Origin of the sequence: Hallella seregens ATCC 51272 (assembly GCF_000518545.1) — a bacterium.
GTDB classification, from domain to species: Bacteria; Bacteroidota; Bacteroidia; order Bacteroidales; family Bacteroidaceae; genus Prevotella; species Prevotella seregens.
This window is the reverse complement of the sequence record NZ_JADU01000026.1, coordinates 1-49180: the sequence shown is the minus strand read 5'-3', so window position 1 is coordinate 49180 and position 49180 is coordinate 1. Positions and strand designations below refer to the sequence as shown.

Here is a 49180-nt window from a genome sequence, read left to right as displayed (position 1 = left end):
GCCGGCCGTCACGCCCGTCTTGAGCTGCGCGTGGAAGAGCTTGTCGAACACCGTGTTGTCCATCTCCAGCCGGTTCACGTACAGGTCGGCGTCGATCTTCGTCACGTGCTGTGCCACGTCGTCCGTGCCCAGGTCGGCCACGAGGTTGCGGATGAGCCCCGTCTCCTTGTCGTAGTTCGATGCCGTGACGTTGGGGTAGGCCTCCATCACGCGGTTCACGGCCTCGGCGGCGGCCAGCACGGCCGCGTCGGTGCTGTGCAGGTGCAGGGCCACGGCGAGCCGCAGTGCCTGGTACGACCTGTCGCGCCGCTCGTCGGCCTCGCGCATCTTCTGCGTGTTGGGCTCCGTGCGGGGCTGGTTCAGGGCCTTGTCCTCCTCGGCCACGGCGGCCTCGAGGGGCCCGAGCACGGCGGTGAGTTTCTCGGTCTTTGCCTCCTTGCAGAGCGTGAGCACGCGGTCGGCAAACTGGTAGTGCTCCATGTGCTGGAGCTGTCCTTTTCTTACGTTTCTCAATTCCATCATCGTTCAAGTTTAAAAGATTTGGGTTGTTTGGTCTTTCATCAGCTGCTGACAGCCATTTTTTCATTGGTTCAGCCTTTCATCAGCTGCTGAAAGTCGTTTTTTTTGTCGGTTCAACGTTTCATCAGCTGCTGACAGCCATTTTTTCGTCGGTTCAACGTTTCATCAGCTGCAGAAAGCCGTTTTTCGTCGGTTTTAGATCTTCCTAACATTGGGAAACGCTGTTTCTCTCTTTTTTACGTTTTCCCAGCATTGGGACGACCGTTTTTTCTTATTTTCCGGTCTTCCCAATGTTGGAAAACGGGTGTTGGCGTAGGGACACACGCTCTGTGTATCCGCAAAGCCGTCTTTTCTTGAATAGAGAAAGCTCCTGCTGCCGTTATAGAAATGACAGCAGAAGGGTGTAGGATGCTTAAAAATGGATGAATGGATGGATGAACAGCGTGTTAAACTTGCCCGTCCAACCAAATCTAAATCCTTGAGTCTCCGTATTGGCAGCCCAGCCGGCATAAGAGTCTGTCGTTTCTGCCGTAGCCCAGGAATAATTGACCGGGAAATATTGTCCGCCGGCTTGGAGAAAGAAAACCTTGTACATCTGATAGTCCCAGCCATTGGTGTAATCGCCCCAGTCGTTGACATTGCTCAGGTCAAGATAGCCCAGCACGTGGGCCGCCAATTTCCACTCGCCAAAGGAGGGAATATACCATCGACTAAGATTAGCTCCCAGACGCGTGGTCATCTGGCCTGTGGCGTCACGCGAATCGAACAAGTTGGCTCCATAGTAGAACGCAGGATATTTGGTGCTAAGGGCCTTTATCGTGCCATCTGGAGTGTAGAAATTGCTCCACGTCTGCGACTCCCCGTCCATGGCGGCTGCATGGGTGGTAAAATTGGTGGTCATCGTGGGAGTGTCCTGTTGCGGATAGGTGGTGGACCAGTTTTGTTCTGCTGCAATGAGTAGTGCGATGGCTGTACCGGAATGGGCTGTTCCATCATTATCTTTCAAGACGGCAGCGATAGGGGTATGCGTACCACGGTTGACGTAGGTGCGGACAACGCCGTCTTCAAACAAATAATTGGCTTTGTAGTAGATGTCGACCCGGAGCACATAGCTGCCATTGGCCAGCAGAGGCTTCGAGGTGGTAATGTTGTGCAGGTAGCCCACCAGCGACTTGCTGTGGTGTTGGGGATCACGGTAGAGCTCACCGGAAGTAAACTTCAGCGAGAGCTGGTTGGCATTGGTATTGGGCAGGACATATTGATAGTTCTGCGTTTCTGAATAATACCTGCCATATTCCCTGCCGTTTTCTCCTGTACCATAGGGTTCTTCTACCAAATCGTCAGGATAGGTCAGTGCCTCGTTGAATGTGGCGGGGGCGGAATAGGTGGGCGTGGCCGTGGGGTCGGCCTGATAGGTGGCTAGCTCGTTGACGTTGTTACCTTGTAAGCTACCCTTGATGTTCTGGATGGGCCAATAGGTCATCATCTTCACACGCACGCGAGCCGCTTGATGCTTCATGACGAAATGAACATTGTAGCGCACACCACTGATGGTGGCCGTCGTGGTGCCGATAAGAGCCGTCCCTGCGTTGGCGCGAGTCACGGAGAGGCGTGTGCCGTCATCGGACACTTTGTCGTTGTAGCAGACAAAGGTGTAGGTTCCTGCCGGAAGAAGCAGTCTGTCTTTGTAGCCGGCATCGGGCGTGAAGTGTTGGCTTGTGCCGCTGCCGCTCACTGTACCTTTCAGCACATCGCCCACGCGGCTGCCTCCCTGCATGGCATAGATGGTGTAGTGCTGGTTGGGCATGGCAGCGCGTGTCTGAGCTGCATGCGTGTTGCTCTGCATCGTGTCTCGTTCAATACTCAGTTCAGCTTCGAGTCCGTTGCCCAAGTCGATAGCCTGCCTCTGCGTCTCCTCAAGTTTGGAGGAACGGGTGATTTCCTCCTCATCATTGTACGAGGCTATGTTTATCGAAAATGTGGCTGCACTTTGCTTCTCCTCTTTCACAGGGGCATCGGGCTGACTGTCGTTTCCACAGGCGGTCAGCAGCAGACCGGTCAAAACAGTCAGGGCCAATCTTAGAAATCTTTTATTCATTGCTTTGAGAGTTGTCGTTCATACTTGTAGTGGACGCCATAGACTACAGTTCCCACTCGCCTCCAGGCACTTCTTCATCCTGATCCCACTCTTCTTCCTCAGACTGCGGAGCTTGTGGATAAACAGAGGTACAGATAAATTCGTTTTCTTCCACTTGGAAACATTCACACATCGGACGAAGATAAGTCCGCTTTCCGGCTACGGTCATTTGCCTGACCGGCTTGATTTCTTTTTTCATTTGCTGTTATGTTTATATAAAAAGTAAATAAAATCCTTTTATTTGTACTTGACTAAAGGGCACGAAAAGTTGGGCAAGGGAAACTCCGGGGAGTCCTTTGCCTATTGGGGTTGCGCGAGGTTCGCCTCGCGCGCGTACGCGTAAGTGTTTTAGAGAGAGGTTACGCCAGTGGCTTGAGAGAGAGAGAGAGAGAGAGTAGCAAATTATTTGGAACTACCAAACAATTCGACGAAAAATTTGCAGGAAATTTTGCGATTCCCTGCGCCTCTTCAGCTCTGTTGTATCTCTTAATGGTGTACATGTTTTGCGACAAATGCGGTGCAAAGGTAGTGAATGTTTGGGAAACAAGCAAGAAAAAAGAGTAAAAAGGTACAAAAGTAAAAAGGATAAAAGAGAGAAAAGAGACAGAATCAAAACAATAACCGCGGTTTATATATGTAGGGAAACGTGCGGTGTGCGTCCCCGTCCGTACCGTTCAATATAGAGCCCCGGCCAAAGCCGGGGCATTTAGGATTCAGGCGCCGATATAGCCCATCAGGAAGTCGGCTGCGCCATTTACGCCAAAAGCCGACACATCCAGCGTCAGGTCGTAGTTGCGGGCATCGTAGCGTTCGGTGCCGGTATAGAGCTTGGTATAGAGCTCACGCGTGTAGTCGTTGTCCTCGATCATGACACGGGCCTTTCTTTCATCCACATGATATTTCTTCATGATGCGGTTCAACCGCACATCGAGCGGGGCATGGAGGAAGATGCTCTGCCGGTTTGGATGCTCTTTGAACACGTCGAAACCACACCGCCCTATCACCACACACGACTCCTTAGCTGCAATTTCTTTCATGGCGCGGGCCTGGGCGTAGAAGAGCTGGCGCGATGTGATGTCGCGTGGGTTCACTACATACTCGTTCACTTTGATGAAGCCCTGATAGAACATGGTGAAATCCTCCCACCACGAAGGGCGTTGGGTCTCCAGCAGTTCTGCCTCCTGCTCCGTCAGATGGAACTTTTCGGCCACGGCCCGCAGAATCTGTTTGTCTATCATCTTCACACCAAGCCGCCGGGCCAGCTCCATACCAATCTCATGACCGCCGGTCCCAAACTGGCGGTTGATGGTAATCACAAAATTTTCATGTAAGTTCATAGTCGTTGGTTTTAAGTAAGCCACATCTTTTATATGTCACTCACAAATATAGGTTTTTTCGGCAATAGATGCAAGGCTATGAGTGTTAAATCTGCCGAAAAACGGTTTTTATCACACGGGTCTGCTCATATATTGCACGGAAATCCTGCGATTTCCAGTGAAAACCATTACCTTTGCACGGCTGTTTCAGGCAATAAATCAAAAAACAGAACTCAACATGAAACCAACACTCTCGTGTTGCCTGTTGGCAATGACCTTGCTACACGCGAATATGGCAGACGCAAAAGACAAGACGATCGAACTGAAGATTATTGAGACCACCGACGTGCACGGTGCTTTTTTCCCCTACGATTTCATTGCACGCAAACCCAGACCGGGCTCCCTGGCCCGCGTCAGCAGCTACGTCAACCGGCTCAGGGCCAGCTATGGCGACCGGCTGATACTGCTCGAAAACGGCGACATTCTTCAGGGGCAGCCGGTCTCCTACTACTCCAACTACATTGACACGCTGGAGCGAAACATCGCATCCGACGTGGTGAACTATCTGCATTACGACGCCCAGGGTGTAGGCAACCACGACATTGAACCCGGGCACCGGGTCTACGACAAATGGTTCAGCGAGCTCACGTGCCCCGTTATTGGCGCCAACATTGTCTCCACCGCCACGGGCCAGCCCTATGTCAAGCCCTACACCGTCCTCGTGCGCAACGGAGTCAGAATCGGGGTGCTCGGCATGCTTACCCCAGCCATTCCCAACTGGCTGGCCAAGCCGCTGTGGAGCGGGCTGCGCTTTGAAGAAATGACTGCCTCGGCCCGCCGATGGGTCAAGGTGCTACGCGAGCATGAGAAGGCCGACGTGGTTGTCGGTCTGTTTCACTCGGGACGTGAGGGCGGCATCACCACGCCCGACTACATGGAGGACGCCTCCCTGAAAGTGGCCCGGGAAGTACCGGGCTTCGACGTGGTGCTGTTCGGGCACGACCATACCCGCTACAACGACTACGTGACCAACACCGAGGGCCGCCAGGTGCTTTGTCTCAACCCGGCCAACAACGCCATGGCTGTAGCAGAGGCCACCCTTTCGCTCATCCGACAAGGGGGCCGTTGGCAAATCACCCAATGCCGGGGCACGCTCCACGACGTAACCCACGAACCCATCGACACCGTTTTCACCACCCACTTCAAATATTTCACCGACAAAGTGAACCGCTACGTCGACCGCCGGATAGGAGAATTCAAGCACTCCATCTACACGCGCGACAGCTATTTCGGCAACTCAGCCTTCAACGATTTGGTGCTCAACCTGCAGCTGAAAATCACTGGGGCCGACGTCTCGTTCAATGCGCCCCTCTCCTTTAATGACAGCATCCGGCAGGGCTCCGTCCGCGTAAGCGACATGTTCAGTCTTTACAAATTTGAGAATCAGCTCTACGTGATGCGGCTCACCGGCCGCGAGATCCGCAAGCATCTGGAAATGAGCTACGACCAATGGGTCAACACCATGAAGCGCCCGGAAGACCACCTCCTGTTGCTCGACTCCACCACACAGGGCGATGCCCAGCGCATGGGATTCAAGAATTTCTCTTTCAACTTTGATGCGGCAGCCGGCATTGATTACGAGGTCAACGTTACGCGCCCCGATGGGCAGAAAGTGCACATTCTCCGCATGAGCAACGGTGCGCCTTTCCATGAGGATGCCTGGTACCGCGTGGCCGTGAACAGCTACCGAGGCAACGGCGGCGGCGAGCTGCTCACCCGAGGTGCCGGGATTCCACAAGACAGCCTGGAAAGCCGCATCGTGTGGCGGTCGGACAAGGACCAGCGCCACTACCTGATGCAGGAGATCGAAAGGGCCGGAGTGATGGATCCCAAGCCCAACCACAACTGGCGTTTCGTGCCCGAGAGCTGGGTACGGCCGGCAGCCGAGCGCGACCGCCGTCTTCTGTTCGACCGATAACTTCTTCCGCATTCATCATTCTTTTAAGAAACAAGACGTTAACATGCGCAGGTTTTATTTCGTATTTTGTAAAACCGACCTGCTGTTGGAGAAACAGGCCGACGGAGCTTTCACCATACCTTGTGCCGAGGAACCACCCGTCGGCATCCAGCCATGGACCCACGTGATGGACATTACCCCCATGTCCGACGGCACCGAAGTAAGGACTTTCAGCATTGACGATCCGCAACAGCTCACGGTGACCGACCCTGCGCTGGCCCGCCACGGCTATACGTTCATGGGGCTCCGCGAATCGTTCTTCCACTTGTCCCGCCCCTTGTACCTCAAGGCCGGCAAGTGTCAGGAGCTGCTCTACTGGGACCGCAACACCCGTTTCTGCGGTGTGTGCGGCTCCCCCATGCGCATGTCCACCGACATTTCCAAGAAGTGCACCCAGTGTGGCAAGGAAGTGTGGCCGCAACTGGCCACGGCCGTCATCGTGCTTATCCATCGCGGTGACGAGGTGCTGCTGGTGCATGCCCGCAACTTCAAGTCCGACTTCTACGGGCTCGTAGCCGGATTTGTCGAGACCGGCGAGACCCTCGAGGAGGCCGTGGCACGCGAGGTCATGGAGGAGACAGGGGTCACGATAAGCAACCTCCGCTATTTCGGCTCGCAGCCATGGCCCTACCCCTGCGGCCTGATGGTGGGCTTCAATGCCGACTATGTGGCGGGCGACATCCATCTGCAGAAGTCCGAGCTCTCCAAGGGCAACTGGTTTCGCTATGACCAACTGCCGCGCATCCCACAAAAACTGTCCATAGCCCGCCGGCTCATTGATGCCTGGCTGGCCCAGCACCATATCGTGTCCGACCAAGACTGACCATACACCTGATTATCCATTCGTTCAATTTTATATAGTGTTATGAAATTCTTTGAGAAAGCATTAGGATTCAATCCCGCCTCAAACCGACTCCGCACAGAGCTTGTTGCCGGAGCCACCACGTTTCTCACGATGAGCTATGTGCTTGCCGTCAACCCCACCATCCTGGCCAGCACCGGCATGGACAAGGGCGCCCTCTTCACCGCCACCGCGCTGGCAGCTGCCATCTCCACGCTGTTGCTGGCTTTTATGGCCAAGCTGCCGTTTGCCCAGGCACCGAGTATGGGTCTCAACGCCTTCTTTGCCTACACCCTCTGTCAAGCCATGCACTACACCTGGCAACAGTCTCTGGCCATCATGTTTATTGAGGGACTCATTTTCCTGCTGATTACTTTCTTCAACATTCGAGAGATGATTCTCGACTCCATTCCCGAGAATTTGCGCTACGCCATTTCGGGTGGCATCGGCATGTTCATTGCCTTCATCGGACTGAAGAATGCCGAAATCATCGTCCCCAAGGAGGGCACGTTCGTCGGTCTCGGTGAGTTCACGCCCACCTCCATCCTTGGCATCATCGCCATCATGCTTAGCGGCATCCTCATGGCCCGCCGGGTAAAGGGTGCCCTTTTCTACGCCATCATCGCCACGGCAGTCATTGGTATTCCCATGGGCGTCACCCGCATACCGGAGCATTGGTTCCCCGTCTCGGTTCCCCATAGCCTTGCCCCCATCTTCTGCCAGTTCGATTTCGCCAGCCTCCTCAACACCAACACACTGCTTGTAGTCATTTCCCTGCTCATCGTCAACATCTTCGACACCGTGGGCACCCTCGTCGGGCTGGCCCAAAAGACGGGTGTGGTCAAGGCCGACGGCACCATTCCTCACGTCAAGGAGGCGATGATGAGCGATGCCATCGGCACCACCTGCGGAGCCATGCTGGGTTCCAGCACCATCACCACCTATGTGGAGAGCGCCTCGGGCATAGCCGAGGGCGGTCGCACGGGCGTGACGAGCTTCGTCGTGGGCCTGTTGTTCATCTTCTCCCTGCTGCTCTCCCCCGTTTTCCTGCTCATTCCAAGTCCGGCCACATCGGGTGCATTGGTGCTGGTGGGCGTGCTGATGCTCGACTCCATGAAGAAGATTAATCTGAGCAATGTGGCCGAAGCGTTCCCTGCTTTCATTACGATGATAACCATGGTGCTCTGTTACAGCATCGCCGACGGCATCTGCCTGGGCATTCTCAGTTACGTCATTCTGAAGCTCTGCATCGGCAAGTGGTCCGAGCTCAACTGGACGCTTGTCGTGCTTTCGGTGCTCTTTGTCCTGAACTTTGTGTTTGCATAGCGTCACAATTTAGGCTTTTGGGCTTTGCCATCTGCGTTAATCTTCGTATTTTTGCAGTCAAATTCACTAAATTTTCACATGGATTGGTTAATTAAACTTTTCACGACCCAAGACTCCGTGGCGCACATTGCCCTGCTCTATGCCCTTGTCATCTCTGTCGGTGTACTGCTGGGCAAGATCAAGATTGGCGGCATCTCGCTTGGCGTCACCTTTGTGCTTTTTGCCGGCATTCTGGCCGGACACGTGGGCTTCACGGCCCCCACGCCCACCCTGACATTCATGCAGGACTTTGGGTTGATTCTCTTTGTGTTCTGTATTGGCCTGCAGGTGGGCCCCGGTTTCTTCGAGAGCTTCCGCAAGGGAGGCGTTACGCTCAACCTGCTTTCCACGGTCACCATTCTGCTCAACGTGCTGGTCATGTTTGCTTGCTACTACATCTTCTTCGACACAAGCAATCCCATCAACCTGCCGATGATGGTGGGCACCCTCTATGGAGCCGTTACCAATACGCCGGGACTGGGTGCGGCCAACGAGGCTTTGGGGGCCGTATTCAGCAATGGAGACGCTCCACAGATTGCCAACGGCTATGCCTGCGCCTATCCGCTGGGTGTGCTGGGCATCATCGGGGCGACCATCGCCATCCGCTATATCACCAAGACGCGCCTCCAGGAAGAGGAGGAAAAGCTCTCCGAAGCCGAGGCAGAGAACCCGCACGCCAAGCCGCACGTCATGACGCTCAGGGTGACCAACGCCTATATTGCCAACCGAACGCTGCTGCAAATCTCGGAATTTCTCAACCGCGACATGGTGTGCACCCGCATTAACCACGAGGGCGCGCTCAGCATTCCCACCCGCGACACGGTGTTCAACGTCGGCGACGAGGTGCTTATCGTGAGTGCCGAGGCCGACGCCGAGGCCATCAAGGCTTTCATCGGCCCGGAGATAGACGTGGCATGGGACGACCGCGGCAACATGGAGAGGCAGCCCATGGTTTCGCGTCGCATCGTCGTCACCAATCCTCAGATGAACGGAAAGACCCTCGGCAAGATGCACTTCTCCAGTGTCTATGGGGTCAACGTGACGCGCATCTCCCGTCAGGGTATGGATCTTTTTGCCAGTCGCAACCACCATTTCCAGGTGGGCGACCGCATCATGGTTGTGGGCCACGAAGAGAATGTGAACCGCGTGGCCGACATGATGGGCAATTCGGTGAAGCGTCTCAACGCTCCCAACATCGCCACCATCTTCATAGGCATCGTCATCGGCATCCTCTTCGGTAGCATTCCCCTTGCCATTCCGGGCATGCCCGTGCCGTTGAAGCTGGGCATTGCCGGCGGCCCGCTCATCATTGCCATCCTCATCGGCCGCTTCGGCTACCGTCTCAAGCTGGTGACCTACACCACCACCTCGGCTAACATGATGCTTCGCGAGATAGGCCTTGTGCTGTTTCTGGCCAGCGTCGGCATCAAGGCCGGCGCCGGATTCTGGCAGACGGTCGTGGCGGGCGACGGCCTCAAGTATGTCTACACGGGCTTCCTCATCACCATTATCCCCATCCTCATCATGGGTACCATTGCCCGTTTGAAGTACAAGTTCAACTATTTCACCATCATGGGCATGATTGCTGGCACCTACACCGACCCGCCCGCACTGGCCTATGCCAACGCCAGCTGCACCAAGGATGCCCCGGCCGTGGGCTACTCCACTGTGTACCCGTTGAGCATGTTCCTGCGCATCTTCACAGCCCAAATCGTTGTCCTCTTCTTCTGCGGAGGATAAACAAAGCCCCAAGGGCGGCTCCGACAACCCCGTTGTTCTTGTTACGGTTGTCGGAGCCGCCTTTTTTTGTTTTCCCAATACTTTAAATCAAAATCAACATGACCGGTACATTGCACGTCATGTTCGAGGTAACTCGTGCTGTAGAGTGTGTCGTGGCCTAAGAAGTTTTCCGTATTCTTAAAATGAGAACGGCGTAACCTTAAAACGAAAGCGGCGCAAACGCAGCATCAAAACGGCTTAAACGCAGAGACATTACGCCGTAAACGTGAGGCGTTTACGGCGTAAAACTAAAGAGAAAATACAAGAAATACCGAACAAGGAGTCCGTGGCCATAGAGCCACGGGCAAGGCCCATGTGCGCGACTGTCAGAAAACGCGCATGCTCATGCGGCCGTCGAATCCCACGGTGACCATCACCTCGAAGCTGCTCATGCTGTCGGGAATCATCAGTGAAGCCACATAATGAATGCCCGATTCATCGACAGAGCGGAGTGTGAGGTCGCTGAGGATGGACTGGCTCAGTGCTTCCCGGGGCACCTTGCCCGCAAACTGCTGCTTGCGGAAGTCGCCCGAAAAGAGCTTGACAGAGCCGTGATAAACGTTCAGATTGATGATATTGTCGTGGTAAATATTGTCCACGGCCACGCCATCGTCGTTATAAGAGGTCTTCACCACCTTGTAGGTCGTGGGGTTCACCTGCACGTAGCAGTGGTATTTTTCCCTGCCGAAGCTCACCACCGTGTCGCGCTTGATGAGCCGGTTCTGGTTGAGCGCCATCGGACGCTTGCCCGAGAAGAACATCTTGTCGTCGGGATTGTCGCTGAGCACCAGCCTCACCTCGTCGCCATTCTGGTTGCGAAACACGAAAAGATGGCGTGTCTGACGCAGGATGGGGTACTTCACATCGTTGGCTCCATGCAGCACCAGTGTGTCCTTGAATATCTGGAAATATACCGGCTGACTGGTGGAGTCGGGATAGAAAATGGTGTCGCCTTTGGCCTGGAAAGCCACATCCTGCACGTCTTCGTCCACCCAAACACCTTGCAGCATCTGCTTGGCGTTGCGGTCTTCAGCGGGGGGCTGTGTGCGTGCGGAACGGTCGCGGCACGAGCTCAACACCGTCACGAAAGCCACCAAAACAATATATAACCTCTTCATATCATGTTTTATGCATAGTCGGACAGACGGTCTGGCAATCCGGTAAGCGGTTCGCGGCCCATCCGCTACTTCCAACTATTGCCAGCAAAGTTAATTATTTAATCTGAAACGGGGCACAAACGGCAGGATTATTTTTTCTTCGAGGATTTTTCACCGGCAAACACTTGGCCTTTCTCTTGCTTTTTATTACCTTTGCACGAGTATGATTGAATTGGATCGGCACATAGAAATCCTGCTGCTCAGCAACGACTGCGTCATCATCCCCGACTTCGGAGGATTCATGGCGCACTATGCTGACGCGCGGAGAGACGAGCGGGACGGACTGTTCCTCCCGCCGTTGCGCACGATTGGATTCAACCCTAAACTCACGCTGAACGACTCGTTGTTGGCGCAGTCGTATGTGGAGGCCTACGACATCAGCTACCCTGATGCCGTGACCCGCATAGAGGATGAGGTGCGCGAGTTGCGCCAGCATCTGGAGAATGACGGCTGCTATGAGCTGTCCGACATCGGCGTATTGCGGCTGGGCGAGCGGGGCAGCTACGAGTTTGAGCCCTGCGAGGCAGGTCTGCTCACCCCCGGACTCTACGGGCTCGACAGCTTCGAGCTGAAGAGTGTGCCCCAGTTGGAGAGCGAGTTGGCCGCTGCAACGGCCTTGACTGAACTGCCTGTCCGCACGGCACAGGCCGCCGATATGGTCAGTACGGTCGAAACATCTGAAGAAGAAGAGCCCTTGGAGGATGGCAGACGGCATGCCCTGCAGATTGCCATCTGGCGCAATATGGCCGTGGCCTGCATAGCCCTGCTGGTGTTCCTGCTGGTTCCGGCTCCGCTGTCGAACAACAATACGGTCCTGGTGCAGAGCAAGGTGGACACCGGCTTGCTGCTGCGCATCATGCCCAAGAACGTGACCACAGGCGAAGAAACCGTCAAGGAGGCCGTGAGTCAAGTGCCGGTCGCCATGGGCAAACAGGCGGTGGGCCCGACTGTCGACTCGGCAGCCACACCTTATACTATAGTATTGGCCAGCCGCGTGACACGCAGGAATGCGGCCGCCTACGTGGCCGACCTGCACCGCCGGGGCTACGACCGGGCCGAAATGATGGTCAGAACCCGTGGGGCCAAGGTGGTCTACGGGCATTATGCAACCCGGCAAGAGGCTTACCGTCAGCTCTATATGCTCAACAAGAAGTCCGAGTTTGCAGAGGCTTGGGTCATGAAAAACTAAGACGATGAAACGCGTACGCTGCCCCAAATGTGACAATTTTATCACCTTTGACGAGACCAAATACCAAGTCGGCCAGTCGCTTGTCTTCGTGTGCCCCAGCTGCAACAAGCAGTTTGGCATCCGCATCGGCACCTCCAAACTGCGCAAGACGCAAAAGGAAGAGAATGCCGAGGAGACGGCAGAAAGCAACGGAGTAGGCTCCATTCTCGTCATTGAGAACGTGTTCCATTACAAGCAGCTCATTCCGCTGCAAATGGGCGACAACGTGATTGGCCGCTACATGAAGGGCTCAGGCATCAATTGTCCCATCGAAACCAACGACCCAAGCGTTGACATGACCCACTGCATCCTGAACGTAAGCCGCGACAAAAAGGGCCGCTTGAAATACGTGTTGCGCGACGGTCCCAGCAATACCGGCACTTTTGTAGACAATGAAATCCTGGGCGATCGCGAGACACGCGTCATCGAGGACGGGGCCCTCTTCACGATTGGAGCCACTTCCGTGATTCTCAAACTCACCGATTGAGTCGCTTTGCAAACTGTCTTGTCGGTGCCGCCAGCCGCTTTCAGAATAAGCATTGCACGGCGGGCTGCGGCTATAACTTGCAAGCAATATCCACCTTTTTTCTTTCATTATTGCCTATTTGTGAAAGATAATGTGTAAATTTGCACAGTCTTATCTAACAAAAGAATGCAAATGAAGCCAACAGCTGTTATGCTTTTACACTGCCCGGACAAGCCGGGCATCATCTCGGAAGTGACCAAGTTCATTACAGACAACAAGGGAAACATCGTCTATTTGGACCAATACGTGGATCGAGAAGACGGTATGTTCTTCATGCGCATAGAGTGGGAGCTGGAGAAATTTCTCATCCCGCGGGATAAGATACAAGAATATGTCGAGACCTTGTACTGCCGGAGATACCAGATGACGTTCAATCTCTACTTTAATGACGAGCGTCCCCGCATGGCTATCTTCGTGAGCAAGATGAGCCATTGCCTTTACGACCTGCTGGCCCGATACAAAGCCGGCGAGTGGAATGTCGACATTCCCTGCATCGTGAGCAACCACGAGGACCTGCGATACATTGCCGAACAGTTCGACATTCCCTACCACGTGTGGTCCATCAAGAAAGACCACAGCAACAAAGCCGAGGTTGAAGCTGCCGAGATGGAGCTGCTGAAGAAAGAGCGGGTGACGTTCATCGTGCTGGCCCGTTACATGCAAATCGTGAGCGACGACCTTATCAAAGAATACCCGCACCACATCATCAACATCCATCACTCCTTCCTTCCTGCCTTCATCGGAGCCAGACCCTACCACCAGGCATGGGAGCGCGGCGTGAAGATTATCGGTGCCACGAGCCACTATGTAACGGCCGACCTCGATGCCGGCCCCATCATTGAGCAGGACGTGATGCGTGTGTCGCACAAGGATACACCCGAGTCGCTGGTGCTCAAAGGCAAGGATTTGGAGAAGATTGTGCTGTCGCGTGCCGTCACCAAGCACATCCAGCGCAAGATTCTCACCTATAATAATAAGACCATCATCTTCAGTTAAGCCTACATGGAGGTAGCGATCGTCAAATACAATGCGGGCAATATCTTCTCGGTAGTCAATGCCTTGAGGCGGCTGGGCATCGAACCGGAGATCACGGATGACCCGGAACAGTTGCAGCGTGCCGACCATGTACTCTTTCCCGGACAGGGCAATGCCAAGACCACCATGGGCTACCTGCACGAGCATCGCCTGGACCAGCTCATCCGTGAGCTGCGCCAACCCGTGCTGGGCATCTGTGTGGGGCAGCAGCTACTCTGCCGCCACTCCGAGGAGGGCGACGTGGACTGCATCGGCGTGTTCCCGGTCGAGGTGAAGCGTTTCTGGCCCGAACGGCACGAGGAGAAGGTGCCGGCCATGGGCTGGAATGCCCTCCATGACACGCGCAGCCCCCTGTTCAAGGGCATCAAACCTCAGGATTTCGTCTACTTCGTACACAGTTATTATGTGCCCGTATGCGAACAGACCATAGCCCGTGCCGACTATATCCTACCCTACTCAGCGGCCATGCACCAAGACAATTTCTGGGCCACCCAGTTCCATCCGGAGAAGAGCGGCAAGGTGGGCGAGCGTCTGTTGGACAATTTCCTCTCCATGAAATAAACGACATCGGAACTTTCCTGTATGATGAAGATAGAACTGATACCGGCCATAGACCTCATCGACGGCAAATGTGTGCGCCTGACCAAAGGGGACTATGCGCAGCAAAAGATATACAATGAAGACCCGGTTGCCCAGGCACAGGAGTTTGAGCAGCTGGGCTTTAAGCGTCTGCACGTCGTAGATCTCGACGGGGCCAAGTCGCGCCACGTCGTCAACGAGCGTGTGTTGCGTGCCATCACCGCGGCCACCCGGCTCACGGTGGACTTCGGTGGAGGCATCAAAAGCGAAGCCGACATTGAGAAAGCCTTCGAGGCCGGAGCAGCCATGGTGACGGCCGGGAGCATTGCCGTGACGCGGCCGGAACTCTTCGTCTCATGGCTTGACCGCTACGGCGCGCGACGCATGATTCTCGGAGCCGACGTGAGAAACGGTAGGGTGAGCATTAACGGCTGGCAAGAGGACTCGGCAGAGGAGCTGCTTCCTTTCCTCGAAAAGTATGTAGAGGCCGGCGTGCAGAATGTGCTGTGCACCGACATTTCCAAAGACGGCACGCTGGCTGGCCCGGCCACGGCCCTGTATCGGCAAATCATGGCCCGCTATCCGCAGCTGCACCTCATCGCCAGCGGCGGCATCAGCTGCAACGCCGATATTGTGGATCTCGACCGGGCGGGCATCCCGGCGGTTGTCTTCGGCAAGGCGTGGTACGAAGGTAAAATCAATTTGAGTGCACTGTGACTATGGATAGGAACGGATTGGCCAAACGCATCATTCCCTGTCTCGACGTGAAAAACGGCGAGACAGTGAAAGGAACCAACTTCGTGGGGCTGCGCAGCGCCGGCGATCCGGTGGAGCTGGGCAAGGCCTACAGCGACGCCGGAGCCGACGAGTTGGTGTTTCTCGACATCACGGCCAGTGTTGAGGAGCGCAAGACCTTTGCCGACATGGTGAGCCGTGTGGCCCTGGAAATCAACATTCCTTTCACCGTGGGCGGCGGCATCAACGCCTTGGAGGATGTGGAACGGTTGCTCTACGCCGGAGCCGACAAGGTGAGCGTGAACTCTTCGGCCATCTGCAACCCTCGGCTCATCGACCGGATAGCCGGGAAATTTGGCTCTCAGGTCTGTGTGTGTGCCATAGATGCGCGGTTGGATGAGGACGGATGGCACTGCTATGTCAAGGGTGGACGGGAGCGGACGCCCCTTTCGCTCTTCGACTGGGCCCGCGAAGTGGCCGACCGTGGAGCGGGCGAAATACTCTTCACCAGCATGAACCACGACGGCGTGAAGCAGGGCTTTGCCAACGAAGCGCTGGCCCGACTGTCCGACGAAGTGCCCGTGCCCGTGATTGCCAGCGGCGGCGCCGGCACGATGGCACACTTTCGAGATGCCTTTGTCAAGGGCAAGGCCGATGCCGCCCTGGCCGCCAGCGTGTTCCATTTTGGCGAGATTGAGATACTCGAACTCAAGGCCTACCTGCGCCAGGAGGGCATCAATGTCAGAATTTAAAACTGAAAAGATATGGAAATCGACTTTCATAAAATGAACGGACTCGTGCCCGCCATCGTCCAGGATGCCGTTACCAAGAACGTGTTGATGCTGGGATTCATGAATCAAGAGGCCTACGAGAAGACCATTGAAAACCGGAAAGTGACGTTCTGGAGCCGGAGCCGAAACTGCCTCTGGACCAAGGGCGAGACCTCGGGGAACTTTCTTCGCCTCGTGAGCATCCAGAACGACTGCGACAACGACACGTTGTTGGTCAAGGCTCATCCCTGCGGCCCCACCTGCCACAAGGGAACCGACACTTGCTGGGGAGAGGAGAATCGCTTAAATCCCATGGAGTTCTTGTCTGAACTTCAAGACTTTATCGACAAACGGAGAAAGGATATGCCCGAGGGCAGCTACACCACAAGCCTCTTTAAGAAAGGGGTGAACAAGATCGCTCAAAAGGTGGGTGAAGAGGCCGTTGAAACCATCATCGAGGCTACAAACGGCAGTAATGAGAAGCTGATTTACGAGGCTTCGGACATGCTTTACCACCTTATTGTGTTGCTATCCGACAAGGGACTGCGCATCGAGGATGTGGCTCTTGAGCTGGCCAAACGCCATAATCCTGACTGGGACAAGGCCCGCAGGGAGGCCAAGAGCAAAGAATAACCACAAAACAACCTATCATTCACCATCAATTATGCTTATAGACTATCAGAAAGTAAATGTATATCAGCAGAACAACCTTGTATTGAAAGATGTCGATTTCCATGCCGACGAGGGCGAATTTATCTATATCATCGGTAAGGTTGGCTCGGGCAAGAGCTCCCTGCTCAAGACTTTCTATTGTGAACTTGACCTCGAAGAAGACGAGACAGAGAGAGCGGAGGTGCTGGGACGCGACCTGAAAGCCCTGCGTCGCAAGGATATTCCGGCCTTGAGAAAGGAGATGGGCATCATTTTTCAGGACTTCCAACTGCTGCACGATCGTAGTGTTTACAAGAACCTTAGCTTCGTATTGCAGACTACGGGATGGAAAGACAAGAAAGAAATGGACCAGCGCATTGACGACGTGCTGAACGCCGTGGGCATGGCAGAAAAGAAAGAAAGCATGCCCCACGAGCTCTCGGGCGGCGAGCAGCAGCGCATTGCCATCGCGCGTGCACTGCTGAATCAGCCTAAGATGATTATAGCCGACGAGCCTACAGGAAACCTTGATCCCGAGACGGCCAACAACATCGTGGGACTGCTCAAGGACATCACGGCGCAGGGTACGACCGTTATCATGTCGACCCACAACATTGGCATGCTCGACCGCTTCCCCGGCATTGTCTACCGATGCAAGGACGGACACATTTATGATGTGACCCACGAATACAGCCGCATCGACCTCTCCGAGGACGAAAAAGACTGAGCACGCGGCCAGGTGCCTCGTGCATGATGCGGCTACAACCCCATGCGAATATTAAAATTAAACATGCAATAAGATGAAAGTACTTAAATTTGGAGGTACTTCTGTAGGAAGCCCAGAACGCATGAAGAGCGTCGCCTCCTTGATTACCGAGTCCGGAGAACCCACCATTGTCGTGCTCTCTGCCATGAGTGGCACCACCAACTCGCTTGTAGAAATCAGCAATTACCTCTATAAAAAGAATCCGGAGGGGGCCAATGAAGTCATCAACAATCTGGAAAGAAAGTATCTGGGCCATGTTGCAGAGCTCTATTCGACCGACGAATATAAGGAAAAGACTCGTGCTTTTCTGCTTGACGAGTTCAACTACCTGCGCTCTTTCACCAAAGATCTGTTTACCAGCTTCGAGGAAAAGGCTATTGTAGCCCAGGGCGAAATCATATCGACCAACATGGTTGTGAACTATCTTCAGGAGACGGGCACCAAGGCCGTGTTGCTTAATGCACTGGACTTCATGCGCACAGACAAGAACGGAGAGCCCGACACCCAGTACATTCGGGAGAAGCTGGGCGAGGTCATGAAGAACAATCCGGACTACCAGATTTACATCGTGCAGGGTTTCATCTGTCGCAATGCCTACGGCGAGGTGGACAACCTGCAGCGCGGAGGCTCCGACTATACGGCTTCGCTCATCGGCGCCGCCCTGCCCGCCGAGGAAATTCAAATCTGGACTGACATCGACGGCATGCACAACAACGACCCCCGTATAGTGGACCATACGGACGCCATTCGCCAGCTGAACTTCGAGGAAGCCGCAGAGTTGGCCTACTTTGGAGCCAAGATTCTGCACCCCACCTGCGTGCAGCCCGCCAAATATGCCGGCATCCCCGTGCGGTTGAAAAACACGATGGATCCCCGGGCGGACGGTACAATTATCGACAATGTGCTGGTGCGGGGCAAGATTAAGGCTGTAGCCGCCAAGGACAATATTGTGGCCATCAAGATCAAATCGTCGCGCATGCTGCTTGCTACAGGCTTCCTACGCAAGGTGTTTGAGATTTTTGAGAGCTACCAAACCCCCATTGACATGATTGCGACCTCGGAAGTTGGGGTTTCCATGAGCATTGACAACGCCACCCATCTGACAGAAATCGTGGATGAACTGAAGAAATATGGCACCGTGACCGTTGATTCGAACATGTGCATCATCTGCGTTGTGGGCGACCTGGATTGGAGCAATCTGGGCTTTGAGACCTGGGCCACGGATGCCCTGAAAGACATCCCCGTCCGCATGATTAGTTATGGTGGCAGCAACTACAACATATCTTTCCTCATCAAGGAGTCGGACAAGAAGCGTGCTTTGCAGAATCTGAGCGACACGCTTTTCAAATAAAGGGAGGGCCGGCACGGTCGGCCGCCTTTTCCCCGACACCGCATTCTACAACACACACGACACGACTGCAGCAACCATGAAAGGTCATTTTCCCACTGACAAGTTCCAGAAAGTGCAGACACCGTTCTACTATTACGATACGTCCATCCTGCATCGGACACTCGATGCCATCAGGCACGAGGCCGGAAAGCACGAGAACTTTGTGGTGCACTACGCCGTCAAAGCCAATGCAAATCCCAAAGTGCTCGACATCATCTGCCGGGCAGGGCTCGGGGTCGACTGCGTGAGCGGTGGCGAGATACAGGCTTGTCTGGATGCGGGATTCCCCGCTTCAAGGATAGTCTACGCCGGTGTGGGCAAAAGCGACTGGGAAATCAACCTGGGACTGACGGCCGGCATTTCCTGTTTCAACGTGGAGAGTGTGGCCGAACTGGAGGTCATCAACGAGCTGGCCGCCCGTAAGAACAAAGTGGCCAACGTGTGCTTCCGCATCAATCCCGATGTGGGAGCACACACACACGCCAACATTACGACCGGCCTTGCCGAAAACAAGTTCGGCATTACCATGCGTGACATGGAACCAGCCATAGAAGCTGCTGCGGCCATGGCCCACATTAACTTTATCGGTCTACATTTCCACATTGGAAGTCAGATACTTGACATGGGTGACTTCGAGGCCCTATGCAACCGCATCAACGAGTTGCAGGATATGCTGGAACGGCATCATGTGAAAGTGGAAAACATCAACGTGGGTGGCGGACTGGGCGTGAGCTACGACCATCCCAACCGGGAACCAATCCCCAAGTTCAAGGAATTTTTCGACACCTACGGCCGCCATCTCAAGCTGCGGCCGGGACAACGGCTCCATTTCGAGCTGGGACGGGCGGTAGTGGCCCAGATGGGCTCGCTCATTACACGCGTGCTTTACATCAAAAAAGGCACGTACAAGCAGTTCGTTATCGTGGATGCCGGCATGACAGACCTCATTCGTCCGGCCCTTTATCAGGCTTTCCACAAGATAGAAAACATCACCAGCGACAGGCCTCTCGGCACTTATGACGTGGTGGGCCCCATCTGCGAGTCGAGCGATGTCTTTGCCAAGGCCATCGATCTGAACCTGCCGCAGCGGGGCGACCTTATGGCCATCCGGTCGGCCGGAGCCTACGGCGAAATCATGGCCAGCCAATACAATTGCAGAAAACTCCCGCAAGGATACCTCTCGGAAGACCTCTGACGCGGCCTGAGAATATCATCAAGACATGAACATATTACCATTAGACGGAACAACCCTCCTTGTGAGCCTGGCACTTCTTGTGCTGGGCGTTCTCACTTCTATGCTCTCCCCTTTCTTCAGATTCCGCAAGAAAGTGCAGCCAACAGACGCCGCCCGTGAGCCCGCCGACACCGCTCCCCACCCGCTCCCTCCCCTGTCCATCGTCCTTACCCCGCACGACGAGGCCGACCGGCTGGCGCGCCACCTCCCCGCCCTACTCCAGCAGGACTACCCTTCCGGCTATCAAGTCATCGTCGTTGTGGAGCAGCACGACTCCAAAACACGGGATCTGCTGAAACGTATTCAGGCACAACACGAGCAACAGCCGTGCTACGCCAGCCTGTACATTACCTATATTCCCGACTCATCCCGCTACATGAGCCGCAAGAAACTGGCCGTCACGCTCGGCGTGAAAGCTGCGACGACCGAGTGGATCGTGCTCACCGAGGCCTGTTGCCAACCCGCATCCGACCAATGGCTCAAACACATCGGGCAGCATTGCGGCGACAACCGGCTGGTCATCGGCTACAACCAGTATGAGGAAGGCACGGCAGACTTCAAGCGATTCTCCCATGCCTACACTGCCCACTACCTGATGCGCGAGGCGCAAAAAGGCACGGCCTATCGTACCAACGGGACCAACATGGCCTTCCGAAAGAGCGACTTCATGGCCGGGAACGGCTATCTGGGCAACCTGAATCTTATCTGGGGCGAATACGATTTCATCGTCAACAAGTTTGCCACCAAGGGCACAACGGCCCTCGTGCTGGACAGCGAGGCCTACCTCATAGACGACGAACCCACGCCGAAAGCCTGGACCAACCGCCACATCTACTATTTAGAGACTCGAAAATACCTGCTGCGCAGCCGGCGTCACCGTCTGCTTTTCAATCTCGACCAGACAGCCCTGCACCTCAACTATCTGTTGCAACTGACGGCCATCGCCGTTGCCACCCTGACGGGCAACGTGTGGATACTCGCCGCCGCCGGGGTTGCCCTGCTGGCCACACTGGGTCTGCGCCTTTGCTTTGCCCATCGCGCGCTCAAGGCCATGGGCGAGAACGTGCCCCTCCTGAAGATTGTTCCTTTCGAGGCGAGCCTGATATGGCACCATTTGGGCTACCTCGTCCGCCACCGTATGGCCGACAAACTCAACTTCACGACCCATAAACAGTGAGTCCATGTCCCAACTCAACTATCTTCTTTACATCCCTGCCGAGTTCGACGAAGTGGGCATCCACCACGAGCTCGTCAGCCAGTTGGCGCGGGCTCTGGAAGCCAATGCCAAGGTAACGCTGGCCACCCCGCGCCATCGGATGGCCCTGCCCCCACTCGCCGAGTTCCATCTGGTGCACGTCTTCGGATGCTGGAATGCCGGTGCCGCCAAGCTGCTGGCCAAGGCCTACAAGCTCCATATCCCCACGGTCTACACTCCATTGGGCGGGCTTCAGCCCTGGATGATGAGACAGCACCGCACGGTTCGCCTCATGACCCTGCAAAGACGGATGGTGCGGCTGGCCTCGGTCGTGCATGTGTGCGGCAAGCTGGAATACGAAACTTTCGTTCGGCTGGGCTGGAATCCGCGGGTGGCCCTTATCAAGAACCCTGTGCTCACAAGTCTGTTTCAGTTCGACGACTTCTGCTTGGCGATACAGAGGCTCTACCGCAAGGTCATGGACACCAATGCCCGGCTGCTCCTGACCGACCGCTCCAAGCAGGCCGTCGCCCACCTGCTGCAGCTGGGTGTCGACGACGATGCCCTGCGCGACTCGTCGCTTTGCGCCGCCGTGAGGCAGGAATTGGCAGAACTCGCAGGGGAAGACTGGCGCATAATATGGCTCTATGCGGCCGATGAGCACGTAGACGAAACATTGAAAAAAGGATTGGAAAGAATACAATTTGCAGCCCCCACCCTCGTTATTGAAGACGTTGAACGGTTTGCCAGCAACACCATCTACGCCTCGGGCAGCCTTCCCGACGGGAAGATACTGTCGCGCAATATCCTGTTGCGCAACAAGTTCAACGAGAACATTAAGGAGGGCGAAACCGAAGAACGCAGGCTCTGCATAGGCATGCTGAACCTCAAATACGAGCTGGAACACCGCCGGGCTCCACTGCAGCATCTGGTCGATGCCTATGTGCTGACGAGGTATCACGACGTAGATGAAGACCGCCTCAAGGAACTCTTCCAGCTCGTTGGCATAGAGGATTTCTGTGCGAGAACGATGGCAGTGATGGGCCGCATGCTGGGCCTCACCGAAGGATTCATGCCCCTTCCACCCCGCGACGACACCGAGGCCCGCAGACTGGAGGCGGCCATGACCAAGACAGAGCTCTGGCCCGAATAGACCGGCACGCATACATCAGGGATTCACCACTTTATAATCAGCTATAGTATGAAGAGACACTATGACATTGAAAAGGACATGCGCTATCTGCAACTGCTTGCCAACACCTTCCCTACGATAGCCGAAGCCAGTACCGAAATCATCAATCTTCAGGCCATTCTGAACCTGCCCAAGGCCACAGAACACTTTCTTGCCGACATCCACGGCGAGTACGAGGCCTTCCAGCACATCCTGAAGAATGCTTCGGGCAATATCAAACGCAAGGTGAACGAGCTTTTCGGCACCACCCTGCGCGAGTTGGAAAAGCGCGAATTGTGCACCCTAATCTACTATCCCGAGCAGAAATTGAGCCTCGTCAAGGCCTCAGAAGAGGACATAGACGACTGGTATCACATCACGCTGCACCATCTTGTGGCCGTTTGCCGCGACGTTTCCAGCAAGTACACACGCTCCAAAGTGCGCAAGTCGCTGCCCTCCGACTTCTCCTATATCATACAGGAACTACTGCACGAGCGCACCGAAGACACCAACAAGACGGCCTACATCAATGTCATTGTCGACACCATTATCGCCACCGGACGGGCCGATGACTTCATCATTGCCATCTCCAACGTGATTCAACGGCTGGCCATCGACCGGCTTCACCTGCTTGGCGACATCTACGACCGCGGCCCCGGCGCCCACCGAATCATGGACATGCTTGCCACCTATCACCATTGGGACATCACGTGGGGCAACCACGACGTCATTTGGATGGGGGCCGCAGCAGGCAACGAGGCCTGTATTTGCAGCGTCATCCGACTGTCGCTGCGCTATGCCAATCTCACTACTCTCGAAGAGGGCTACGGCATCAACCTGGTGCCGCTGGCCACCTTTGCCATGGACGTTTACGCCGACGACCCCTGTGCGGAGTTCGTGCCCAAGCTGTCGGGCGGGGCCGATCACATCGACGAGAAGACCTTGCGGCTCACGGCCAAGATGCACAAGGCCATAGCCGTCATGGAGTTTAAGCTCGAGGCGCAGCTCTACGCCAAGCACCCCAACTGGAACATGCAGGACCGGCGGCTGCTCGATTTCATCGACTATGAGAAGGGAACTATCCGCCTCGAGGGCAAGGAGTACAAGCTTTCAAGCTGCCAATTCCCCACGATAGACCCGCAACACCCCGACGTGCTGACGCCGGAGGAGCACGACCTCATCAGCAAACTGCACCACAGCTTTGCCGTGAGCGAGAAACTGCACAAGCACATCCGCCTGATGCTGGCCCACGGCTGCATGTACGGCATCTACAACGACAACCTGCTTTTCCACGCTTCCGTGCCCCTTGACGGCCAGGGAAAGTTGAAAGCCGTCGAGACTTTGCCCGGCCACAGGAGCAGCGGACTGGAGCTGATGACCGATATCGGGCAGCTCATCCGCACGGCTTTTCAGTCGGATTCCAACCCTGTTGAAAAGGATTATGCCACGGATTACTTCCTCTATCTGTGGTGCGGGCCCGACAGTCCGCTCTTCGACAAGTCGAAGATGGCCACCTTTGAACGCTACTTTATCAAGGAAAAAGAAACACATGAAGAGAAGAAAGGCAACTACTTCTTGTTCAGAGACAACGAGGATGTGTGCGACTACATCATGGATGCGTTCCACGTAACCGGCGCCAACCGCCACATCATCAACGGCCATGTGCCCGTAAAGGTCGGCAAGGGAGAGAACCCCATCAAGGCCAACGGCAAGCTGATGGTCATTGATGGCGGCTTCTCACAGGCCTATCACAAGGAGACGGGCATTGCCGGATACACGCTCGTGTACCACAGTCGAGGCTTCCAACTGGTGCAGCACGAGCCTTTCACAAGCACCGAAGACGCCATCCAGCGGGGCACCGACATCAAGTCGACCACGCAGATTGTCGAGATGTCGTCCCACCGCATGCTGGTGGCCGACACCGACAAGGGCCACGAACTCAACGCCCAAATCGAGGACTTGGAGGAGTTGCTCTTTGCCTATCGCCACGGTTACATCAACGAAAACGACGGCCGCAAATAGCCGTCGGGCGCGCCTCCGCCGAGCCGGCCCGCAGCCTGCACGCCCCGGAGGCGTTTTCATTGCGCCTTTTTGGCTGCGCGATTACGCCTTTTTGGCATTGCGATTACGCTGGAACGGCCGTGCGATTACGGCTTGTTCGCCACGCCTTTACGCCGTGGCCGCACAGCCATTCCGGCCGCTTGGCAGAGACACCGTAGGCTTGTCACACCCCAATAACAGCAAACCGGCCCTTGGAGCACTGCTCCAAGGGCCGGTTTTTCATGTCTTTTATGGGGATTTAGAAAGGCAGGTCGTCGGTGGCGTCACCGTTGGCGGTGCCCAGTGCATCGGCTGCCGGCGTTGCGGGAGCTGCGGCTGCGGGAGCCGACGAAATCTGGCTGGCCGGAGTTGCCATCGGTGCTTCGCCGCCCACGGCATTGGGATCAACGTGATCCACGCGGAAAGCGCTGATGTCGTTGAAGTATCTGTCCTGCCAGGCGCGGGCGTTGATGTCCAGCCAAACATGGACTGTGTCGCCCTGATGGATGTTGAATTGGGCCAGCTTGTCTGCGCCGAACACTCTGAAAAGACAGGCCCGTGGGTACTGGTCCTTGGTCTGAATCACAAACTCCTGAGACTTCCAGGCGTTGCCTGTACGCGCAGAAGTGCCTTCCTTGGCCGGATACTCCTTGATGATTACCCCCTCGACTTCTATTCCTTGTAATGCCATTGTTTGATATATATTAGTGTTATCAATTACATATTACCTGCGAAATTAAGAATTTTATTGGGAAAGAGCAAACTTTTCCACCTTAAAAAACAAAAAAGAAGAAAAATATACGGGCCGGCGTTTCTTTTCTCCTTTTTTATTATTATCTTTGTCATGGATTAGACGAAAACATTTATAAGACATACCTTCATGAGATTTACTTTATCCAGCACAGCGCTTAGCAGCAGGCTGCAGACCTTGGCCAAAGTGATTAACAGCAAGAATTCACTGCCGATACTCGAGAGTTTTCTGTTCCAGATTCACAATGGGCAGATTACCATCACGGCCTCGGACAGCGAGAACGTGATGCAGACCTCGATGCCTCTTGACGAATTTGACGCCGAGGGCGACTTTGCTATCCCCAACCGTACCATCCTCGACGCCGTGAAAGAGCTGCCCGAACAGCCGCTCACGTTCGAGGTGAACCTGGATACCTACGAGGTGACCGTGGGCTATCTGAACGGTCTGTACCACTTCACGGCCCAGAACGCGCAGGAGTATCCGCAGAGCGAGCCGCTCACAGACGACGTTCACGTCATCACGATGGATGCCGGCGTGCTCTGCGAAAACATCAACCGCACGCTCTTTGCCACCGACAACAACGAGATTCGGCCCGTGATGAACGGTATCTATTTCGACCTCACGGCCGACTGTCTGGCCTTTGTAGCCAGCGACGGGCACAAGCTGGTGCGCTGCCGCAACTATGACATCAAGAGCGAAACGCCCGCCTCTTTCATCCTGCCCAAGAAGCCCGCCAACCTGCTGAAGAACGGGCTCGGCAAGGAAAGTGGCGACGTGGTGGTGAAGTTCAACGGCCGCGCCGCCGAGATTCGCTTTGCCGAAGGGCTGCTCCGTTGCCGCCTCATCGAGGGCGTATTTCCCAACTACAATGCAGCCATTCCCAAGGACAACCCCAACGAACTCACCATCGACCGCAAGGCTCTGCTGAGTGCCATCCGCCGCATCCTGCCCTTTGCCAGCATGAGCAGTCAGCTGGTGCGCTTTCGTCTGGAGGCCGGCAAGCTGGAGGTTTCGTCCGAAGACCTCGACTTTGCCACCAGCGCCAAGGAGACTCTGGTGTGCGAATACAACGGCCAGCCCCTGCAAATCGGCTTCCGCGGCGACTTCCTCACCGAGATTCTCAACTCCATCGACACCGAAGAAATCAAGGTGCAGCTGGGCGACCCAAGCCGTGCCGGCATCGTGTTGCCCGTCACGCAGTCGGAGAAGAACGAGGATGTGCTGATGCTCATCATGCCGTTGCTGCTTAACGATTGAGGGGTGGAATGAAGCTCAATCTTACCAAACCGCTGATTGTCTTCGACCTGGAGACAACGGGATTAGATTTGGTCAACGACCGAATCATCCAGCTGTCGTACATCAAAGTGACGCCCGACGGTGATGAAGCGCGCAGGAATCTCTTCATCAATCCCGGGAAACCCATCCCGCAGTTTGTGCAGGACCTGACGGGTATCACCGACGACAGCGTGAAAGATGCGCCCACTTTCAAGCAGGTGGCCGCGAATCTGGCCGAAGAACTGGGCGGCTGCGACTTCGCCGGATTCAACTCCAACCGGTTCGACATACCCATGCTGGCCGAGGAATTCCTGCGGGCGGGCATCGACTTCGACTTCAGCCGCTGCCGGCTCATTGACGCGCAAACCATCTTTCACAAGATGGAACAGCGCACGCTGGCCGCGGCCTACAAGTTCTACACCGGGCGCAAGATGGAAGAAGACTTCCGCGCCCATCAGGCCAACGAGGACACGGAGGCCACCTATCAGGTGCTCATGGGCCAGCTCGACATGTACAATCCCGAGACGGCCGAGGAGCCCGACCGGGCCCTGTCCAACGACATGGACACGCTGGCCGAGTTCTCAAGGAACAACGACAACGTGGATTTCGCCGGACGTATCATCTGGCAAGACATGAAAGACAGCCAGGGAAACCCGCTGCTCGACGCCCAGGGCAAGCCCCGTCGGCAGGAAGTGTTCAACTTCGGCAAGTACAAGGGGTGGGTGGTCACCGATGTGCTCCACCGCGATCCGGGCTATTTCAGCTGGATATTGTCGTCGGAATTCACGCTCAACACCAAGCAGGTGCTTACCCGCATCCGCCTGCGCGAGGCAAAGCTGAACATGAATGTGAAATAAAACGTGAACTGCAAATCTCTCTTGGCCACCCTCAGCATCGGTCTCCTTGCGGCTCTACCCGCCACGGCTCAGGAGCTTGATGCCAAGATTACGGTGAACCACAATCAGATTCAAGGTACAGATGCGTCGGTCTTCGACAACCTGCAGCAGACGTTGCAGACCTTTGTCAACGACCGTCAGTGGACGCATCTGCAATTCCAAAAGGTGGAACGCATCTCCTGCAGCTTCAATATCACCGTTACAAAATACGACCAAACCACAGGCCTTTTCACCTGCAAGGCGCTCATTCAGGCCAACCGTCCTGTCTACAATTCCGCCTATACCACAACGCTGTACAGCAATACGGACAACGACTTCAACTTCCGCTTTGCCCAATTCGACCAGCTTGAGTGGAACGAAGAAACGGTGGACAACCAGCTCACGGCCCTCTTTGCCTATTACGCTTACCTCTTTATTGGCCTCAATCTGGACAGCTTCGCCCCCATGGGAGGCGAGGATGTGCTGCAGCGTTGCATGAATTTGGCCAACAATGCACAGAACCTTGAGTTCACGGGGTGGAAGTCGTTCGACAGCGACCGCAACCGTTTCGCCATCATTAATGACTATCTGGACGGGGCCATGCAGCCCTTCCGGCAACTGCAATACGACTATTACCGCAAGGGATTGGACGAAATGGCCAACAATGCTGAGCGCGGACGCACGGAGGTGACCGCCGCCCTCGAGAACGGATTGAAGAAAAGCCATGAGAACAAACCGTCGAGCATGCTTCCTCAAATCTGGACAGACTACAAGCGGGACGAGCTGGCCAACATCTACAAAGGCAAGGGCACGCAGAAAGAGAAAGAGGCTGTCTATGACATTCTCTTCTCTATCAATGCCTCCCAAAACAACTCTTGGGAGAAAATCAAGCAATAAATCTTTATGTTAAAGCAACTCTACGTCAAGAACTTTACGCTCATCGACGAACTGAACATCGCTTTCTGCCCCGGCTTTTCCGTGATTACAGGCGAGACGGGCGCCGGCAAAAGCATCATCCTTGGAGCCATACACCTGTTGCTCGGACAGCGGGCAGACACCAAGCAAATCAAGGCGGGATGCAGCAAATGCGTGGTTGAAGCTCACTTCAATCTGGCGCGATACAACATGGAAGAGTTCTTCATCGAGAACAATATAGACTATGAACCCGCCGATTGTATCATCCGCCGTGAGGTGAATGCCAACGGCAAGAGCCGTGCTTTCATCAACGATACACCAGTGTCGCTGAATGTAATGCGCGACTTGGGCGAGCAGTTGGTCGACATTCACAGCCAGCATCAGAACCTGTTGCTGCAAAAAGAGGACTTCCAACTCAACGTCGTCGACATCATTGCCGGCAATGGAAAGTTGTGTGCGGCCTATGCAGACAGCTACCGACACTACCGTCAGGCGCAACGTGAATACGAGGCCTTTCTTTCCGACAACGTAAGAAGTCATGAGAATGAGGAGTTTCTGCGGTTTCAGTTTGCCGAACTTGACAAGGCGCAACTGCTGGCCGGCGAGCAGTCTGAACTGGAACAGCAGGTACAAACACTAAGCCATGTTGAGGACATCAAGAGCGCGCTCTTCGATGCTCAGCAGAATCTCTCTGGCGAATCGGCCGGCGCATTGGAGCTGGTGAAGCTGAGCGCCGGACGCATGAACGACATCAAGGAGGTGTTTCCCGAAGTCAAAGACACGGCCGAGCGGCTGGAATCGGCCTATATCGAGCTCAAGGACTTGGCGCGTGGAATCGACTTACAGATCGAGAATGTCGACTTCGACCCGCAGCAACTGCAGGTGCTCAACAACCGTCTGGACTTGATTTACGGGTTGGAACAGAAGTATCACGTGGACAGTGTTGAGGAGCTCATTGCACAACGCGACCGCATTCGTGTCGAATTGGAGAACATTGACGGCGGTGAAGAACGGTTGCAGGAACTCAAGACAGCCGTAGACCAGGCCTACAATGCGTGCATGGAACGGGCGCGTGAACTAAGCGACGTGCGCAAGAAAGCGGCTGCCAAGGTAGAAGCTGAGATGCAGCAGCGACTGGCTCCACTGGGTATTCCCAACGTCAGATTCTCCATAGGGCTCGCCGTCAAGGAGTGCTCGCCGTCGGGAATAGACAAAGTTTCGTTCTTGTTTAGCGCCAACAGCAGCACCCCGCTCCAGCCCGTCGCCCAGGTTGCTTCGGGTGGAGAGATTGCGCGGGTCATGCTTTCGCTCAAGGCTATGATTAGTAAAGCCGTGAAGTTGCCCACCATTATCTTCGACGAAATAGACACGGGCGTCAGTGGACGAGTGGCTGAAAAGATGGCGCAAATCATGCGCGAGATGGGCGACAACAACCGGCAGGTGATCTCCATTACCCATCTTCCTCAAATCGCGGCCGTGGGAACCACCCACTATAAGGTGAGCAAGGAAGAGACAGCACAGGGTACCGTGAGCCACATGCAAATGCTGACGCTCGACGAGCGCATTGCCGAACTGGCACAAATGCTCAGCGGCAGCAGTATCACCGAGGCCGCCATGGAGAATGCCCGCACGCTCCTGGCCAGTGCCGCTTCGGATGCCGACTCAACAAACACGAAGTAAAGATTCCAATATGATGAAAAGATTCAAGATATATTCCTTGTTGATTGCAACCGTTTGCTTGGCTCCTTCCGGTGCATGGAGCCAGCCGGCCGCAGTGAAACAAGCCGCTCAAAGCGTCTTCACATTGACCACTTTCAATGCCGACGGCACCATTCACAGCTCCACCCATGGCGTGTTTACGGGGAAAGACAACGAGGCCATCGCCATGTGGCATCCCTTTGATGGCGCGCAAAGGGCCGTGGTAATCGACATGCAAGGCAGGCAACACGAGGTGGAAGCCATGCTGGGCGTGTCCGAGCTGTACGACGTGTGCCGCTTCCGTGTGCAGGGCAAGGCACTCAAGAGTCTGCCTATAACCACCAGCGACGAGGCCCCGGCATCGGTCTATTTGGTGGATTACAGTCCTAAGAAACCGACCGTCACGAGACTGACTCCACAGCGCATTGAGAAGTTCATGACCAGTAACAACTACTATGTTTTCAACGATGTAGACATCAGCTCCACCGCCTTGGGGTGCCCCATTGTCGACGATGCAGGTCGGTTATTAGGCATCATGCAGCGGCCTGAAAACGGCGGACAGGCTTTCTCTTCAGACGCTCGTCTCACCACCACTTTCGAGATAAACGGCCTGACGCTCAACGACCGCACCATGCGGGCAACGGGCATACGCACCGCCTTGCCCGACGATGAGCAACAAGCCACACTCACCCTCATGATTGCTGCACAGCAGACTGACAGCGCCAAGGTTGCGGCTTACATCGACGAGTTCATTCAGAAGTTTCCCACTTCGACCGAAGGCTACAACACCCGCGCTAACCAATACCTGCGCCAGGGCAAACTCGACCTGGCCGATGCCACCTATGGCCTGGAGGTGAAACGGGCGGAGAAGAAAGACCAAGCCTACATGGACTATGCCAAGGCAGTGTACCATGCCTTGCTCACGGGCATTGATTCCACCTACACCAAGTGGTCGCTGGCCAAGGCCCTGGAGCTGGCCCAACAGGCGTACAGCCTGAACCCCCTGCCCGTCTACAAGCATTTGCAGGCTCAAATCCTCTTTTCCCAAGAGAAATATCAGGAGGCTTACGAGCAGTTCATGGAGTTGCAGAAGACCGCATTGGGGAACTATGGCGAAGTGTTTTATGAGGCCGCCCAGTGCAAGATACAGCTCAAGGCACCCTTGGCAGAGACCATGGCTCTGCTGGATTCGGCGGTCAACGTGCAGAAAGGGCCGGCATCGGCTCCGTATGTGCTGGCCCGTGCCCGCGCCTACGAGGCTACGGGCGAATACCGCAAGGCCTTTGTGGACTATCTTGCCTACGATTCACTCATCAATTATCGCGGCACGCACGACTTCTATTACACGAAGTATCGGTGCGAAATGAAGCTTCACCAGTACCAGATCGCCCTGAACGACATAGCCCACGCCATTGTGCTGAACCGCACGGAACCCACCTATTATGCCGAGATGGCCAGTCTGCAGCTGCGCATCAACCAGCCCGCCGATGCCATCAAGACCTGTAATCTGGGGCTGCAGATTACCCAAGACTACCCCGACCTCTATATCATTATGGGCATTGCACAGTGTGAGAGCAAGCAGAAGGAGGCCGGACTGCTCTCCCTTCAGAAAGCCAAGGAACTGGGAGATTCCCGTGCAGACGGTCTCATCAGCAAGTATAATAAATAAGGTATAGGCGTAGCCTCTGCAAGAGGAAGCCCAAACAAGAAAAGGACGCGCCCCGACTGGGGCGCGTCCTTTTCTTGTTTATGCCGCGTAGCAATGATTCCTTTAGAACTTGTAACCCATCGTGAGCAGAAGTTGATGGCGCTTGTTGCTCACCTTTACGGCACTTGCGATATTGCTATCGGCCGCATTGTTGGCATAATAGCTCATGAAAGGATAGAAATCGCCATTGGTCTGCGTGTACTGATAAGCCAAATCCACGAAGAATTTCTTCACGCTGTAGCCGAAACCGCAGGTTATCCGATTGGTGCTTTTCCAGTTGGTATAGTCGGTAGAGGTGGCATAGGCCGAGCCGGGAGACGAGATACTGCCGTCGCGATAGCCGTCCTTGTTGAACATCGGGCTCAGATAGTTGTAGCCCAGACGGATGGCAAAGTTGTCGACGGGCTTGTACTCGAGTCCCGCCTTGATGGTGCTCACGCCCTTGAGCGTGGCCGACGTGTGGTCGTTCATGCCGTTGTCGCTGTACGTATTCTCGTAGTAGCTGCCATCCCAATAGTCATAATAGCCCCCGTCGTTGATGCGATTGTCTATGCTTCCATAGTCGGCATACTCATAAGTAAGGCCCAGAGCCAGATCCTTACCGATGGTGTGGCCCAGACTGGCGCCGAACTTCCATGGTGTGAACACCTTGAAGTCGTAGTTGGCATGCTTCCCTTTATCGACGTGTCCGGCGGCATCAGTCATGGTGATGTCATTGGCGCCGTCGAGGCTTAGGTCGTACCACGTCGGTGTGTTTACATAGGCGCCGATGCGGAATGGCGAGCCATCAATCGGGCGGAAAATAACTCCCGCCTTCACGTCAAAGCCGCTGCCGTCGATGCGCAAGTCCTCCCACGACTCCGAAGTTGCGCCTTTCTCCAGGTTCTCCGTATAGTAACTGTTGCTGCGATAGTTCACATCGTGCAGTCCAAAGGTCACTCCAAGGAACACCCTGTCCTTGATATTGCCGCTCAGGTTGAAGCTGTACTCGCCGATATATCCCTTTTGATACTGGCCGAATGCGTAGGCCGTGCCATTCAGATAGTCCATGCCCGTCTGCTTTCCGTTGGCATCGAGGATGGGTGTCATCAGCTCGGCGTAGTTGGCATCCACGCCGTTCCAGTTGAGTTTGTTGGCATAAGGATATTTCACGGCCGACAGTTTGTTCTGCGAGGCATTGCTCAAGCTGCTTCCGGCCGTGAGAATCTGGTCGAAGTTGCGGCTCTTGTGATAGTTGAAAGCAAAGTTCAGGTAGCCTCTTTCGCCCGAGCGCATGGAATAGACCAACCCTATCTGGTCGAAACTGGCGTTCGTCTTGTTGCCTTTGATACCGATGTTAATGTTGCCGTAAGAGACGTTCGAGGTCTTCTCTCCCTGCTGGGTCACCAAGCCTCCGGACAGGCTAACCTGGCTGGAACGGAACAGACCGACGCCCGCCGGGTTGGTGCTGATGGTCGAAATGTCGGCCCCCAGTGCCTCCATGGCCCCTCCCATGCCCACATAACGGGCCGTACCATTCAGGTCGTTATCCACCAGTTTGGTATCCTGATAAGTCTCCTGGGCAGCCATGGGCACTGCCATGAGTGCCAGTGCTGCCATCAAAACATATTGAGTTTTCATACGTTCGTTTTATTTTAACATGACATTTTGTATTGGATTAACGCCGGCCGCCACCGAAATGACCGCCGCCACCGCCAGAGGAATGGCCACCGCCGAAGCCGCCGCCCGACGAACGGGCGCCACCGAAGCTCCCTCCGCCCATGTTGCCGCCGCCGAAACTGGGAGACGACATGGAGCGCGTGCTGCGGCCAAAGCTGCCCTGATCGTTGTAAGTGGGCATCTGCCGGCTTGGCGTCCGGCCACCAAAGGAGCGGTTGCGGCTGCTACGCGAGGTATAGCTGCTGGTGGGGCCGTTGCCGTTGATGCCCGCCGAGCGGCCGAAACGGCCGGAGCCGGCACCTGCATTGCGGCCGCCAAAGGTCCAGTTGCGGTTGCCCGTGAACCCACGCGGGTTGCCTCCGGGCACCACCGCATAGCCGCCGCGAGGCCATCCCCAGTAGCCCCAGCCGTACCAACCGCCGTAATAGGGGCCGTACCAACCGGCGTAGCCGTAGTACCAAGGATTGTACCAGCCATAATACCAAGGGTCATACCAGCCCGCGTAGCCATAGCGCCACGGGGAGTACCAGCCGCCGTACCAGCCGTAACGCCACGGTCCATAGCCGAATCCGGCATACCAGGGGCCGTAGTAATCGTCCCAGAAGCTCATCCGTCGGGTGTAGGCATAGTCCTCGTCATCGTCGAAACGGGCGCTGCCCGGATACACGTAGGCCGTGTCGATGTACGAAGAATCGGGATAGACGCCCCGTCCTGCCTGGAACGTAATGATGTCGTTCCCCAGCGAGTCGGAGCCTATCTTCTGATAATAACTGCGGAATCGGCCGGCACGGTTGTACTCGTCTATACTGCGACGGCTGCCCCGATAGTAAGCGGGGGCATCGTCGGCAATATGGCTCCTGACGGCCTTCGCGGCCTTATCCGGGGTAAAATAAAGGTCGTCGTCCTGAGCCTGCATCTGCAAGGGCATGGCCCCCGCAACAGCTAAAAGAAATAACAACTTTTTCATCTTCTTCTATTTTAATCGTTCTCCTTTTCATTTGCAACCGGCATCGGCCTTTCAAGAAAGAACCAAACGCTCTTGTTGACGATACAAAAATAGAGCATAACTACCTGCAAAAGTACGGAAAAACCCTAAATAATGGTAGGTTTTTCCCTATTTTAAGTAATTTTGCAGCATCATAAATACATGTCATGAAATACATTGTAGCAGAATTTAAAATAGCCTGTTACCCGGAGCTTTTGCAGGTGGCCCGCGACTTGGTGGCCGATGCAGCCGGCGAAGCCGGCTTTGAATCGTTTGAAGAGACCCCCGACGGCCTCAAGGGATATGTTCAGGAACAGCTCTTTGACCGCGAAATGCTCGACCGCAATCTGGCCGAACTGCTCTTGGACGCCGCCACCGTGAGCTATACCCTCCACCCCACCGAGGACAAGGACTGGAACGAGCAGTGGGAACAGGAGGGCTTTTCCCCCATCGACATCGGCGGCCGGGTGCTCATTTACGATGCCCGCCAGCCGGCCCCCGCGATACCCGCCCAGGCCGTCGGTGTCTCCATCCGCGCCCGACAAGCCTTTGGCACCGGCACCCACCAGACCACGCGACTCATGATTGCCTCGCTGCTGGACTCGCCGTTGCAAGGCAAGCGTGTGCTGGATTGCGGATGCGGAACGGGAGTGCTTGGGCTCGTGGCGGCCAAACTGGGCGCCCGCGAGGTCGTGGCCTACGACATTGACGAGTGGAGCGTGGAGAACGCCAAGCACAATGCGCAGGAGAACCATGTGGAAAACCTCACCGTCCTGCACGGCGATGCCCAGGTGTTGTCCCACGTATCGGGCCTGTTCGAGCTGGTGATGGCTAACATCAACCGCAACATTCTGCTGCACGACATGCCGGCCTTTGCCGAAATGCTGACGGCCGACGGCACGCTTATCATCAGTGGATTCTACGAAGAGGATGCGCCGTTGCTGCTAGCCGAAGCCGAAAAATCGGGCTTCCGCGAGCAAGGCCGGCAAACCGAGGACCGCTGGTGCTGTCTGCGGCTGGCCAAATAAATGGTCAGTAACAAGCAATGAAAAAAGCGATAAGGCCGTGGGCCTTATCGCTTTTTCAGTTTCAATCGGGGTATCTTGATGCTTTCGCCGGCCTTGAACTCCGTCCTGCCGCCGTTCACCGCCTCGACATAACACTCCATGCCGGGCCCGAGACTGGACTTGCTGATGCTGGTCAGCGTCTGGCCGGCACGCACGGTCACCGTGCGCTCTATGCCCACAATGTCGTAGGCCCCGGTGCGCACCCTCGCGTCTGCCTTGATTGCCGGCAGGGCCTCGGCCTGTGCGGCGGGTGCAGTCTGGGGCTTGGTTTCTGCGACTTTAGGCTTGGCCTCTGGAGCTTTGGGCTTGATTTCCGGGGCTTTAGGCTTGATTTCTGGGGCTTTGGACTTTGTAATCTCCTTGGGCTTAGGCTCTTCGGCGGACTTTGCCGCGGGCATCGCCTTGGGTTCGGGCTTTGCCACGGGTGCGGTTTGCCGTTCTTCGCGTTGCGGTTCCACCGTTTTCGCCTCGCGTTCAGGCCGTATTGGCGACGTGATTTCACCGTTATTCTCGACCGTTTCCGGCGTGGCGGCAACGGCTTGCTCCGGTTGAACCGCGACGGAATCCTTTTGGGGGCTGGCCGAGGGCTCGCTTACTGTGACTATCGAATCCTCCAAATACTTGAGTCGGTATTCGCGATCGATGAGCAGATAGCCCATGTAAACCAGGCCGCTCACGCACACCAGCAGCAAGAATGCCGCTGCCTTGAACTGCCGGACGACTTTGCGATGCTGCTGTTCCATCTGGGCTTGAAACCCCCAAGTCTCCTCTCTCATGCGGGCCATTTCCGCCCGTTCTTCCTCGTTTTCGGCCGCCGGCGCAGGAGTTTCTACGGGTGTCGGCGATGCCTCGGCAGCGGGTTCGGCCTTCGTCTGCTCCTTTACGGGGGGCTGCTCCGCCCGTTGCCCGTTGAGGAAAGCCAACTGCATGGGCGAGAGACGAACCCGTTCTTCTTGCTCCACCGCCACCACCGGCCGGGGGCTCGCCACCCTACGCTCCTCTCCGTTCAGGATGGCCAGCATATCGGTGGACAGGCTGAGGGGTGCCGTCTCTGCCGGCGTCTCAGCCCCGGCCTCGGGTGCAGGTTCTTCCTCCGCGCCCTCGTCTTCCTCCGTCTGCTCGGCAGCGAGGGTCTTTGTCTGGGTCGGTGCGTCGGTCTTCACGAGCTGCTCCGCGGGCTGTTGCTCCTCAACATTCTCATCTTCGGCCTGTTCGGGCTGTTCGGTCATGCTGTCCTCGAACCTCCGGTCTATCTCCTCGAAGTCCACCCCATCGTTCAGTGCCACGGTCTCGAACTGGGCGAAAGGACGGTTCACCTGGTCGCGCAGTGCAGCATCGGCCACAAAGCTGATCTTGTCGCGCCCCTCAATGACGATGGGCTCACCAGAGTTCACGTCCACACTCTTGCGCGGGGCCACGCTCGTCACCTTGAACGTGCCCAGCCCTTTCACTTTCACCTGCTTGTCATCGTGCAGCCCCTCGTTGATGACCTCGAACATGCGGGCCACGAATTGCTCGGCGGCCGTCTTGTCCAGTCCGTACTTGGCCACCAGTATGCGGGCTATTTCCTTGTTTCCTATCTTGCTCATGTGTCGTGCTTTGCTTAGCTGTTTCTCAACTCGTCCTTGACCGAGGCCACCGGTTTGAAGCCCAGTACCAGCTTGGGCGGCACCAGCATGCGCTGCTGCGTGCCCGGATTCACAATGATGCGCTCCAGTCGTTTCTTCACCTCAAAGGTGCCGAAGCCCGTCACTTGCAGGCTGTCGCCGGCCTCAAACCGACTTCCTATCTCCTCCAGCAGGCTGTTCACCATCTTCTGTGTGTCGGCCTGGGTGTGGCCACTTTGCTGGGCCAACGCTGCGATAAATTCCTTGTTGTTCATGTTTCACCGTATAAGTCGAATTCGTCACTGTCTGTTATCTTTACATCGTAGAAGCTGCCGATGCGCAGTCTGCGCTTCTCTGCCGGGATGAGCACCTCGGGATCCACCTCCGGCGAGCACGCCTCCGTGCGGCCGATGTAGTAGTCGCCCTCCTTGCGGTCTATGACCACGCGGAAAGTCTGCCCCACTTTCGCCGCCTCTATCTCTGCGCTGATCTCTTGCTGCACGGCCATCAGCTCGTCCAGCCGCCGGCTCTTCACCGCTTCGGGAACGTCGTCTGCGTAATGCTTCGCCGAATAAGTGCCCTCCTCTTCCGAGTAGGCAAAGGCCCCCATCCGCTCAAACCGTGCCTCGCGGACGAAGTCGACCAGCTCGCGGAAGTCCTCATCGGTCTCGCCGGGAAAGCCCACCATCAGCGTCGTGCGCAGGGTAATGCCGGGCACGGCGGCGCGAATCTTCTCCAGCAACGCCAGTGTCTCGGCCTTGCCCACGTGGCGGTGCATCCGCTCGAGCATGTGGTCGGAAATGTGTTGCAGGGCAATGTCCAGATATTTGCACACGTTGGGCTTGTCGCGCATCACGTCGAGCAGCTCCAGCGGGAACTGATTGGGGTAGGCATAGTGCAGCCGAATCCACTTCACGCCCTTGATGTCGGCCATCCGGCTCACCAGTTCCGCGATGCGTGGCTTCCCATAAAGGTCTACGCCATAGTAGGTTAGTTCCTGTTCGATAATCTGAAACTCTTTCACTCCCTCGGCTGCAAGCTGCTCCACTTCCAGCAGCACATCCTCCATTTTGCGCGAGACATGCCTGCCCGTAATCAGCGGAATGGCGCAATAGGCACAGTGGCGGTCGCAGCCCTCGGCTATCTTCACATAGGCATAATGGCGCGGCGTGGTGAGCGTGCGGCCCATTCCGGCCCGCTTGCGGCTGGCCGTGAAAGTCTGCATTTCCTCCGCCGTGCGCCGTGCGGGGCCCAAATCCTGCAACAGCTGCTTGAAATTGAACTTGCCGTAAAACTTGTCTACCTCGGGAATCGACTTCTCCAACTCGTCCTGATAACGCTGCGAAAGGCAGCCCATCACAAAGAGCTGGCCAAGCCGCCCCTCGTTCTTGGCCTCTACAAATTCCAGTATGGTGTTGATGCTTTCTTCCTTGGCACTCTCGATAAAGCCGCAGGTATTGATGACGGCTATCTCTCCCTGCGGCCGCTTGGCATCGTGCACACAATGATAGCCGGCCTCTTCAAACAGGCGTATCAGCCGCTCCGAATCCACCAAATTCTTGGAGCAGCCCATGGTTATAATGTCTATTTGGTTCTTCTTCATGGTTTTAGAACAGGGAGTCCACGAACTCCTTGCGGTTGAACAGCTGGAGATCCTCCATCTTTTCTCCCAGTCCGATATACTTCACCGGCACCTTCAACTGGTCGGAAATACCGATTACTACGCCTCCCTTGGCCGTGCCGTCGAGCTTGGTAATGGCCAGCGACGTGATCTGTGTGACGGCAGCAAACTGCTTGGCCTGCTCGAAAGCGTTCTGCCCCGTACTGCCGTCGAGCACCAGCATCACCTCGTCGGGGGCCGTCGGGATGACTTTCTTCATCACGTCCTTAATCTTCTTCAGTTCGTTCATCAGGCCCACTTTGTTGTGCAGTCGGCCGGCGGTGTCGATGATAACCACGTCGGCACCGTTGGCCTTGGCGCTCTGCAGTGTGTCGAAAGCCACGCTGGCAGGGTCGGCTCCCATCTGCTGCTTGATGACGGGCACGCCCACGCGCTCGCCCCAGATGGCGATTTGCTCCACGGCTGCCGCCCGGAAAGTGTCGGCCGCGCCCAGGTAGACTTTCTTGCCCGCCTGCTTGAACTGGTAGGCCAGCTTGCCTATTGTGGTGGTCTTGCCCACGCCGTTCACGCCCACTACCAGTATCACGTAGGGCTTGTGGTCGGTCGGAAGCTCCCAGCTGTCGCCGTCGGCCGTGTGGTTTTCGGTGAGCAGCAGGGCTATCTCTTCCTTGAGAATCTGGTTCAGCTCCGCGGTCGAGACATACTTGTCACGCGCCACACGCTCCTCGATGCGCTTGATGATCTTGAGCGTGGTGTCCACGCCCACGTCCGAAGTAATGAGCACTTCTTCCAGATTGTCCAGCACCTCGTCGTCCACTTCCGACTTGCCGGCGATGGCCCGGGTGAGTTTCGTAAATACGTTCTGCTTGGTTTTCTCCAGTCCCTGGTCGAGCGTCTCCTTTTTCTTTCTGTTGAATAATCCAAATAATCCCATGGTGACATATTAGCTAATCAGCATGCAAATGTACTCAAAAAAGCCGAAAACATCCATCATATCCCCAAAAAGATGGCAAAAATATGTCTCCGTTCCATGCTTTTTGACCGTTCTTTGCTTGGCCATTCCACCGAAAACGCCTAACTTTGTCTTGCACATCAATCTTCCAACATGACAGAGACCCAGGCTCCACTCACCGTCTACAAGGCCAGTGCCGGCAGCGGAAAGACTTTCACGCTGGCCGTGGAATACATCAAGCTGCTCGTCAGGGAGCCGCAAAACTACCGTTATATTCTGGCCGTTACCTTTACCAACAAGGCCACGGAAGAGATGAAGACCCGCATTTTGGGCCAGCTCTACGGCATTGCCAACGCCCTGCCCGACTCAGAAGACTACATGGAGCAGATGCGCGCAGCCTTTCCGCGCATGACCGACGAGGCCATCCGGCGGCGGGCCGACGAGGCCATGCAGCTCATCATACACCACTACAACCACTTCAGGGTAGAGACCATCGACAGCTTCTTCCAGAGCATCCTGCGACATCTGGCCCGCGAACTCGGGCTCACGGCCAATCTCCAGATAGGGCTCAACGACCAGGAGACGGAGAGCCAGGCAGTAGACCACATCATCGAGAACATCCAGCTCGACTCCGACCCCCTGCTTTCCTGGATTATGGACTTCGTGACAGAGAAGATGAGCGAGGAGAAAAACTGGAATGTCATCGGCCGCATCAAGGAGTTCGGACGCAACATTTTCAAGGACTTCTACAAGACCCACCAGCAGGATTTGCGGCGCATCATGAGCGAGCCCGACTTTTTCAAGGCCTACACCAGCCGTCTCCACGCTCTGAAAGCGACGGCCGTCAAGACCATGGCCGGCCTTGCCTCGGAATACCAGGACATCGTGAACCGCCACGGACTGTGCGACGGCAACTTCTACCAAGGCGGCAGAAACGCTCCCGGCTACTTTGCCAAACTGGCCAAGGGACAGTTTATCGACGACAAGATACCCAACTCCTATGTGGCACAGGGCATTCTCGACCACACCGCGCTGGTCAGGAAAGCCGACGCCGGAACGCCCGAGGCGCAAATCATCGTCGGCTTGGTGGGCCCGTTGCTGGCCCGGGCCGAGGAGGAGCGCAAGCGGCAGAGCATTGTGGTAAACTCCGTAGACCTGACACTGAAAAACCTCAACGAGCTGCGGTTGCTGGGGCGCATCGAGGAAGAGGTGAGCCGCATCAACACCGAAAACAACAACTATCCGCTGAGCAACACGCAGAAACTGCTCTCCGATCTCATCGACCATCAGGACTCGCCATTCATCTATGAACGCACGGGCAGCCACCTGCGCTACATCATGATCGACGAGTTTCAGGACACAAGCACCATTCAATGGGCCAACTTCAAGGTGTTGCTCGACGACTGTCTGGCCCACAACAACGGCTCGCTCATCGTGGGCGACGTCAAGCAGAGCATCTACCGCTGGCGCAACGGCGACTGGCGGCTGCTCCAACAGCTGTCGCCCGAGCGCGACTCCCGCATCCGCATCCGGACGCTCGACACCAACTACCGCTCCAAACGCAACATCATCCGCTTCAACAATGCCTTTTTCCGGGCCGCCGCCCAGGCCACTGCCGACGAGGCTTTGGCCGGCCTCGAGCAGCACGGCGCGGCCACATCCCTACTCCAGGAGGCCGAGGACATTCGCCGGGCCTACGCCGATGTGGCACAGCAAGTGTCGCCCGGCCATCAGCAGGAGCCCGAGTCCGTGGCCGGTTCGGTTACCATCCGGCTGCTGCCCAAGACCGATTATGAGGAGAACATGGTGCTTGAGGTGAAACGCACGCTGGAATATCTGCTCTCCTCGGGCATCCCGTCGCGCCGCATTGCCATCCTTGTGCGCAAGAACAAGCACATCCAACTCCTGGCCAACCACTTCCAGCAGAACCCGCTTTCTGTCCGTGGAGAGGAGACAATGGCCAGCATGGTCTCCGACGAGGCTTTCCGATTGGATGCGTCGCTGGCCGTATGCACTGTGGTCAGGGCCATGCACTTGCTGGGCCATCCCGACGACCGTCTCGCCACGGCAGCACTGGTCAAGACCTACCGCAAGATATGCAACGGCGAGGCAGAAGCCACCGATACCCACCTCTTTGTCGGCCGCGACGACCTGCGTGCCCTGCTCCCCGCAGAGCTGCTCGACCGCTGGACCGAACTGCTTACCACCCCACTCGTCGACCTGGCCGAACAGCTCTACCGCATATTCGGCCTTCACCGGCTCACGGGCCAGAGTGCCTACATGTGCGCCTTCTTCGATCAGCTCTCGGCTTTCGTGCAGAACCGCATCGCCGGCATCGAGGAATTTGTCGAAGAATGGGAAAGCGTCATCTCGTCCAAGTCCATCCACAGCGACGATGTGGATGGCATTCGGCTGCTCACCGTACACAAAAGCAAGGGGCTTGAGTTCGACCATGTCATCCTCCCCTACTGCGACTGGGAGATAGAGAAGAGCACCGACGTTCTGTGGGTGTCGCCCGCGACAGCTCCCTACAACGACCTGCCCGTGGTGCCCGTCAACCTGTCGGCCGGCCGGCTCCAGGCTTCCATTTATGCCACGGAGTATCAGAGCGAACACCTGAAAAACCTCACCGACAACCTGAATGTGCTCTACGTAGCCTTCACCAGGGCCGAACGCAACCTCTTTGTCATTGGGCGCAAGGACGATGCCCAGTATCCTTCGGCCCTCATCGGGCAGGTCATCGGAGGAGGATTCGGCGGCATGCTGCCCGACCATACGGTCGAAGAGGATGCCGACGGCATCACCACCTTTCGCCTGGGCACGCTCTGCCCCTCGGTGGAGCGGCAGAAACGCGAGACGCTCAACGTCTTCAGCCAGACCGAGGAGGGCATTGCCATGCACATCCGCAACTATGATGTCAAGGCATCTTTCCGCCAGAGCAGTGGCAGTCAGGACTTCATCACCCCCGACGACGAGCTGCAAACGCAGGAGCAACGACGCGAATACATCCAGACAGGAAACGTTCTTCACAGTCTCTTTGCCTCCATCCGCAACATCGACGACGTGCCCCGCGCCATTGACCGGCTGGAGTTCGACGGCGTGCTTTACGGCCAGACCATGAGCCGCGAAGAGCTTCATCGCATCATCGACGCCCGGTTGCAGTCGCCTCAGGTGGCGGCATGGTTTGCGCCTCACTGGCAGGTTCTCAACGAGTGCACCATCCTCTCCCACGACCCCGCTTCGGGGCAGGTCAGGGAGCAACGCCCGGACCGCGTCATCTACGACGGGCGGCAGCTCATCGTCATCGACTTCAAGACCGGAGCCGAACGTGATGCCCACCACGCCCAAGTGCGCCGCTACATGCAGTTGTTGCGCGACATGGGCTACCCGCGGGTGAGCGGCTGCCTTTGGTATATCCGTCCCAACCGCGTAGTACCCGTGTCCGAGGCCAACCTTTTCCCACCATCCAACATCGATCCGGCATGAACTCCTTTCTCCAATATGTTGCCCGCGACATGCTGGCCAAGCACCCCGAGGGTCTGAACGACGTGGCCGTCGTCTTCCCGAACAAGCGTGCCTCGCTCTTTTTCAACCAGGCACTCTGCGACGAAGTGGGCAAGCCCCTGTGGAGTCCGGCCTATATCGCCATCAGCGATCTCTTCCGCCGCCACTCCGAGCTTCAGGTGCCCGACCCCATCCAGCTCGTCTTTCGTCTCTACAATGTGTTCTGCGAGGTCACCGATTCCTGCGAGTCGCTCGACCATTTTTACTCATGGGGCCAGCTGCTGCTGGCCGACTTCGACGACCTCGACAAGAACATGGCCGATGCCGACAAGCTCTTTATCAATCTCGAAGCCTGGCAGGAGCTCAAGGATTTCTCGTTCTTGACCGAAGCCCAACGGCAGAGTCTCGAAGACTTCTTCGGCAAGGTGATGGACGACACCGAGATGCAACAACGCTTCAACGACGTCTGGCGTCACCTTGGTACCATCTACCATCGCTACCGCCAAAGCCTCGAGGCCGACGGGCTGGCCTACGAGGGCATGCTCTACCGCCGTGTGGTGCAGAGCCGCGACATCGACTTCCACTACCGGCACTACATCTTTGTGGGCTTCAACCTGCTGCAAAAGGTGGAGCAACGGCTCTTCCGCCGGCTCAAGGAAGAGGGTCGCGCCGAGTTCTACTGGGACTACGATGAGGCCTTTGTCCGGGACAACCACGAGGCCGGCCGCCATATCGCGGCCAACCTCGACAAGTTTCCCAACGAGCTTTCGCCGCAACGAATCTCGGCCGGTCTGTCGCACGATGAGATCTATACGGCCATGTCCGTGCCCAAAGACATTGCTTATATCTCTGCGCCCACGGAGAATATTCAGGCCCGCTACGTGGCTGAATGGCTCCGTCAGAACGGGCGCATTGCCGACGGTAGCCGCACGGTCATCGTGCTGGGCAACGAGAATCTGCTGGAGACAGTGGTTCACTGTCTGCCCGATGAGGTGAAAGACGTGAACATCACCACGGGCTATCCGCTGGCTTCGTCGCCGGTGGGTACGCTGGTCAATGCCCTCATCGATCTTCAGCTCCATGGCCATACCGACCACTCGGACAACTACCGACTGCGGCAGGTGGCCCAAGTGCTGCGCCATCCCTATGCCAAATACATTTCGGCCGACTGCTCCGCATTGCTCCAGCACCTTGCCGCCCACAACCTCCACTTCCCCAGCCGCCGCCAGCTCACCGAGGGCTACTGCGAGGCCTTGGGCGAACTCTTCACCACATTGCAGCCCACCGACGGCCGTCTGCCCCTGCTGGGCTGGGTGGCGGGCTTGCTGAAACGGGTGGGTATTCACTCGCGCGACACCGACGATCCGCTGATGCACGAGGCCATTTTCCGCATGTACACACTCGTCAACCGTCTCGACAGCATCATGATTCCCGTTGCGGCCGACACCGCTCCCGCGGCAGCCGGTGTGGATCCCAAGAGCGGCCGGCAGCTGGTGAGCCTCTCCATCCTGCAACGGCTCATGAGCCAGGTGGTGCAGTCCACCACCATTCCCTTTCACGGCGAGCCGTTGCTGGGCATCCAGGTGATGGGCGTGCTCGAAACGCGCAACCTCGACTTCGACCATGTGCTGCTGCTCTCATGCAACGAGGGCAACCTGCCCAAAAGCGTCAACGATGCTTCCTTCATCCCCCACTCGCTCCGCGCCGGTTACGAGCTCACCACCGTGGAGAACAAGGTTTCCATCTATGCCTATTACTTCTACGCCTTGCTTCAGCGTGCCGGAGACATTACACTGGCCTACAACAACTCCACGGACGATGGACACAAGGGCGAAATGAGCCGGTTCATGCTGCAGCTCATGGTGGAAAACCACCAGCGTCACCGCATCCGCTACGGCACGTTGCTCTCCGGGCAGCAGGCCACGCTCATTCAGAGACGGCCCATTGAGAAGACCAACGAGGTGCAGGAGCGGCTTTTGGGCATCCCCAACCTCTCGCCATCGGCCATCAGCCGATACCTGCGCTGCCCCTTACAGTTCTACTATAGTTCGGTGTGCCGGCTGCGTGAGGACGCGGCCAACAAGGAAGATGAGATAGACAACGTGACCTTTGGCAACATCTTCCATCGGGCGGCCGAGCTTGTGCACCTCCACCTTTCGCACGACTGTCGGCAGCAAGTCACGGCCGAGGGCATCGCACGTCTGCTCAAAGACAAGACGCAACTCGACGCACTCATCGACCGTGCTTTCCGCAATGTGCTGCTCAACAACGACGATGCGGGCCCGCGCATGCAGTACAACGGACTGCAAAGGCTCAACAAAAAAGTGATCCAACTCTATGTGGAGCGGCTATTGGCACTCGACAGACAGCTGGCCCCGTTTGACATCTTGGCATTGGAACAGAGCTTCCATGACAAACTGACATTCACCGTAAACGGACGGTCCCACACCGTCGACATCGGCGGGCAGATAGACCGGCTCGACCGCATCACGCGCCAAGGGCAGAGCGTCATCCGCGTGGTGGACTACAAGACGGGCAGTCCTCTCAGCGCCCGCCCAGGCAATATAGAGGAGATATTCAATCCCAAGAACGTAGACACGAAGCATTCAACTTATTATCTGCAGGCGTTTCTCTACGCCGGAATCATCCGTCACGGCACCGAGGTGCAACCCCAGGTGAATCCCGAGGGGCTGGCCGTGGCTCCGGCTCTTTTCTTCATCCGGCAGTCGGCCACCGAGGACTACGACCCCACGCTGACCTTGGCCCCGCCCAAAGGAAAGCGCGAAGCGGTGACCGACATCGACACGAAGTACGATGAATTTATGGCAGCCCTGCGCACGCTCGTGGCCGAAATCTTCAACCCGGCCGTTCCTTTCAACCCCACTGCAGACGGAAAGCGTTGCATCAACTGCCCTTACAACAGCATCTGTGGCCTGTAATCCGGGCGGAGACTCCAGCCGGTGAGCACATATGTAATAAGGTGGAAACCGTTAAAGCACGCACGGCTCCCAACTTTGGCACAATGATTGCAGGATAGCTTTACGATTCAGAATAAACAAAAAGGTAAAAGGAGAAGATATATGACCAGCCAGTTTTCACCCAAGGTATCAGAGATTCTCGCTTTCAGCAGGGAAGAGGCGACACGCCTGGCCAACAGCTTTGTGGGGCCGGAACACCTGTTGCTCGGCATCCTCAGAGAAAAAAACGGGGTCGTGGCCGACCTCTTCGGCAGATTGGAACTCGACATTCAACATATCAAACAGCAACTTGAGGCACGCGTGCGCAAAGACGAGCAGGATGCTCCGCTCCACACCAGCGAGCTCGTGCTCAACGACCGGGCCAGCAACATTCTGAAGCTGGCCGTGCTCGAAGCCCGCATCCAGCACACCCAGACGGTGGATGTGCAGCACCTGCTGCTGGCCATCCTCCACGACCAGATGGACAACGGCGCCAAGGAGGTGCTGGAGCAGAACAGCCTGGACTACGAGCGGGCCATGCAGCTGTTGCAGAAGAAGCCCACGACCGACGGCCTCGGGCTGCCCGACGACGGCGAGGACGAGTTTGAAATGTCGGGGGGCGGAGGCACCGACGGCAGGTCGCAGCAGACGGCCACCGCACAAAAACAAGGCGGCAGCAAGACGCCTGTGCTCGACAAGTTCTCCAACGACCTCACCCAGGCCGCCCTCGAAGGCAAGCTCGACCCCGTGGTAGGCCGCGAGAAAGAGATTCAGCGTGTCACCGAGATACTCTGCCGTCGCAAGAAGAACAATCCCATCCTCATTGGCGAGCCCGGCGTGGGCAAGAGCGCCATTGTGGAGGGACTGGCCCAGTTGGTGTCGCGCCGCCTCACGTCGCCCGTGCTCTTCAACCGCCGTGTGGTGAGCCTCGACATGACTGCCATCGTGGCAGGTACCAAATACCGCGGCCAGTTCGAGGAGCGCATCCGCGCCCTACTCAAGGAGCTGGAGCAGAATCCCGACATCATCGTCTTCATCGACGAGATTCATACCCTCATCGGAGCCGGATCCACACCGGGCAGCATGGATGCTGCCAACATCATGAAACCGGCCTTGGCCCGCGGCACTATTCAGTGCATCGGCGCCACGACGCTCGACGAGTACCGCAACTCCATCGAAAAAGACGGGGCGCTCGAACGCCGCTTCCAGAAAGTGCTCGTGGAGCCGACCACGGCCGACGAGACCCTGAAAATACTCGACAACATCAAGGGACGTTACGAGGAACACCACCACGTGACCTATACCGACGAGGCCATCAAGGCCTGCGTGAAGCTCACCGAGCGGTATGTCACCGATCGTTGCTTCCCCGACAAGGCCATCGACGCCCTCGACGAGGTGGGTTCACGTGTGCATCTGCAACATGCCGAAGTGCCCACGCCCATCGTCGAACTGGAGAAAGAGATAGAGCAGGTCAAGGAACAGAAACAGCAGGCCGTGGCCAACCAGAACTTCGAGCTGGCCGCCAGCCACCGCGACAAGCAGACCGAGCTGGAACAACAGCTCGAACACATGCAGCAGCAGTGGCAGCAGGCCGACGCTGACAGCCGTCAGGAGGTGACCGAGAAAGAGGTGTCCGAGGTCATTGCCATGATGACCGGCGTGCCCGTGCAGCGCATAGCCGAGGGCGAGGGCGAGCGGCTGCGCAACATGGGCAACACGCTCAAGGGCAGTGTCATTGGCCAGAATCAGGCCATCGACAAGATAGTGCGGGCCATACAGCGCAACCGCGTGGGGCTTCGTGCGCCCAACCACCCCATCGGCGCTTTCATGTTCCTGGGACCCACGGGTGTGGGCAAGACTTACCTCACCAAGAAATTGGCCGAGACGATGTTCGGCTCCCAGGATGCACTCATCCGCATCGACATGAGTGAGTACACCGAGGGGTTCAACGTGTCGCGCCTCATCGGTGCGCCCCCGGGCTACGTGGGTTACGAGGAGGGCGGTCAGCTCACCGAGCAGGTGCGCCGTCATCCCTACTCCATCGTGCTGCTCGACGAGATTGAGAAAGCCCACGGCAATGTGTTCAACCTGCTGCTGCAGGCGCTCGACGAAGGCCGGCTCACCGACGGCAACGGGCGCACGGTCGACTTCCGCAACACGGTCATCATCATGACCTCGAATGCCGGCACGCGCCAGCTCAAGGAGTTCAGCCACGGCGTAGGCTTCAATGCCGGCGGCATCTCCAACGTGGCCAACATGAACGAACGGGACAAGGAATATGCGCGGTCGGTGATTCAGAAGAGCCTGAGCAAGCAGTTCTCGCCCGAGTTCCTGAACCGTCTGGACGAGATTATCACTTTCGACCAGCTCGACCTGAACGCCATCAAGCAGATTGTCGACCTGGAGCTGCGCGACCTCTACAAGCGCATCGGGGAACTGGGCTACCACGTGCAGCTCACCGACGAGGCCAAGGAGTTTGTGGCTACCAAGGGCTACGACGTGCAGTTTGGCGCCCGGCCACTGAAGCGGGCCATCCAGACCTACGTCGAGGACAAGCTCTGCGAACGCATTCTCTCGGGCGAAGCGCCCGATGGCACCTTGGTGCTCGACAAGGCTCCGAATGCCGAGGAGCTGACCATCCTGTAACGCGATATATTCCAAAAGGAGTCACCCTTGTATCGTCTTTATAGAAATACAGACAATTTGTAGCATCTCTGTTCGGGTCGGCCTTTGTGCCGGCCCGAACCGTTTGGAACAAACGTTACGGGAGAATGTGGCAGGGGCAGGGACAGATAACAGGACTTGAATGCCCTGACGGGCATACGGGTCGGCACGGAGCCAGGCCCTACGCTAAAACCCAATGTCGCACTCTCCGCGCAGCATCTGTGAAATCCGTGCAATCTGTGAGAAATCATCCAGCATGGAATCCGCGTGCCCCCTTTTCCATCGCGTAGCCATATGTTCAAATATGTTGTTATGTCTACCCCCCACTGCACAGCCATATACTCAATATCTTGTTCTGTCTAAAAGAATCGCGGGCCGTGTCTCACGACACAGCCCGCGCCAAAAGAGATATTATAAAAACATGATATTGAGCATATCCTATTTTACGCCGCCCGGCTTCCCTGCCCCGGCCAGATAGTCCACCTTGGACA

Annotated in this window: 38 protein-coding genes; 26 read left to right on the top strand and 12 right to left on the bottom strand. The window is 56.4% G+C overall.

Annotation, left to right across the window (positions count from 1 at the left end; all coding sequences use genetic code 11):
• The 4 genes from L888_RS0109000 to L888_RS0108980 form a co-directional block, all read right to left on the bottom strand.
• The coding region (locus L888_RS0109000) for a DUF6261 family protein (RefSeq protein WP_245594853.1) at positions 1–522 on the bottom strand (522 nt) is incomplete at its 3' end.
• A gap of 409 nt (positions 523–931) precedes the next feature.
• Positions 932–2617 (bottom strand): hypothetical protein, encoded by a 1686-nt coding sequence (locus L888_RS0108995; RefSeq protein ID WP_005843491.1) that lies wholly within the window; start codon positions 2615–2617, stop codon positions 932–934.
• A gap of 43 nt (positions 2618–2660) precedes the next feature.
• Entirely contained in the window at positions 2661–2855 is a 195-nt protein-coding gene (locus L888_RS13520; protein ID WP_005843489.1) for a hypothetical protein, read from the bottom strand.
• Between the two features lie 514 nt (positions 2856–3369).
• Positions 3370–3993 (bottom strand): cytidylate kinase-like family protein, encoded by a 624-nt coding sequence (locus tag L888_RS0108980; protein ID WP_005843487.1) that lies wholly within the window; start codon positions 3991–3993, stop codon positions 3370–3372.
• Positions 3994–4264: 271 nt separating this feature from the next.
• On the opposite strand from L888_RS0108980, the gene L888_RS0108975 reads away from it, so the two are divergent.
• The 4 genes from L888_RS0108975 to L888_RS0108960 all read left to right on the top strand — a co-directional run bounded on the left by L888_RS0108975 (position 4265) and on the right by L888_RS0108960 (position 9935).
• Complete coding sequence (locus L888_RS0108975; RefSeq protein ID WP_245594852.1) at positions 4265–5950, top strand: bifunctional metallophosphatase/5'-nucleotidase; 1686 nt, start codon at positions 4265–4267, stop codon at positions 5948–5950.
• A 43-nt stretch (positions 5951–5993) separates the two neighbouring features.
• Positions 5994–6812 carry an NAD(+) diphosphatase gene (nudC, locus tag L888_RS0108970; RefSeq protein ID WP_027952646.1) on the top strand — a complete coding sequence of 273 codons (819 nt, stop codon included), beginning with the start codon at positions 5994–5996 and terminating at the stop codon, positions 6810–6812.
• Between the two features lie 42 nt (positions 6813–6854).
• The gene (locus L888_RS0108965) at positions 6855–8156 is read left to right on the top strand and encodes an NCS2 family permease (protein ID WP_005843480.1); all 1302 of its coding nucleotides are present in this window, start codon (positions 6855–6857) and stop codon (positions 8154–8156) included.
• 78 nt (positions 8157–8234) lie between these two features.
• A complete protein-coding gene (locus tag L888_RS0108960) occupies positions 8235–9935 on the top strand; it encodes a putative transporter (protein WP_005843477.1) in 1701 nt (566 codons plus the stop codon).
• A gap of 365 nt (positions 9936–10300) precedes the next feature.
• On the opposite strand, the gene L888_RS0108955 is transcribed toward L888_RS0108960, so the two are convergent.
• Positions 10301–11092: a DUF4738 domain-containing protein gene (locus tag L888_RS0108955; protein WP_027952645.1), complete on the bottom strand. Its 792-nt coding sequence runs from the start codon at positions 11090–11092 to the stop codon at positions 10301–10303.
• Positions 11093–11294: 202 nt separating this feature from the next.
• Between L888_RS0108955 and L888_RS0108950 the strand changes: the two genes are divergently transcribed.
• From L888_RS0108950 to L888_RS0108890, 13 genes are all read left to right on the top strand, one after another.
• Positions 11295–12320: an HU domain-containing protein gene (locus L888_RS0108950; RefSeq protein ID WP_027952644.1), complete on the top strand. Its 1026-nt coding sequence runs from the start codon at positions 11295–11297 to the stop codon at positions 12318–12320.
• Positions 12321–12324: 4 nt separating this feature from the next.
• Entirely contained in the window at positions 12325–12846 is a 522-nt protein-coding gene (locus tag L888_RS0108945; protein ID WP_027952643.1) for an FHA domain-containing protein, read from the top strand.
• A 171-nt stretch (positions 12847–13017) separates the two neighbouring features.
• Positions 13018–13881 (top strand): formyltetrahydrofolate deformylase, encoded by an 864-nt coding sequence (gene purU / locus L888_RS0108940; RefSeq protein WP_015298418.1) that lies wholly within the window; start codon positions 13018–13020, stop codon positions 13879–13881.
• Positions 13882–13887: 6 nt separating this feature from the next.
• Complete coding sequence (gene hisH / locus L888_RS0108935) at positions 13888–14481, top strand: imidazole glycerol phosphate synthase subunit HisH (RefSeq protein WP_027952642.1); 594 nt, start codon at positions 13888–13890, stop codon at positions 14479–14481.
• A 24-nt stretch (positions 14482–14505) separates the two neighbouring features.
• Positions 14506–15216: a 1-(5-phosphoribosyl)-5-[(5-phosphoribosylamino)methylideneamino]imidazole-4-carboxamide isomerase gene (gene hisA / locus L888_RS0108930; RefSeq protein ID WP_027952641.1), complete on the top strand. Its 711-nt coding sequence runs from the start codon at positions 14506–14508 to the stop codon at positions 15214–15216.
• Positions 15217–15218: 2 nt separating this feature from the next.
• Positions 15219–15986 carry an imidazole glycerol phosphate synthase subunit HisF gene (gene hisF, locus L888_RS0108925; protein ID WP_027952640.1) on the top strand — a complete coding sequence of 256 codons (768 nt, stop codon included), beginning with the start codon at positions 15219–15221 and terminating at the stop codon, positions 15984–15986.
• A 12-nt stretch (positions 15987–15998) separates the two neighbouring features.
• On the top strand, positions 15999–16637 hold the full coding sequence (gene hisIE, locus L888_RS0108920) for a bifunctional phosphoribosyl-AMP cyclohydrolase/phosphoribosyl-ATP diphosphatase HisIE (RefSeq protein ID WP_027952639.1): 639 nt from the start codon (positions 15999–16001) through the stop codon (positions 16635–16637).
• Positions 16638–16668: 31 nt separating this feature from the next.
• Complete coding sequence (locus tag L888_RS0108915) at positions 16669–17382, top strand: cell division ATP-binding protein FtsE (RefSeq protein ID WP_027952638.1); 714 nt, start codon at positions 16669–16671, stop codon at positions 17380–17382.
• Positions 17383–17455: 73 nt separating this feature from the next.
• Positions 17456–18772 carry an aspartate kinase gene (locus L888_RS0108910; RefSeq protein ID WP_027952637.1) on the top strand — a complete coding sequence of 439 codons (1317 nt, stop codon included), beginning with the start codon at positions 17456–17458 and terminating at the stop codon, positions 18770–18772.
• Between the two features lie 76 nt (positions 18773–18848).
• Positions 18849–20006, top strand: coding sequence for a diaminopimelate decarboxylase (gene lysA, locus L888_RS0108905; protein WP_027952636.1), 1158 nt, complete (start codon positions 18849–18851; stop codon positions 20004–20006).
• Between the two features lie 25 nt (positions 20007–20031).
• Positions 20032–21222, top strand: a complete 1191-nt coding sequence (locus L888_RS0108900) for a glycosyltransferase (RefSeq protein ID WP_027952635.1) — start codon at positions 20032–20034, stop codon at positions 21220–21222.
• Between the two features lie 4 nt (positions 21223–21226).
• Positions 21227–22393 (top strand): glycosyltransferase, encoded by a 1167-nt coding sequence (locus L888_RS0108895; protein WP_027952634.1) that lies wholly within the window; start codon positions 21227–21229, stop codon positions 22391–22393.
• A gap of 48 nt (positions 22394–22441) precedes the next feature.
• Positions 22442–24433: a fructose-bisphosphatase class III gene (locus L888_RS0108890; RefSeq protein ID WP_027952633.1), complete on the top strand. Its 1992-nt coding sequence runs from the start codon at positions 22442–22444 to the stop codon at positions 24431–24433.
• A gap of 277 nt (positions 24434–24710) precedes the next feature.
• Here L888_RS0108890 and L888_RS0108885 read toward each other — a convergent pair whose 3' ends face one another.
• Positions 24711–25127 carry a DUF3127 domain-containing protein gene (locus L888_RS0108885; RefSeq protein WP_390183293.1) on the bottom strand — a complete coding sequence of 139 codons (417 nt, stop codon included), beginning with the start codon at positions 25125–25127 and terminating at the stop codon, positions 24711–24713.
• Positions 25128–25331: 204 nt separating this feature from the next.
• On the opposite strand from L888_RS0108885, the gene dnaN reads away from it, so the two are divergent.
• Genes dnaN through L888_RS0108855 form a run of 5 tightly spaced genes read left to right on the top strand, consistent with a single transcriptional unit; the run spans position 25332 to position 31634 of the window.
• Entirely contained in the window at positions 25332–26459 is a 1128-nt protein-coding gene (gene dnaN / locus L888_RS0108875; protein ID WP_005843448.1) for a DNA polymerase III subunit beta, read from the top strand.
• 8 nt (positions 26460–26467) lie between these two features.
• Entirely contained in the window at positions 26468–27334 is an 867-nt protein-coding gene (locus L888_RS0108870; RefSeq protein WP_027952632.1) for a 3'-5' exonuclease, read from the top strand.
• A gap of 21 nt (positions 27335–27355) precedes the next feature.
• The gene (porD, locus tag L888_RS0108865; RefSeq protein WP_075261857.1) at positions 27356–28249 is read left to right on the top strand and encodes a type IX secretion system protein PorD; all 894 of its coding nucleotides are present in this window, start codon (positions 27356–27358) and stop codon (positions 28247–28249) included.
• A 6-nt stretch (positions 28250–28255) separates the two neighbouring features.
• Positions 28256–29947 carry a DNA repair protein RecN gene (recN, locus tag L888_RS0108860; protein ID WP_027952630.1) on the top strand — a complete coding sequence of 564 codons (1692 nt, stop codon included), beginning with the start codon at positions 28256–28258 and terminating at the stop codon, positions 29945–29947.
• A 10-nt stretch (positions 29948–29957) separates the two neighbouring features.
• The gene (locus L888_RS0108855) at positions 29958–31634 is read left to right on the top strand and encodes a trypsin-like peptidase domain-containing protein (RefSeq protein WP_084567357.1); all 1677 of its coding nucleotides are present in this window, start codon (positions 29958–29960) and stop codon (positions 31632–31634) included.
• Positions 31635–31736: 102 nt separating this feature from the next.
• Here the strand turns inward: L888_RS0108855 and L888_RS0108850 are convergent, their stop codons facing one another.
• Together L888_RS0108850 and L888_RS0108845 are read right to left on the bottom strand one after the other, a co-directional pair.
• Positions 31737–33293 (bottom strand): OmpP1/FadL family transporter, encoded by a 1557-nt coding sequence (locus tag L888_RS0108850; RefSeq protein ID WP_027952628.1) that lies wholly within the window; start codon positions 33291–33293, stop codon positions 31737–31739.
• Between the two features lie 37 nt (positions 33294–33330).
• Positions 33331–34299 carry a hypothetical protein gene (locus L888_RS0108845; RefSeq protein WP_027952627.1) on the bottom strand — a complete coding sequence of 323 codons (969 nt, stop codon included), beginning with the start codon at positions 34297–34299 and terminating at the stop codon, positions 33331–33333.
• A 185-nt stretch (positions 34300–34484) separates the two neighbouring features.
• Between L888_RS0108845 and prmA the strand changes: the two genes are divergently transcribed.
• Positions 34485–35345 (top strand): 50S ribosomal protein L11 methyltransferase, encoded by an 861-nt coding sequence (gene prmA, locus L888_RS0108835; protein ID WP_027952626.1) that lies wholly within the window; start codon positions 34485–34487, stop codon positions 35343–35345.
• A gap of 44 nt (positions 35346–35389) precedes the next feature.
• Here prmA and L888_RS0108830 read toward each other — a convergent pair whose 3' ends face one another.
• The 4 genes from L888_RS0108830 to ftsY are packed head-to-tail and all read right to left on the bottom strand — an operon-like array spanning position 35390 to position 39546.
• Positions 35390–36973 (bottom strand): HU family DNA-binding protein, encoded by a 1584-nt coding sequence (locus tag L888_RS0108830; protein WP_027952625.1) that lies wholly within the window; start codon positions 36971–36973, stop codon positions 35390–35392.
• A gap of 14 nt (positions 36974–36987) precedes the next feature.
• Positions 36988–37266 carry an HU family DNA-binding protein gene (locus tag L888_RS0108825; protein WP_005843432.1) on the bottom strand — a complete coding sequence of 93 codons (279 nt, stop codon included), beginning with the start codon at positions 37264–37266 and terminating at the stop codon, positions 36988–36990.
• A complete protein-coding gene (rimO, locus tag L888_RS0108820) occupies positions 37263–38594 on the bottom strand; it encodes a 30S ribosomal protein S12 methylthiotransferase RimO (protein ID WP_027952624.1) in 1332 nt (443 codons plus the stop codon). The genes L888_RS0108825 and rimO overlap by 4 nt, the downstream gene beginning before the upstream one ends.
• Before the next feature lie 4 nt (positions 38595–38598).
• Positions 38599–39546, bottom strand: coding sequence for a signal recognition particle-docking protein FtsY (ftsY, locus tag L888_RS0108815; RefSeq protein ID WP_005843428.1), 948 nt, complete (start codon positions 39544–39546; stop codon positions 38599–38601).
• A gap of 171 nt (positions 39547–39717) precedes the next feature.
• Here ftsY and L888_RS0108805 point away from each other — a divergent pair, with 171 nt between their 5' ends.
• From L888_RS0108805 to L888_RS0108795, 3 genes are all read left to right on the top strand, one after another.
• Positions 39718–43050, top strand: coding sequence for a UvrD-helicase domain-containing protein (locus L888_RS0108805; protein ID WP_027952623.1), 3333 nt, complete (start codon positions 39718–39720; stop codon positions 43048–43050).
• The gene (locus L888_RS0108800) at positions 43047–46007 is read left to right on the top strand and encodes a PD-(D/E)XK nuclease family protein (protein WP_027952622.1); all 2961 of its coding nucleotides are present in this window, start codon (positions 43047–43049) and stop codon (positions 46005–46007) included. Before L888_RS0108805 ends, L888_RS0108800 begins: the two co-directional genes overlap by 4 nt.
• A 141-nt stretch (positions 46008–46148) precedes the next feature.
• Positions 46149–48671 carry an ATP-dependent Clp protease ATP-binding subunit gene (locus L888_RS0108795; protein ID WP_027952621.1) on the top strand — a complete coding sequence of 841 codons (2523 nt, stop codon included), beginning with the start codon at positions 46149–46151 and terminating at the stop codon, positions 48669–48671.
• Positions 48672–49180 lie beyond the last annotated feature (509 nt).

Excerpts from the sequence above, each read along its gene's own strand:
- L888_RS0108995 (WP_005843491.1), bottom strand. The coding sequence starts at position 2,617 with ATGAATAAAAGATTTCTAAGATTGGCCCTGACTGTTTTGACCGGTCTG.
- L888_RS13520 (WP_005843489.1), bottom strand. The coding sequence starts at position 2,855 with ATGAAAAAAGAAATCAAGCCGGTCAGGCAAATGACCGTAGCCGGAAAG.
- L888_RS0108980 (WP_005843487.1), bottom strand. The coding sequence starts at position 3,993 with ATGAACTTACATGAAAATTTTGTGATTACCATCAACCGCCAGTTTGGG.
- L888_RS0108975 (WP_245594852.1), top strand. The coding sequence starts at position 4,265 with ATGGCAGACGCAAAAGACAAGACGATCGAACTGAAGATTATTGAGACC.
- nudC (WP_027952646.1), top strand. The coding sequence starts at position 5,994 with ATGCGCAGGTTTTATTTCGTATTTTGTAAAACCGACCTGCTGTTGGAG.
- L888_RS0108965 (WP_005843480.1), top strand. The coding sequence starts at position 6,855 with ATGAAATTCTTTGAGAAAGCATTAGGATTCAATCCCGCCTCAAACCGA.
- L888_RS0108960 (WP_005843477.1), top strand. The coding sequence starts at position 8,235 with ATGGATTGGTTAATTAAACTTTTCACGACCCAAGACTCCGTGGCGCAC.
- L888_RS0108955 (WP_027952645.1), bottom strand. The coding sequence starts at position 11,092 with ATGAAGAGGTTATATATTGTTTTGGTGGCTTTCGTGACGGTGTTGAGC.
- L888_RS0108950 (WP_027952644.1), top strand. The coding sequence starts at position 11,295 with ATGATTGAATTGGATCGGCACATAGAAATCCTGCTGCTCAGCAACGAC.
- L888_RS0108945 (WP_027952643.1), top strand. The coding sequence starts at position 12,325 with ATGAAACGCGTACGCTGCCCCAAATGTGACAATTTTATCACCTTTGAC.
- purU (WP_015298418.1), top strand. The coding sequence starts at position 13,018 with ATGAAGCCAACAGCTGTTATGCTTTTACACTGCCCGGACAAGCCGGGC.
- hisH (WP_027952642.1), top strand. The coding sequence starts at position 13,888 with ATGGAGGTAGCGATCGTCAAATACAATGCGGGCAATATCTTCTCGGTA.
- hisA (WP_027952641.1), top strand. The coding sequence starts at position 14,506 with ATGAAGATAGAACTGATACCGGCCATAGACCTCATCGACGGCAAATGT.
- hisF (WP_027952640.1), top strand. The coding sequence starts at position 15,219 with ATGGATAGGAACGGATTGGCCAAACGCATCATTCCCTGTCTCGACGTG.
- hisIE (WP_027952639.1), top strand. The coding sequence starts at position 15,999 with ATGGAAATCGACTTTCATAAAATGAACGGACTCGTGCCCGCCATCGTC.
- L888_RS0108915 (WP_027952638.1), top strand. The coding sequence starts at position 16,669 with ATGCTTATAGACTATCAGAAAGTAAATGTATATCAGCAGAACAACCTT.
- L888_RS0108910 (WP_027952637.1), top strand. The coding sequence starts at position 17,456 with ATGAAAGTACTTAAATTTGGAGGTACTTCTGTAGGAAGCCCAGAACGC.
- lysA (WP_027952636.1), top strand. The coding sequence starts at position 18,849 with ATGAAAGGTCATTTTCCCACTGACAAGTTCCAGAAAGTGCAGACACCG.
- L888_RS0108900 (WP_027952635.1), top strand. The coding sequence starts at position 20,032 with ATGAACATATTACCATTAGACGGAACAACCCTCCTTGTGAGCCTGGCA.
- L888_RS0108895 (WP_027952634.1), top strand. The coding sequence starts at position 21,227 with ATGTCCCAACTCAACTATCTTCTTTACATCCCTGCCGAGTTCGACGAA.
- L888_RS0108890 (WP_027952633.1), top strand. The coding sequence starts at position 22,442 with ATGAAGAGACACTATGACATTGAAAAGGACATGCGCTATCTGCAACTG.
- dnaN (WP_005843448.1), top strand. The coding sequence starts at position 25,332 with ATGAGATTTACTTTATCCAGCACAGCGCTTAGCAGCAGGCTGCAGACC.
- L888_RS0108870 (WP_027952632.1), top strand. The coding sequence starts at position 26,468 with ATGAAGCTCAATCTTACCAAACCGCTGATTGTCTTCGACCTGGAGACA.
- recN (WP_027952630.1), top strand. The coding sequence starts at position 28,256 with ATGTTAAAGCAACTCTACGTCAAGAACTTTACGCTCATCGACGAACTG.
- L888_RS0108855 (WP_084567357.1), top strand. The coding sequence starts at position 29,958 with ATGATGAAAAGATTCAAGATATATTCCTTGTTGATTGCAACCGTTTGC.
- L888_RS0108850 (WP_027952628.1), bottom strand. The coding sequence starts at position 33,293 with ATGAAAACTCAATATGTTTTGATGGCAGCACTGGCACTCATGGCAGTG.
- L888_RS0108845 (WP_027952627.1), bottom strand. The coding sequence starts at position 34,299 with ATGAAAAAGTTGTTATTTCTTTTAGCTGTTGCGGGGGCCATGCCCTTG.
- prmA (WP_027952626.1), top strand. The coding sequence starts at position 34,485 with ATGAAATACATTGTAGCAGAATTTAAAATAGCCTGTTACCCGGAGCTT.
- L888_RS0108830 (WP_027952625.1), bottom strand. The coding sequence starts at position 36,973 with ATGAGCAAGATAGGAAACAAGGAAATAGCCCGCATACTGGTGGCCAAG.
- L888_RS0108825 (WP_005843432.1), bottom strand. The coding sequence starts at position 37,266 with ATGAACAACAAGGAATTTATCGCAGCGTTGGCCCAGCAAAGTGGCCAC.
- rimO (WP_027952624.1), bottom strand. The coding sequence starts at position 38,594 with ATGAAGAAGAACCAAATAGACATTATAACCATGGGCTGCTCCAAGAAT.
- ftsY (WP_005843428.1), bottom strand. The coding sequence starts at position 39,546 with ATGGGATTATTTGGATTATTCAACAGAAAGAAAAAGGAGACGCTCGAC.
- L888_RS0108805 (WP_027952623.1), top strand. The coding sequence starts at position 39,718 with ATGACAGAGACCCAGGCTCCACTCACCGTCTACAAGGCCAGTGCCGGC.
- L888_RS0108800 (WP_027952622.1), top strand. The coding sequence starts at position 43,047 with ATGAACTCCTTTCTCCAATATGTTGCCCGCGACATGCTGGCCAAGCAC.
- L888_RS0108795 (WP_027952621.1), top strand. The coding sequence starts at position 46,149 with ATGACCAGCCAGTTTTCACCCAAGGTATCAGAGATTCTCGCTTTCAGC.